At 73.8% G+C, this 55534-nt stretch carries 54 protein-coding genes (2 of these 54 running past the window's edge); 39 read left to right on the forward strand and 15 right to left on the reverse strand.

The genetic code is table 11. The annotated features are described in order from the left end of the window. Positions 1-191: the start of a PH domain-containing protein gene (locus tag BDZ31_RS17590; RefSeq protein WP_343075617.1), read on the reverse strand. It extends 250 nt beyond the left edge of the window; 191 of the gene's 441 nt are visible here — the first part of the coding sequence; its start codon is at positions 189-191; its stop codon lies beyond the left edge, outside the window. Between the two features lie 365 nt (positions 192-556). On the opposite strand from BDZ31_RS17590, the gene holA reads away from it, so the two are divergent. Beyond that, complete coding sequence (holA, locus tag BDZ31_RS17595; protein ID WP_183343663.1) at positions 557-1534, forward strand: DNA polymerase III subunit delta; 978 nt, start codon at positions 557-559, stop codon at positions 1532-1534. Positions 1535-1685: 151 nt separating this feature from the next. Here holA and rpsT read toward each other — a convergent pair whose 3' ends face one another. Further along, positions 1686-1964 (reverse strand): 30S ribosomal protein S20, encoded by a 279-nt coding sequence (gene rpsT, locus BDZ31_RS17600; protein WP_183343664.1) that lies wholly within the window; start codon positions 1962-1964, stop codon positions 1686-1688. A 51-nt stretch (positions 1965-2015) separates the two neighbouring features. Between rpsT and murJ the strand changes: the two genes are divergently transcribed. After that, entirely contained in the window at positions 2016-3776 is a 1761-nt protein-coding gene (gene murJ, locus BDZ31_RS17605; protein ID WP_183343665.1) for a murein biosynthesis integral membrane protein MurJ, read from the forward strand. Positions 3777-3964: 188 nt separating this feature from the next. On the opposite strand, the gene BDZ31_RS17610 is transcribed toward murJ, so the two are convergent. After that, entirely contained in the window at positions 3965-4177 is a 213-nt protein-coding gene (locus BDZ31_RS17610; protein WP_183343666.1) for a hypothetical protein, read from the reverse strand. 176 nt (positions 4178-4353) lie between these two features. Here BDZ31_RS17610 and lepA point away from each other — a divergent pair, with 176 nt between their 5' ends. The 6 genes from lepA (at position 4354) to hrcA (ending at position 9992) form a co-directional block, all read left to right on the forward strand. Beyond that, complete coding sequence (gene lepA / locus BDZ31_RS17615) at positions 4354-6162, forward strand: translation elongation factor 4 (RefSeq protein ID WP_183343667.1); 1809 nt, start codon at positions 4354-4356, stop codon at positions 6160-6162. Between the two features lie 4 nt (positions 6163-6166). Further along, positions 6167-7093 carry a polysaccharide deacetylase family protein gene (locus tag BDZ31_RS17620; protein ID WP_183343668.1) on the forward strand — a complete coding sequence of 309 codons (927 nt, stop codon included), beginning with the start codon at positions 6167-6169 and terminating at the stop codon, positions 7091-7093. Between the two features lie 70 nt (positions 7094-7163). Then, on the forward strand, positions 7164-7970 hold the full coding sequence (locus BDZ31_RS17625) for an SDR family NAD(P)-dependent oxidoreductase (RefSeq protein ID WP_183343669.1): 807 nt from the start codon (positions 7164-7166) through the stop codon (positions 7968-7970). 52 nt (positions 7971-8022) lie between these two features. Continuing rightward, positions 8023-8466: an FAS1-like dehydratase domain-containing protein gene (locus tag BDZ31_RS17630; RefSeq protein WP_183343670.1), complete on the forward strand. Its 444-nt coding sequence runs from the start codon at positions 8023-8025 to the stop codon at positions 8464-8466. A gap of 2 nt (positions 8467-8468) precedes the next feature. Then, the gene (locus BDZ31_RS17635; protein WP_183343671.1) at positions 8469-8870 is read left to right on the forward strand and encodes a MaoC/PaaZ C-terminal domain-containing protein; all 402 of its coding nucleotides are present in this window, start codon (positions 8469-8471) and stop codon (positions 8868-8870) included. Between the two features lie 96 nt (positions 8871-8966). Further along, positions 8967-9992: a heat-inducible transcriptional repressor HrcA gene (gene hrcA / locus BDZ31_RS17640; RefSeq protein WP_183343672.1), complete on the forward strand. Its 1026-nt coding sequence runs from the start codon at positions 8967-8969 to the stop codon at positions 9990-9992. Between the two features lie 29 nt (positions 9993-10021). Here hrcA and glmS read toward each other — a convergent pair whose 3' ends face one another. Next, positions 10022-11893 (reverse strand): glutamine--fructose-6-phosphate transaminase (isomerizing), encoded by a 1872-nt coding sequence (glmS, locus tag BDZ31_RS17645; protein WP_183343673.1) that lies wholly within the window; start codon positions 11891-11893, stop codon positions 10022-10024. Positions 11894-12326: 433 nt separating this feature from the next. Between glmS and BDZ31_RS17650 the strand changes: the two genes are divergently transcribed. Continuing rightward, entirely contained in the window at positions 12327-13091 is a 765-nt protein-coding gene (locus BDZ31_RS17650) for a hypothetical protein (protein ID WP_183343674.1), read from the forward strand. Positions 13092-13103: 12 nt separating this feature from the next. Here BDZ31_RS17650 and BDZ31_RS17655 read toward each other — a convergent pair whose 3' ends face one another. From BDZ31_RS17655 to BDZ31_RS17665, 3 genes are read right to left on the reverse strand one after another with little or no spacing between them, the layout of a single operon-like run. Continuing rightward, positions 13104-13748 carry a response regulator gene (locus BDZ31_RS17655; protein WP_183343675.1) on the reverse strand — a complete coding sequence of 215 codons (645 nt, stop codon included), beginning with the start codon at positions 13746-13748 and terminating at the stop codon, positions 13104-13106. Beyond that, positions 13745-14398 carry a response regulator gene (locus BDZ31_RS17660; protein ID WP_183343676.1) on the reverse strand — a complete coding sequence of 218 codons (654 nt, stop codon included), beginning with the start codon at positions 14396-14398 and terminating at the stop codon, positions 13745-13747. Before BDZ31_RS17660 ends, BDZ31_RS17655 begins: the two co-directional genes overlap by 4 nt. Beyond that, positions 14395-15111, reverse strand: a complete 717-nt coding sequence (locus BDZ31_RS17665) for a sensor histidine kinase (protein ID WP_183343677.1) — start codon at positions 15109-15111, stop codon at positions 14395-14397. The genes BDZ31_RS17660 and BDZ31_RS17665 overlap by 4 nt, the downstream gene beginning before the upstream one ends. 328 nt (positions 15112-15439) lie before the next feature. Here BDZ31_RS17665 and BDZ31_RS17670 point away from each other — a divergent pair, with 328 nt between their 5' ends. The 3 genes from BDZ31_RS17670 to BDZ31_RS17680 are packed head-to-tail and all read left to right on the forward strand — an operon-like array spanning position 15440 to position 18710. Beyond that, positions 15440-15868, forward strand: a complete 429-nt coding sequence (locus tag BDZ31_RS17670; protein WP_183343678.1) for a hypothetical protein — start codon at positions 15440-15442, stop codon at positions 15866-15868. Then, a complete protein-coding gene (pelF, locus tag BDZ31_RS17675; protein ID WP_183343679.1) occupies positions 15865-17400 on the forward strand; it encodes a GT4 family glycosyltransferase PelF in 1536 nt (511 codons plus the stop codon). The genes BDZ31_RS17670 and pelF overlap by 4 nt, the downstream gene beginning before the upstream one ends. After that, positions 17397-18710 (forward strand): hypothetical protein, encoded by a 1314-nt coding sequence (locus tag BDZ31_RS17680; RefSeq protein ID WP_183343680.1) that lies wholly within the window; start codon positions 17397-17399, stop codon positions 18708-18710. The genes pelF and BDZ31_RS17680 overlap by 4 nt, the downstream gene beginning before the upstream one ends. A 12-nt stretch (positions 18711-18722) precedes the next feature. On the opposite strand, the gene BDZ31_RS17685 is transcribed toward BDZ31_RS17680, so the two are convergent. Both BDZ31_RS17685 and BDZ31_RS17690 read right to left on the reverse strand, forming a co-directional pair. Then, positions 18723-19445, reverse strand: coding sequence for an endo alpha-1,4 polygalactosaminidase (locus tag BDZ31_RS17685; RefSeq protein WP_221243159.1), 723 nt, complete (start codon positions 19443-19445; stop codon positions 18723-18725). Continuing rightward, positions 19442-20269 carry a glycoside hydrolase family 191 protein gene (locus BDZ31_RS17690; RefSeq protein ID WP_183343682.1) on the reverse strand — a complete coding sequence of 276 codons (828 nt, stop codon included), beginning with the start codon at positions 20267-20269 and terminating at the stop codon, positions 19442-19444. Before BDZ31_RS17690 ends, BDZ31_RS17685 begins: the two co-directional genes overlap by 4 nt. A gap of 155 nt (positions 20270-20424) precedes the next feature. On the opposite strand from BDZ31_RS17690, the gene BDZ31_RS17695 reads away from it, so the two are divergent. From BDZ31_RS17695 to BDZ31_RS17705, 3 genes are read left to right on the forward strand one after another with little or no spacing between them, the layout of a single operon-like run. Then, positions 20425-23091 carry an Agd3-related carbohydrate-binding protein gene (locus tag BDZ31_RS17695; protein ID WP_183343683.1) on the forward strand — a complete coding sequence of 889 codons (2667 nt, stop codon included), beginning with the start codon at positions 20425-20427 and terminating at the stop codon, positions 23089-23091. A gap of 34 nt (positions 23092-23125) precedes the next feature. Then, positions 23126-24250, forward strand: coding sequence for a molecular chaperone DnaJ (gene dnaJ, locus BDZ31_RS17700; protein WP_183343684.1), 1125 nt, complete (start codon positions 23126-23128; stop codon positions 24248-24250). Beyond that, complete coding sequence (locus BDZ31_RS17705) at positions 24247-25065, forward strand: 50S ribosomal protein L11 methyltransferase (protein WP_183343685.1); 819 nt, start codon at positions 24247-24249, stop codon at positions 25063-25065. Before dnaJ ends, BDZ31_RS17705 begins: the two co-directional genes overlap by 4 nt. A gap of 61 nt (positions 25066-25126) precedes the next feature. Here the strand turns inward: BDZ31_RS17705 and BDZ31_RS17710 are convergent, their stop codons facing one another. Further along, the gene (locus BDZ31_RS17710; protein WP_183343686.1) at positions 25127-25735 is read right to left on the reverse strand and encodes a GDSL-type esterase/lipase family protein; all 609 of its coding nucleotides are present in this window, start codon (positions 25733-25735) and stop codon (positions 25127-25129) included. Between the two features lie 81 nt (positions 25736-25816). Here BDZ31_RS17710 and BDZ31_RS17715 point away from each other — a divergent pair, with 81 nt between their 5' ends. After that, on the forward strand, positions 25817-27163 hold the full coding sequence (locus tag BDZ31_RS17715) for an NAD(P)/FAD-dependent oxidoreductase (RefSeq protein WP_183343687.1): 1347 nt from the start codon (positions 25817-25819) through the stop codon (positions 27161-27163). 49 nt (positions 27164-27212) lie between these two features. Here the strand turns inward: BDZ31_RS17715 and BDZ31_RS17720 are convergent, their stop codons facing one another. Then, complete coding sequence (locus BDZ31_RS17720; protein ID WP_183343688.1) at positions 27213-27698, reverse strand: carboxymuconolactone decarboxylase family protein; 486 nt, start codon at positions 27696-27698, stop codon at positions 27213-27215. A gap of 237 nt (positions 27699-27935) precedes the next feature. Here BDZ31_RS17720 and BDZ31_RS17725 point away from each other — a divergent pair, with 237 nt between their 5' ends. The 14 genes from BDZ31_RS17725 to BDZ31_RS17790 all read left to right on the forward strand — a co-directional run bounded on the left by BDZ31_RS17725 (position 27936) and on the right by BDZ31_RS17790 (position 39424). Beyond that, complete coding sequence (locus tag BDZ31_RS17725) at positions 27936-28367, forward strand: GatB/YqeY domain-containing protein (RefSeq protein WP_183343689.1); 432 nt, start codon at positions 27936-27938, stop codon at positions 28365-28367. A gap of 38 nt (positions 28368-28405) precedes the next feature. Next, entirely contained in the window at positions 28406-29383 is a 978-nt protein-coding gene (locus tag BDZ31_RS17730; protein WP_343075621.1) for a PhoH family protein, read from the forward strand. 13 nt (positions 29384-29396) lie between these two features. Beyond that, complete coding sequence (gene ybeY, locus BDZ31_RS17735) at positions 29397-29810, forward strand: rRNA maturation RNase YbeY (protein WP_183343690.1); 414 nt, start codon at positions 29397-29399, stop codon at positions 29808-29810. Continuing rightward, positions 29811-30710 (forward strand): GTPase Era, encoded by a 900-nt coding sequence (gene era / locus BDZ31_RS17740; protein ID WP_183343691.1) that lies wholly within the window; start codon positions 29811-29813, stop codon positions 30708-30710. Between the two features lie 53 nt (positions 30711-30763). Then, complete coding sequence (gene hisIE, locus BDZ31_RS17745; RefSeq protein ID WP_183343692.1) at positions 30764-31369, forward strand: bifunctional phosphoribosyl-AMP cyclohydrolase/phosphoribosyl-ATP diphosphatase HisIE; 606 nt, start codon at positions 30764-30766, stop codon at positions 31367-31369. Further along, entirely contained in the window at positions 31366-32841 is a 1476-nt protein-coding gene (gene trpE, locus BDZ31_RS17750) for an anthranilate synthase component I (RefSeq protein WP_183343693.1), read from the forward strand. The genes hisIE and trpE overlap by 4 nt, the downstream gene beginning before the upstream one ends. Continuing rightward, positions 32841-33437, forward strand: a complete 597-nt coding sequence (locus tag BDZ31_RS17755) for an anthranilate synthase component II (RefSeq protein WP_183343694.1) — start codon at positions 32841-32843, stop codon at positions 33435-33437. Before trpE ends, BDZ31_RS17755 begins: the two co-directional genes overlap by 1 nt. Further along, complete coding sequence (gene trpD / locus BDZ31_RS17760; protein WP_183343695.1) at positions 33437-34471, forward strand: anthranilate phosphoribosyltransferase; 1035 nt, start codon at positions 33437-33439, stop codon at positions 34469-34471. The genes BDZ31_RS17755 and trpD overlap by 1 nt, the downstream gene beginning before the upstream one ends. Beyond that, positions 34468-35262 (forward strand): indole-3-glycerol phosphate synthase TrpC, encoded by a 795-nt coding sequence (gene trpC / locus BDZ31_RS17765; protein WP_183343696.1) that lies wholly within the window; start codon positions 34468-34470, stop codon positions 35260-35262. Before trpD ends, trpC begins: the two co-directional genes overlap by 4 nt. Before the next feature lie 45 nt (positions 35263-35307). After that, the gene (locus BDZ31_RS17770; protein ID WP_183343697.1) at positions 35308-36477 is read left to right on the forward strand and encodes a S1C family serine protease; all 1170 of its coding nucleotides are present in this window, start codon (positions 35308-35310) and stop codon (positions 36475-36477) included. A gap of 81 nt (positions 36478-36558) precedes the next feature. Then, complete coding sequence (locus BDZ31_RS17775; RefSeq protein WP_183343698.1) at positions 36559-37215, forward strand: phosphoribosylanthranilate isomerase; 657 nt, start codon at positions 36559-36561, stop codon at positions 37213-37215. Continuing rightward, on the forward strand, positions 37212-38408 hold the full coding sequence (trpB, locus tag BDZ31_RS17780; RefSeq protein WP_183343699.1) for a tryptophan synthase subunit beta: 1197 nt from the start codon (positions 37212-37214) through the stop codon (positions 38406-38408). The genes BDZ31_RS17775 and trpB overlap by 4 nt, the downstream gene beginning before the upstream one ends. Further along, positions 38405-39205, forward strand: coding sequence for a tryptophan synthase subunit alpha (trpA, locus tag BDZ31_RS17785; protein WP_183343700.1), 801 nt, complete (start codon positions 38405-38407; stop codon positions 39203-39205). Before trpB ends, trpA begins: the two co-directional genes overlap by 4 nt. 15 nt (positions 39206-39220) lie before the next feature. After that, positions 39221-39424, forward strand: coding sequence for a hypothetical protein (locus BDZ31_RS17790; protein ID WP_183343701.1), 204 nt, complete (start codon positions 39221-39223; stop codon positions 39422-39424). Between the two features lie 172 nt (positions 39425-39596). On the opposite strand, the gene BDZ31_RS17795 is transcribed toward BDZ31_RS17790, so the two are convergent. Further along, on the reverse strand, positions 39597-40634 hold the full coding sequence (locus BDZ31_RS17795) for a 6-phosphofructokinase (protein WP_183343702.1): 1038 nt from the start codon (positions 40632-40634) through the stop codon (positions 39597-39599). A 119-nt stretch (positions 40635-40753) separates the two neighbouring features. On the opposite strand from BDZ31_RS17795, the gene BDZ31_RS17800 reads away from it, so the two are divergent. Continuing rightward, a complete protein-coding gene (locus tag BDZ31_RS17800; protein ID WP_183343703.1) occupies positions 40754-42037 on the forward strand; it encodes a branched-chain amino acid ABC transporter substrate-binding protein in 1284 nt (427 codons plus the stop codon). Between the two features lie 5 nt (positions 42038-42042). Here the strand turns inward: BDZ31_RS17800 and BDZ31_RS17805 are convergent, their stop codons facing one another. Continuing rightward, positions 42043-42954, reverse strand: coding sequence for a TIGR01777 family oxidoreductase (locus BDZ31_RS17805; RefSeq protein ID WP_183343704.1), 912 nt, complete (start codon positions 42952-42954; stop codon positions 42043-42045). An 88-nt stretch (positions 42955-43042) separates the two neighbouring features. Continuing rightward, positions 43043-44515: an NAD-dependent malic enzyme gene (locus tag BDZ31_RS17810; RefSeq protein WP_183343705.1), complete on the reverse strand. Its 1473-nt coding sequence runs from the start codon at positions 44513-44515 to the stop codon at positions 43043-43045. Between the two features lie 129 nt (positions 44516-44644). On the opposite strand from BDZ31_RS17810, the gene polA reads away from it, so the two are divergent. The 4 genes from polA (at position 44645) to BDZ31_RS17830 (ending at position 50988) form a co-directional block, all read left to right on the forward strand. Beyond that, positions 44645-47254 (forward strand): DNA polymerase I, encoded by a 2610-nt coding sequence (gene polA / locus BDZ31_RS17815; protein WP_183343706.1) that lies wholly within the window; start codon positions 44645-44647, stop codon positions 47252-47254. Next, the gene (locus BDZ31_RS17820; RefSeq protein ID WP_183343707.1) at positions 47251-48453 is read left to right on the forward strand and encodes an AI-2E family transporter; all 1203 of its coding nucleotides are present in this window, start codon (positions 47251-47253) and stop codon (positions 48451-48453) included. The genes polA and BDZ31_RS17820 overlap by 4 nt, the downstream gene beginning before the upstream one ends. Before the next feature lie 212 nt (positions 48454-48665). After that, positions 48666-50369, forward strand: a complete 1704-nt coding sequence (locus BDZ31_RS17825) for a carboxyl transferase domain-containing protein (RefSeq protein WP_183343708.1) — start codon at positions 48666-48668, stop codon at positions 50367-50369. A 310-nt stretch (positions 50370-50679) separates the two neighbouring features. Beyond that, entirely contained in the window at positions 50680-50988 is a 309-nt protein-coding gene (locus tag BDZ31_RS17830) for a hypothetical protein (RefSeq protein WP_183343709.1), read from the forward strand. 119 nt (positions 50989-51107) lie between these two features. On the opposite strand, the gene BDZ31_RS17835 is transcribed toward BDZ31_RS17830, so the two are convergent. After that, on the reverse strand, positions 51108-52256 hold the full coding sequence (locus BDZ31_RS17835; RefSeq protein ID WP_183343710.1) for an NAD(P)/FAD-dependent oxidoreductase: 1149 nt from the start codon (positions 52254-52256) through the stop codon (positions 51108-51110). Between the two features lie 120 nt (positions 52257-52376). Here BDZ31_RS17835 and rpsA point away from each other — a divergent pair, with 120 nt between their 5' ends. From rpsA to uvrB, 4 genes are all read left to right on the forward strand, one after another. Then, positions 52377-53762: a 30S ribosomal protein S1 gene (gene rpsA, locus BDZ31_RS17840; RefSeq protein WP_246345400.1), complete on the forward strand. Its 1386-nt coding sequence runs from the start codon at positions 52377-52379 to the stop codon at positions 53760-53762. Between the two features lie 37 nt (positions 53763-53799). Continuing rightward, positions 53800-54369 (forward strand): dephospho-CoA kinase, encoded by a 570-nt coding sequence (gene coaE, locus BDZ31_RS17845; protein ID WP_221243162.1) that lies wholly within the window; start codon positions 53800-53802, stop codon positions 54367-54369. After that, positions 54366-55010, forward strand: coding sequence for a lytic transglycosylase domain-containing protein (locus BDZ31_RS17850; protein ID WP_183343711.1), 645 nt, complete (start codon positions 54366-54368; stop codon positions 55008-55010). Before coaE ends, BDZ31_RS17850 begins: the two co-directional genes overlap by 4 nt. 75 nt (positions 55011-55085) lie before the next feature. Then, a protein-coding gene (uvrB, locus tag BDZ31_RS17855; protein WP_183343712.1) for an excinuclease ABC subunit UvrB crosses the window boundary here: on the forward strand, positions 55086-55534 show its beginning. 1588 nt of this gene lie beyond the right edge of the window; only the first 449 of its 2037 coding nucleotides appear in the window; the start codon lies at positions 55086-55088; the stop codon falls past the right edge of the window.

Raw genomic sequence — 55534 nt, forward strand, 5'->3', positions numbered from 1 at the left:
GTCGTCTCCCAGCGATGGACGCGGTAGCGCCAGCGCGGCATCACCACGACGTACGCCCCGCCGCCGACGATGGCGACCGCGAGCGCCGCGAGCAGCCACGGCCGCGCGTCGTCCAGCAGCGCGGCCGCGATCGCGAGGCCGCCGACGACCGGCAGGACGTTGAGCAGCGCCTGCGCCGTCCACCACCGCACCGCGCGCGGGTCGACGCGATTGCGCGGCGGCCGCAGCGCGAGCGCCGCGGCCGGGCTTGCGTCAGGCGCTCCGCTCGCGCCAGAGGCGTCGTCAGCCGCCGTGCCCGCGCCGCCGGCCGCGCCCGCGCCCGCGCCGCCGGCCGCGTCCGCGCCCGCGCTTCCGGCCGCGCCCGCGCCGCGAGCCGCTCCGCCCGTCCCGGCCTCGCTTCCGGCTGGGCCCGCGCTGCCGCCCGCACCACCCGCGCCCGGGCTACCGCCGCCCTCGTCGTCCCGCACGCCGTCCATCGCGGCACCGTAGCGCGCCGGGGGCGGGCGGTGGGTGCGGGCGGGCGCCGCGGCCGGTCCGCCGACTAGACTCGCCAGCCGTGCCGCCGAAGTTCAAAGCCGCGTACCTGATCCACGGCGACGACCACGGGCGCATCGGCGAGCGGCGCGCGAGACTGCGGACGCTGGCCGAGTCGGTCGGTGGCTCGCAGGGCATCGAGGTCTTCGAGGGCGACGCCGCGACCGCCGAGGCGGTCGCCTCCGCGCTGTCGGCGATGACCTTCGCGATCGGCCGCCGCTTCATCATCGTCGACGGCGTCGAGCGCTGGAAGGCAGCCGACATGAGAGCGATCGAGCCGGCGCTGGCGGCGCTCCCGCCAGAGACGACGGTCGCCTTCTTCGGCCGCGAGGAGGGGCGCGCCAAGGTCCCCGACAGATTGATCGCGGCGGTCAAGGCGGCCGGCGGCGACGTCTCGGCCGAGCAGACGGTGAAGCCGTGGGAGCTGCCGAGGTGGGCGGTCGCGCAGGCGCGCGCGCTCGGGCTCGAGCTCCACCCGGCCGCCGCGAGAGCGCTCGTCCAGCACGTCGGCGAGCGCCAGCAGCGGCTGCTGCGCGAGCTGGAGAAGCTCGCCCTGGAGCTGGGGGAGGGCGCCCGCATAGACCAGGAGCAGATCGACGAGCTGACCGCCAGCTCCGCCGAGCGCAAGAGCTGGACGCTCGCCGACGCGCTCGTCGCCCGCGACGGCGCCGCCGCGACGCGCGCCTACCTGGAGCTGCGCGAGCAGGGGGAGCGGCTCGCGGGGCTGCTGTTCACGATCGCCCGCCGCCTGCGCGACGCGCTCGACGTCGCGCAGCGGCTGGAGGCCGGCGAGTCGGCGGCGCAGGTCCGTCGCAGCCTGCGGATGCCGCCGAAGGCGGCCGAGCGGTTCGTCGCCGACGTCCAGCGGACCGACGTCACCGGCCTGCGGGAGGCCCTCACGATCGTCGCCGACCTCGAGCTGGCTTCGCGCGGCGGGGCCGGGTCGAGACTGGGCGAGGACACGCTCGCGCTCGACGCGATCGCCCGCATCGCCGCCTGAGCGCGCCGCGCGCGGATGACGTGCGAGTTCTGGTCGCTGAGCGACCAGAAGTCGCGCCTCATACGGGACGGGGCCGCCGAAGCGCCCGCACAACGACAAACGACCCGCTCTCGCGGGCCGGCGCCGTACCTCGTATGTCTGTGGCGAAGCGCTAGGCCTCGCCGCCGCGACCCGTCAGCAGACGGGCGGCACGCGACTTCTTGCGCGCGCCGTTGTTGCGGTGGAGCGCGCCGCGCTTGACGGCCTTGTCGATCGTCTTGACCAGCTCACGGTGCGTCGCGGCGTTCTCCTCCGCGTTCGCATCGTCAGCCGCCGTGCCCTCCTCGAGGCGACGGAAGTAGGTCTTGATCTTCGACGTGTAGCGGCGGTTCTCGACCCGCTCGCGCTCAGCGCGGAGGATGCGCTTCTTCTGAGAGTGAATGTTGGCCATAAGAATTCGGCCGCGGTCAGGGCCGCGGCGGCGTCGTACTATAGCGCGCTCGTGACCGTCGAGACAGCTGACGAATCCCCCGCCGCGGCAGAGGCCCCCGCCGGCCAGCGCCGGCGCATCGCACGCAACACCCTCATCTTCTCGATCGCCACCGGCCTCTCGCGGATCGCGGGGCTGGTGCGCGAGATCGTCGCGTCGAGCTTCTTCGGCACGAGCGGGGCGTTCTCGGCCTTCACGATCGCCTTCCAGGTCCCCAACCTGGTCCGCAGCCTCTTCGCCGACGCCGCCCTCTCGGCGGCGTTCGTGCCGGTCTTCACCGAGCTGCTGGAGAGAGGGGACAGAAGAGGGGCGTTCCGGCTCGCCTCGACGCTCTGCCTCGTGATCATCGCCGCGCTCGGCGCGATCTGCGCCGTCTTCATCCTTGGCGCGGGCGTGATCATGCCGCTGTTCACGGCCGACACGTTCGACGCCCAGCTGAACGCGCTGACCGCCGGCCTGAGCCAGGTGCTGTTCCCGATCGTCGTGCTGCTCGGCGTCAACGGCCTCGTCGTCGGGATCCTCAACACCTACGAGCACTTCACGATCCCGGCGATCGCGCCGCTGGTCTGGAACGTCGTGATCGTCGTCGTGCTCGTCATAGCGAAGCCGTTCTTCAGCGGCGACGACGAGATGTACGCCTACGCGATCGGCGTCCTCGCCGGCACGACCGTCCAGCTGCTGATGGCGCTGCCGATGCTGCCGCGCGTCGGCTTCCGCTTCGAGCTGGCGTTCGACTGGCGCGACCCGCGCATCAAGCAGGTCTTCAAGCTGATGCTGCCGGTCACGATCAGCCTCGGGATCATCAACTTCGACCTGCTGGTCAACTCGGCGCTCGGCACGCTCGTCTCCGAGGAGGCGCCGCGCGCGATCGACGCCGCCTTCCGCATCTACATGCTGCCGCAGGGGATGTTCAGCGTCGCGGTCGCGACCGTCCTCTTCCCGACGCTGAGCCGCTTCGCCGCGCAGCGCGACCTCGACGGCCTGCGCCACACGATGGCGACGGGCATCCGCCAGATCTGCCTGCTGCTGATCCCGGCCGCGGCGGTCACGCTCGTGCTCGCCGAGCCGATCACGCGGCTGGTCTACCAGCGCGGCGCCTTCGACGACAGCTCGACCGAGATGGTCTCCACCGCGCTGCTGTGGTTCTCGCTCAGCCTCCCGTTCTCGGGCGTCAACCTGCTGCTGTCGCGGACCTTCTTCTCGCTCCAGAGACCGTGGCTGCCGACGGCGCTCGCGCTCGGCTCGCTGGTCGTCAACGTGCTCGTCAGCCTCGCGCTCTACAAGCCCTACGGCATCGCCGGTCTCGTGATCGGCACCGTCGTCTCCAACGTCGCGATGGCGGCCGGCCAGGCGTGGGGCGTGCGGCGGCTGCTGAACGGCAGCCTCGAAGGCGGCGCGACGCTCGCGGCGGTCGCCCGCATCACGGCCGCCGCGGTGATCCTTGGCGCGGCGACGTGGTTCGTGTGGTGGGGCCTCGACGACGCGCTCGGCCGCTCGCTGCCGGCCCAGATCGTCTCCGTCGGCGTCGCGATCGCGACCGGGACCTGCTTCTACGTCGCGGCCGTGCTCAGCTGGCGGGTTCCCGAGGGCCAGCAGATCTACCGCATGGTCCAGGGCCGCCTCGCCGCCCGTCGCGCCAGCAAGCCGCGCAAGCCCAAGCGGGTCGTGCCGCCGCCGACGCCGCGCGGCGCCCGCCGCGCCGCCCCGCGCCGGGGCCGCAGACGGCCGCCGCCGCCCCGGCGCGGCCGGCGCCCGCCGCCGGGCCGCCGCTGAGCCGCGGGTCCGGCCGCGCAGCCGAGCGGGCCCGCATGGCCGGGCCCGCCGCGGCCGTGAGGGATCTGCTCAGAACGACACGCGCCCGTCCGCCATGACGAGGAAGAGGTGGCGGACGGGCGTCTCGTGTCGACGGGCGTGCTGGCGCCCGAAGGGGGCGGGCCGAGCGGCCCGGGGAAGGGCGGCGTCTAGACGTGCGTGCCGTGCTCGCGGCCGAAGAAGCCGTGGCCGAGGAAGAGCGAGCCGAAGATCGCTCCGCGCGCGGCGGCCCGGGCCTCCGCGATCTCCTCGGTCGGGCGTCTGGCGCGGCGCCGGCTTCCGAGGCGGCGGTCGCGCTCGGCGCGCGCTCGCAGCTCGGCCGCCCGGACGTCGTTCTGGATGGTGGTGAGGGCGGGGTTCATCGCCGTGGCTCCTGAGTCGGGATTCGACTCCTGAGACGCTACGTCTGAGACGAACCGGACACATCGGGCGGATGCCGCCAGTTCGCGGGTCCGACGCCTTACCCGTGTCCGAGCGGGCCTTACGGGGAACGGTCGCGCGTCGCGCGATGGCCGGGGCGCCTAACCTGTACCGGCCCATGGCCGACCAGTCCAAGATCCGCAACTTCTCGATCATCGCCCACATCGACCACGGGAAGTCGACCCTGGCCGACCGCATCCTCGAGGTCACCAAGACCGTCGAGCAGCGCGAGATGAAGGCGCAGCTGCTCGACTCGATGGATCTCGAGCGGGAGCGCGGCATCACGATCAAGGCCCAGGCCGTGCGCGTGATGTTCGAGGCCGAGGACGGCGAGACCTACCAGCTGCACCTGATCGACACGCCCGGCCACGTCGACTTCTCCTACGAGGTGTCGCGCTCGCTCGCCGCCTGCGAGGGGGCGCTGCTGGTCGTCGACGCCTCCCAGGGCGTCGAGGCGCAGACGCTGGCGAACACCTACCTCGCGATCGACGGCGGCCTGGAGCTGGTCCCCGTCCTCAACAAGATCGACCTGCCGGGCGCCGAGCCCGAGCGCGTCGCCGCCGAGGTCTCCGACCTGCTCGGCGAGGATCCCGACGACGTGCTGCGGATCAGCGCCAAGACCGGCATGGGCGTGAACGAGGTGCTCAACCGCGTCGTCGAGAACGTCCCGCCGCCCGACGGCGACCCCGACGCGCCGCCGCGGGCGCTGATCTTCGACTCCGAGTTCGACCAGTACCGCGGCGTGATCGCCTACATCCGCGTCGTCGACGGCACCTTCAGGAAGGGCGAGGCGATCCGCGCGATGGCGGCCGGCACCGAGGCCGACATCGACGACATCGGCTTCTTCAATCCGCGCATGACGCCCGCGACCGAGCTCGGTCCCGGCGAGGTCGGCTACCTGATCACAGGCATCAAGGACGTCACGCTGCTGCGCGTCGGCGACACGCTGACGACGAAGAGAGACGCCGCGACCGAGGCGCTCCCGGGCTACCAGGACGTCAAGCCGATGGTCTTCAGCGGCCTCTTCCCGATCGACTCCGACGACTACCCGGACCTGCGCGACGCGCTCGAGAAGCTGACGTTGAACGACGCGGCGCTGTCGTGGGAGCCGGAGACCTCGGAGGCGCTCGGCTTCGGCTTCCGCTGCGGCTTCCTCGGCCTGCTGCACATGGACATCGTGCGCGAGCGGCTGGAGCGCGAGTACGACCTCGAGCTGATGACGACGATGCCGTCGGTCGAGGTCGAGGTCGAGCTGCAGAACGGCGAGCTCGTCCCGGTCCACAACCCCTCCGACATGCCGGACCCGACGAAGATCAGAGAGATCCGCGAGCCGTACATCAAGGCGAGCATCCTGACGCCGAAGGAGTACGTCGGCACGATCATGGAGCTGTGCCAGGACAAGCGCGGCTCGCACTCCGGCATGCAGTACCTCTCCTCCGACCGCGTGCAGCTGGAGTACGAGCTGCCGCTGGCCGAGATCGTGCTCGACTTCTTCGACCAGCTGAAGTCGCGCACGCGCGGCTACGCATCGCTCGACTACGAGCTGATCGGCCTCAGAGCGAGCGACCTCGTCAAGCTCGACATCCTGCTCTCCGGCGACCCGGTCGACGCGCTCTCGATGGTCGTCCATCGCGCCAAGGCCCATGACGTCGGCCGGGTGCTCGCCGAGAAGCTGAAGGAGAAGATCCCGCGCCAGCAGTTCGACGTGCCGATCCAGGCGGCGATCGGCTCGCGCGTCGTCGCGCGCGAGACGGTCAAGGCCTACCGCAAGGACGTCGTCGCGAAGTGCTACGGCGGCGACATCTCGCGCAAGCGCAAGCTGCTGGAGAAGCAGAAGAGAGGCAAGGCGCGGATGAAGCAGGTCGGCCGCGTCGAGGTGCCGCAGGAGGCGTTCCTCGCGGTGCTCGACCTGGGCGACAGCAGATAGCGCGGTGGCGCGGCTGAGCGACGAGCAGCGCCGCGCCCGGCGGGCGCGGGCCAAGCGCGCGCGGCGGCGCCGTCGCCACCTCGCCGGCGGCGCGCTGCTCGGCGTCGTCGCGCTGATCGCGGGCCTCGCGCTGTTCGCGTCGGGCTCGGACCCGACCGGCGACGCGGTCGCCGAGGCCGAGGCGACGGTCGCGCGCGACGCGCCGGCGGCCGACGGCGGACGGGCGGCCGGAAGGGCGCGCGAGCGGGCAGTCCCGAAGGTCGCGATCGACGCGATCCCGCCGCTGAGGGCCGGGACGGCCGAGGTCGTCCAGCGCGGCCCGGCGGCCGGCCGGAAGGTCGCGCTCACCTTCGACGACGGCTTCTGCGCCGACTGCGTCACGACGCTGATCCGCCAGCTGGAGCGGACCGGCGCGCACGCGACGCTGTTCCCGAACGGCACCTACGGCTCCTCGTGGGCGCCGCACGCGAGAGCGATCCGCAGGCTGGTCGCCGCCGGGCAGGTGATCGTCGGCAGCCACACCTTCAGCCACGTCGACTCGCCGGCGGTCGGCGCGGCCGCCTTCGGCGCCGACCTCGACCGCAACGAGCGGTGGATCCAGCAGACCTTCGGGCTGACCGGCCGACCGTACCTGCGTCCGCCGTACGGCGCCTACGACGCCGGCACGCTGGCCGCCGCCGGGGAGCGCGGCTACACGAAGGTCGTGATGTGGAGCGGCACGGTCGCCGACTCGAACCTGCGCTCGAGGGCGTACATCCTGAACGCGATCGAGCACTGGGCGAGACCGGGGGCGATCATCCTGCTGCACGCCAACTACCCGCCGACGGCCGAGGCGCTGCCGGAGATCGTGCGGATCCTCAGACGCAAGCGGCTCAGAACCGCGACGCTGCAGGAGCTGATCGGCGGATCGCCGTACCGGCCGGCCGGCTGAACGGTCGACCGGGCCCGGCGAGCGGGCGGGCGGCGGGGCGCGCCGCGCCCGGCCGCGCGACAATCGGGCGATGGAGCTCGGGTTGAAGGGACGGCGCTGCGTCGTGACCGGCGCCAGCCGCGGGATCGGCCGCGCGGTCGCCGAGACGCTGGCCGGGGAGGGCGCCGACGTGCTGCTGGTCGGGCGCGGCACCGAGGCGCTGAGGGAGGCGGCCGCCGCGGTCGCGGAGGCCGCCGCGCCGGGCGCGCGGGCCGAGACGTTCGCCGCCGACGTGACGGCCGCGGAGGCCGGCGAGGCGATCGTCGCCGCCTGCGTCGAGCGGCTCGGCGGGATCGACGTGCTCGTCAACAACGCCGGCACCTCCAGCGTCGTGCCGCTGGAGCGGCTGGAGGAGGCCGACTGGGAGCAGCAGTGGCAGCTGAACGTGCGCGGCCCGGAGCGGCTGATGCGGGCCGCCGCGCCGCGGATGGCCGACGGCGGCTGGGGCCGGATCGTCAACGTCACCTCCTCCTCGGGCAAGCGTCCGTCGGCGACGAACGTCGCCTATGCCGTCACGAAGACCGCCCAGCTGGCGCTGTCGCGCGCCTACGCGGAGGCGTGGGCGCCCCGCGGCGTGCTCGTCAACGCGGTCGCGCCGGGACCGACGGCGAGCGAGCTGTGGATGGGGGAGGGCGGCCTCGCCGACCAGGCGGCGGCCGTGCGCGGCGTCGACCGCGAGCAGGTGCTGGAGGCCGCCTCCGCGAGAGTGCCGCTCGGCCGCTACTCGACGCCGGGCGAGATCGCCGACGCGATCGCCTACCTCTGCTCCGAGCGGGCCGCCAACGTCGTCGGCGCCGCCTGGTCGGTCGACGGCGGAGCCGTCCCGTACTTCATCTGACACAGTGCGGAGCGCAACCGAGCGATCGAGCAGTCGAGCAGGAAGGAGCCCGGTGCCTCACAACACCGACGCGGTCGGGAAGCGGTACGACCCGGTCGTCTACGCGGTCGGGCGCGAGAAGGTGAAGGAGTACGCGCTCGCGGTCGGCGAGACCAACCCGCTGCACCTCGACGTCGCGGCGGCGCGCGCCGCCGGCCACGCCGACGTCGTCGCGCCGCCGATGTTCGCGGTCGTCTACCAGTCGCCGTCGGTGATGCCGGCGCTGTTCGACCCCGAGGTCGGGATCGACTTCGCGATGCTCGTCCACAGCGCCCAGGAGTTCCGCTGGGAGCGGCTCGTCGTCGCCGGCGAGGAGCTGACGACCGCGACGACCGTCGCGGCGATCAGCGAGAAGGGCGGGATGGGCTTCTTCGACTTCGAGGTCGAGACGGTCGACGCCGCGGGGAAGCCGGTCGCGACCGGCATCTGGAAGATGATCGTGCGAGGAGAGGCGTGACGATGGCCTTCGCGTTCGAGCCGGGCGCCGAGCTGCCCGAGCTGAAGACGACCCCCGACCGGTACCTGACGGTCCGCTACGCCGGCGCGTCCGGCGACTTCAACCCAATCCACATCGACGAGGAGTTCGCCAGATCGGTCGGGCTGCCGGGCCGCATCCTCCACGGCCTCTGGTCGATGGCGCAGGTCGCCCGCGCCGCCACCGACGCGGCCGGCGACCCGGCCGCGCTCAGATCGCTGTCGGTGCAGTTCCGCGGCATGGGCGTGCTGGAGCAGGAGGTCGTCGTGACCGCGAAGGTCAAGGCGGTCGAGGACGGCGTCGCGCGGATCGCCGGCGAGGCGCGCCAGGGCGACACGCGGATCGTCCGCAACGCCGTCGCCGAGGTCTCCGTCCCGGAGCGGTAGGGCCTGAGCCGCCGCGGCGCGGGCGTCGTCCGCACGCGCCCGCGCGCGCCGGCGGGCCGGCGCGGCGCCGCCGGTCGGCCGGCCTAGAATGAGAGGATGCTCACCCCGCGGCAGGAGCTGATCCTTGGAAAGGTCGTCGAGGGCTATCTCGAGGCCGGCCAGCCCGTGGGCTCCAAGGCGCTCGCCGCCGACGTCGAGTGGGGGCCGTCGACGATCCGCAACGAGCTGGCGATGCTCGAGGAGCACGGGCTGCTCGCCCACCCGCACACCTCCGCCGGCCGCGTCCCGACCGAGTCCGGCTACCGCTACTACGTCGACCGCCTGCTGAGCGGGCGCGAGCGCACCGGCGCGGAGCTGGAGAAGCCGCAGCTGTCGCTGTCGCTCGTGCGCCACGAGATCGACGAGGCGGTCCGCGTCACGACCGAGACGCTGTCGCAGGTGACCAACCTGCTCGCGATCGTCTCCGCGCCGCCGCTGGAGACGGCGACGGTCCGCCACGTCGAGGTGCTGCTGCTCCAGCCGCAGGTGCTGATGGTCGTCGTCATCACGTCGACCGGCGGGGTCACCAAGCGCGTCTTCACCTTCGAGGAGCCGGTCGACCCGGGCCTCGCCGACTGGGGCGCCAGCTTCCTCAACGAGCAGCTGGCCGGGATGGGGCTCGGCGCCAGCACGCTCCAGCGGCGGCTCGCCGATCCGAGCCTGTCGCCGCGCGAGCGCGGCTTCGTCGACGCGATCTCGCCGGTCTTCACCGAGCTGGCCGGCGACGTCGAGCACACGCTCTACGTCGACGGCGCCGCGCGGCTGGTCAGCGACTACCAGTTCGGCGACGTCGCCCAGCTGAACGAGGTGATGCAGATGCTGGAGCGGCGCGTGACGCTGCTCGGCGTCCTGAGCGCCGCGCTGGTCGAGCGCGACGTCTACGTCCGCATCGGCCGCGAGAACGAGGCGCCGGCGCTGCGCTCGCTGGCGCTCGTCGCCGCCAGCTACGGGCTGCCGCGCCGCAGCCTCGGCACCGTCTCGGTGCTCGGGCCGCTGCGGATGGACTACGGCCACGCGATCCGCTCGGTGCGGGCCGCCGCCCACCAGCTGTCGCGCTTCGTCGAGGACGTCTACGAGGACTGACCGGTCCGCGGCGCTGGCCCGCGCCCCGCTCATTCGACCGTCACGGTCTTCGCGAGGTTGCGCGGCTGGTCGACGTCGAGCCCGCGCAGCCGTGCGACGTGGTAGGCGAGCAGCTGCAGCGGGACGATCGCGAGCAGCGGCGCGAGCATCCAGTCGGTCGCCGGGACGCGGATCACGTCGTCGGCGTGCGCGCCGATCTCGCCGTTCCCCTCGGTCGCGACGGCGATCACGTGCGCGCCGCGGGCGCGGACCTCCTGGACGTTGGAGATCAGCTTGTAGAGCACCGGCGCGTCGGTCGCGACGCAGACGACGGGCGTCGCCTCGTCGAGCAGCGCGATCGGGCCGTGCTTCATCTCGCCGGCGGCGTAGGCGTCGGTCGCCGAGTAGGAGATCTCCTTCAGCTTCAGCGCGCCCTCCAGGGCGACCGGCAGGCCGACGTGGCGTCCGAGGTAGAGGAAGAAGCGGGCGTCGCGATGGCGCGCCGCGATCGCGCGGATCTCGGCGTCGCCCCGTTCCAGCAGCGCGGCGATCCGGTGGGGGATCAGCTTCAGCTCGCCGATCAGCTCGCTCAGGCGCGCGGGCTCGAGCGTGCCGCGCAGCTCTGCGAGCCGCAGCGCGAGCAGGTACATCGCGGCGACCTGCGCGACGAAGGTCTTCGTCGCCGCGACGCCGATCTCCAGGCCGGCGCGGGTGAACAGCACGCCGTCGGCGTCGCGCGTCGCCTGCGAGCCCATCACGTTGACGATCGCGAGGACCTTCGCGCCGCGCGCTCTCGCCAGGCGCATCGCGGCGAGCGTGTCGGCGGTCTCGCCCGACTGCGAGATCCCGATCACGAGATCGCCGGGCCCGACCACCGGGTCGCGGTAGCGGTACTCCGAGGCGATGTCCATCTCCACCGGGACCCGCGCCCAGCGCTCGATCGCGTAGCGGCCGATCAGGCCGGCGTGGTACGAGGTGCCGCAGGCGACGACGACCACCCGGCGCGCCGCGCGCAGGAAGGCGTCGTCGATCGCGCCGAGGTCACCGAGGTCGATCCGGTCGCGATCCGCCACCCGGTCGGCGATCGTCTCGGCGACGGCGTCGGCCTGCTCGTGGATCTCCTTCAGCATGAAGCTCTCGCAGCCGGCCTTCTCGGCCGTCTCGGCGTCCCAGTCGATCTCGACGACCTCGCGCTCGATCGGCTCGCCGGCCGGCGACATGAACTCGACCCCGCCGGGCCGCAGCACGACCAGCTCCCCGTCCTCGACGAACTGCACGCGGCGGGTGCGCTCCAGGAAGGCCGGCATCGCCGAGGCGACGAACTGCTCGCCGTCGCCGCGGCCGACGACCAGCGGGCACTCCCGCCGCGCCCCGACGAGCACGCCCGGCTCGTCGGCCGCCATCGCGACGAAGGCGAAGTGGCCGACCAGCTCGCCGTAGGCGGCGCGCACCGCCGCCGGCAGATCGCCGTCGTAGCGGCGCGCGATCGCATGCGCGATCACCTCGGCGTCGGTCTCGGAGGAGAAGCGGGCGCCGTCGTCGCAGAGCGCGCGCGTCAGCGAGACGTAGTTCTCGACGATCCCGTTCACGACGACGTGGATCCGCCCGGAGGTGTCGACGTGGGGATGGGCGTTGCGCTCGCTCACGCGCCCGTGCGTCGCCCAGCGGGTGTGGCCGATGCCGCACGCCGCGTCGGCGACCGCCACCGGCGCGCCGCCGTCGGCGACCGCCGCCGGCGCGCGCTGCGCGACCGCGTCGCGCAGCGCGCTGAGGTTCCCGACCGCGCGCACCGACTCGACGCCGGCCTCCGACAGGATCGAGATGCCCGCGCTGTCGTAGCCGCGGTACTCCAGTCGCGCGAGCGCCGCCAGCAGCAGCTGCTGGACCGGACGGGGGCCGACGTAGCCGACGATGCCGCACATGGGGAACCTCCGTGCCGAACGACGCGGAGCCGCGTCGCGACGGCTCCGGCGGGGCCTCGGAGCGGCCCCGCAGCCGCACGGTAGCGCCCACCGCACCGGTGATCGGTATGAGTCGCAGATGAGCCGGCCGCCGCTCGCCCCGCGCTCCCCGGGCGGCGTTCAGCGGATGAACGGAAAGCGGGCCGACCGGCCCATTGGCGACGCGGCGGCGATCTCGCAAGATGGCCTCCTCGTGATTCGGCGTAGGGGAACGTGCGCGGTCGATCGGGGGCGTCGCCGTCGCGCTCGCCTCCGCGCGGCCGCCGCGGTGGCGCTTGCCTGCGGAAGCGCGGCAGGGGCCCTCGCGCCCGCGGCCGTCGCCGAGGAGCCGCCGCTTCCCGGGCCGCCGCCCGGCGCCGGCGCCGGCTTCCCGCTGCCGCCGGCGTCGGGACCGATGGCGCCGACGCCGCCGGCCGGTCCGCCCGGCTCGATCGCGCCGGCGTCCGGGCGGCCGGCGCTCGCCGACGGCTCCGGCCGGGTGAGCGCCGGCGGGCGGCTGACGCTGCGGATCGCCTGCCGGGCGAGCGGTCAGGCGCGGCTCGACGTGACCGCGCTCGGATCGGCGCCGCTCGCGCGGGCGAGATACCGCTGCCGCGGCGGACGCGCCGCCGCGCAGCTGCGGCTGGCGCGCGCCGTCGTGCCGCGGCTCGCGCGGCTGAGCCCCGCGGTCGGCCGCGTGACGCTGCAGGAGCGGGGCGCCGCCGCGCGCGTCTCGGTCGCGCTCGGCGCCGCCGGGCGCTCGACCTCGCCGGGCTTCTGGAGCGACGGCGGCCTCCAGTGCGCCTCGCCGGGACCGCGCCAGACCTACCTCGTCGGGCCGAACTTCACCGTCTCGCCGGCGACGTCGATCTCCGTCCGGCCGTGGATCGCGACCTACACCTCCGCTGGCGGCTGGCGCTGGCTGGGGCTGAACGGCGGCGCGAGCCGCTGGCTGCAGCTGACCGCCACCCCGGCCGGCGTCGCCCAGTGGCTCCAGCCGACCGGCGCGCTGAACCCGTGGACGTGGGGCCCGATCACCGCCCCGCCGAGCGGGAGCGTGTCGGCGATCGGCCTGTTCGAGGTGATCTACTGGTACGGCGGGCGGCCGACCTACGTCTGGAAGTACACCCACTCGTTCGTCGGCTCCCAGCCGGCCGGGGCGTTCTGCGCGTTCCCGTGAGCGGGCTCGGATTCACAGCAGCTCGTCGCGGACCGCGCGCACGGCCGCCTGGATGCGGTTGGCGACGTGGAGCTTGGCGAGGATGCTCGAGATGTGGTTCTTGACCGTGTGCGGGCTGATGTAGAGGCGCTGGCCGATCGCGGCGTTGTCGGCGCCGTCGGCGACCAGCCGCAGCACCTCCCGCTCGCGCGGCGACAGGCGGGCGTCGCAGTGGGCGTCGGCCGGGCGGCTGCTGGCGCGCATCCGCGCCAGCAGCGTGGCGGCGACGCGCGGCGAGAGGATCGCCTCGCCGGCGCAGACCGCGCGGACGCCCCCGACGATCGTCTCGACAGAGGCGTCCTTCAGGAGATAGCCGCGGCTGCCGGCGAGCACCGCGTCGGTGAGGTCCTCCTCGGCCTCGGAGACGGTCAGGACGAGGACGGCGGTCGCCGGCGCGTCGTCGGCCAGCCGCCGGATCGCGTCGATGCCCGACCCGTCCGGCAGGCTGAGGTCGACGATCGCGACGTCCGGGGCGTGGCGCTCGACCTGCTCGACGCCGCTCGCGACGGTCGGCGCCTCGCCGACGACCGCGATCCCGTGCTCCTCCAGCAGCTCCCGCAGCCCGGCGCGGAAGAGCGTGTGGTCCTCGATCAGCACCGTCGTGATCGGCCGGCTCACGGCGGCGAGGCCTCCCGCGTCAGCCGCAGCGCCGCGTCGCGGTCGCCGACGCCGAGCCGGTGGGCGGTCGCGGAGACGTGCCGGCGGACGGTCACGGGGGAGAGGCCGAGCCGGTCGGCGACCTGCTTGGTCGTGAGCCCGCGGCGCAGCAGCTCCAGCACCGAGGCCTCGCGCGGCGACAGCGTCACGACGGCGCCGTCGGCCGCCCGCACCCGGCGCGCGCCGCTGCGCGTCTGCAGCTCCTCGACGATCCGCGCCGTCAGCTCGCTCGACAGCGGCGCCTCGCCGTGGACCGCGCCGTGGACGGCGCGGACCAGCTCATCGGGCCCGATGTCCTTCAGCAGGTAGCCGATCGCGCCGGCGCGCAGCGCCGCGATCAGCTCGTCGTCGGCCCGTCTGGCGGCGAGCATGATCACGCGCGTGCGCGGAGCCGCGGCGGCGATCGCGGCGACCGCCGCGAGCGCGCCGCCCGGCAGGCCGACGTCGAGCAGGCAGACGTCGACCTGGCACTGGCGCGCGCAGGCGAGCGCGCCGGCGGCGTCGCTCGCCTCGACGACGCTGGTGATGCCGTCGCGCTCCAGCGCCATCCGGATGCCGAGCCGCGTGATCGGCTGGCGCTCCGCCAGCAGAACCCGCAGCGGGTCGCTCACGGCAGGCTCACCGCCACTTCGGTCCCCCTTCCGGGGGCGGAGACGACGCTGAAGCTGCCGCCGAGCAGCTCGGCGCGCTCGCGCATCGACAGGATGCCCCAGCCGTGCGACCCCGCGGCCGCCGCGGAGGCGAAGCCGGCGCCGTCGTCGGCGACGCTCAGCGCGACGCGGTCGTCGCGCGCGTGGACGTGGACGCGCACGCGCCGGGCGGCGCCGTGGTCGGCGGCGTTGGCGAGCGCCTGGCCAAGGATGCGCAGGACCGCGATCCGCCGGTCGCGGTCGACGTCGCAGGAGAGCTCGAGGCGCAGGTCGACGGCGACGCCCGAGCGCGACTCGAACGAGCTGACCTCCTCCTCCAGCAGCTGCGAGAGCGGCAGCTCGCGCGCGGCCCGCAGCTCGTCGATCGTCAGGCGCGCCTCCCGCAGCGCGCGGCGCGCGGCGGCGCGCAGCTCGAGCAGCGCGCGCTCGTCGTCGGCCCGCGACGGGAGCCGGTCGAGCTGGAAGACGATGAACGCCAGCTCCTGCGCGACGCCGTCGTGGACGTCGCGCGCGATCTCGCGCCGCTGCTCGGCGAGCGCGGCCGCGACCGGGTCGCGGCGGCGCCGGCGCGCGGCGCGTGTCGGCGGCGGGCGCCGCCTTCGTGTCGGTCGCCGATCGTCGGGGCGACTCCCCTGCGCATGTCGGGCCCGACCGCCTAGCAGTCGTCTTGCCATGACTCGAGATCCCTCGACCTCCGCCGTGAGGTCTGGTCGCGGACAGCAGATTCGGTGGCCGGCAACCTGCCGAGCCACCGTAGCGCGCGCCCCGCGCCCGCTGGAAGCGCGCTCCGGCATCGTCACGCGATCCATACGAAGGTGGGCTGCGATGGCCCAAACTGCCCCGTCGATTTGGCCGTCGCGGCCAGTCCCCGGCGGGCCGTTCAGCGGCTGAACGCGAGATGGGACACGCGGCCCATTGGACCTTCCGGTGCGACCGTCGACACTGGGCGCTCGACCGATGAGCGGACTTCATCGAGTCCTCCACCGGAGGTGACGCCGAACCATGGAAGCCAGGAGGGTCGACGCGAGCGGGGCCGGCGCCCCCGCTCAGGCTCCGACGCGGTCGCGACGCGGCCGGTGGCTGCGCGGCGGAGGCGGCGGCGCCGATCTCGTCGAGCAGCTGGAGGCCGAGGTCGCGCTCCTGCGCGAGGAGAACGCGCGTCTGGAGATCCGCGCCGCGCGCGCCGGCGAGGCGCGGTCGTGGGAGGAGCGGATCCGCGACCTCGTCCCCCGCGGCGAGCAGGTCGCGGCGACCGACGACCAGTCGTGGGAGCTGCTGACCGAATGCCAGCTGCTGCGCGCCGCGCTCGTCGACGCCTGCCGCGAGGTCGAGGCGGCGATGGCGCAGATCCGCGGCCGGCTGGAAGCGCTCGCCGCGCCGACGCCGTTGGAGACCGCGGCGGACGAGCGCACCGACGAGGGCGCGCCGTGACGGCGACCGCGTCGCTGCAGGAGCGGGCGCAGACCGCGGTCCTCGACGCGACCGCCGGCGCGGCGCGCGCGCCGGTCGTCCGCCGGACGCGCGCGCCCCGCGTCCTGATGACGACCGAGGGCACCTACCCGTTCGCGGTCGGCGGGGTCAGCTCCTGGTGCCATGTCGTGGTCGGCGGCCTGCCCGAGTTCACGTGGCGGATCCTCCCCATCCACGCGGGCGGCCGCCGACCCGTTCAGCTGTTCGAGCTGGCGCCCCATGTCGCGCTGGCGGGCCGGATCGAGGTCTGGTCCGAGCAGATGCCGCCGCGGCGCTGGAACTCCGGCCGGCGCCGCGGCGCGCGCCCGGGGCTGCCGGCCGAGCTCGCCCGCACGCTGATCGGCTGGCGCCGCGACGACGCGCTGCTGCTCGACGCGCTCGCGTGGTGCCGCGCCCACCCCGACATGCTGCGGCCGACCTTCCGCTCGATCGACGCGTGGGACCGGTTCGTCGCCGAGCTGGAGCGGGTCGTCGCCGAGCGCCACCCGGACATCGCGCCGCCGCCCGAGCTGGACGCCGTCGACGCCGCGACGCTCTACCAGCAGCTCTACTGGGTGGCGCGCACCGCAGCGGTGCGGACGCCGCCCGCCGACGTGCTGCACGTGACCGCGGCCGGATGGGCCGCGATCCCCGCGCTCGTCGACCGCCACGTCGCGGGCACGCCGCTGCTGCTGACCGAGCACGGCGTCTACGTGCGGGAGGCGTACCTCGCCGCCGCGCGCGGCGGCGCCAGCGCCGGCGAGCGCTTCCTCTCGACCCGCCTCGCCCGCGGCCTCAGCCTCGCCACCTACGCGGCCGCCGACGTGATCGCGCCGGTGACGGAGGCGAACGCGGCGTGGGAGGTCGGGCTCGGGGTCGACCCGCGCAAGGTCTGCGTGATCCACAACGGCATCCCCGCGCCGCGCGCCTTCATCTCGTCGCCGGGGCGCAGGAAGGTCGTCTCGATCGGCCGCATCGACCCGCTCAAGGACGTCCAGACGATGCTCCGCGTCGCGGCCGAGGTCGGCCGGCGGATGACGGACGTCCAGTTCGAGTACTGGGGGGCTCCGACCGCCGGCCAGGAGGCGTACGCGGCAGCGTGCGAGCGGCTGCGCGTACGGCTCGGGCTGGACGGCCGCTTCCGCTTCATGGGTCAGACCAGCACGCCCGACGAGGTGCTGCGCGAGGCCGACGTCGTGCTGCTGACGAGCATCTCCGAGGGGATGCCGATGGCGGTGCTCGAGGCGATGGCGCAGGGGCGCGCCGTCGTCGCCACCGGCGTCGGCGGCGTGCCGGACGTGCTGCACGGCTGCGGGATCATCGCCTCCTCCGGCGACGTCGAGGCGCTCGCGAGCGGCGTCGTCATGCTGCTCGGCGACCGCGAGTTCGCGGGCCGGATGGGCCGCCGCGCCTTCGATCGCGTCTGCGGCGAGTACACCCAGGCGCTCTGCCTCGACCGCTACCGCGCGCTGATCGGCCAGCTGCTCGACGAGGCCTCCGAGGCGCGCCGATGAGCGTCGAGCCCGGCACCGACGGCGCCGGCGCGGTCGTCCGGGCGCGGCTGGGCCGCACGCCGCAGGACATGCTGGAGGCGGCCGTCGTGCTGGAGGCGTGGGGCGGGATGTCGGCCGAGACGGCGCTGCGGCTCGGCCCGCGCGTCGTGCTGCCGGCGCTGCGCTCCTCCGACCCGCGGCGGTGGCGCCCGACCTCGGCCGAGGGCCGCAAGTCGGTCGTCGCCGAGGGCGTCGGCCTGCTGACCGCGATCCTCGCGATCGCCGCGTGGGCGGGACCGCTCAGCGCGGCGATCGGCGACCCCGCCTTCGAGCTGGCGCTGCGGATCGCGCTGCCGGTGACGCTCGCGCTCCAGTGGGCGATCCGCAGCCGCTACCTGAGCCGGCGCGCCGGCCTCGTCTGCCTGAAGGAGGACTGGTTCGCCTTCGTGCTCGCCGTGACCGTGGTGGAGGCGTGCGTGATCGCCGTGCCGACCGCCGGCCCGGTCGCGGCGATGCTCGTCGGGGTGTGGGCAGGGGGGACGCTGCTCACGCGGCGCGGCTGGGGGCCGGCCTACGCCGCGCTGCTGATCGCCGCGACGATCGGGCTGATCTGCGGGCTGCCCGCGATCGGCTCGCTGGCCGTCCTCACCGCGGCGACGGTCGCGACCGGCGCCGCCGCCGTCGCGACCGCGCCCGGGTTCGCGCTCGCGCCGCCCGGGCGGGTCGGCCGCGCGCTGGCGGCCGGCCTGATCGGCGCGCTGCTGGGGATGCTGCTGATCAGCGATCCGACGCTCGGCTGGGGGATCCACGGCGCCTTCCCGGCGCTGGCGCTCGTCCCGTCGGTCGTCGGCAGCTTCTGGGGCGGCTACCACCTGTGGCGCTTCCACGACGAGGTCCCGCGCGGGCTGCGCGGCGTCGAGCTGTCGCGCGCGAGCGCCTCGATGCTGCGCGGGCCGGCGACCGAGCTGGTGCTGGCGGCGCTGTTCCGCCTGATCGGGATCACGGTCGTGCTGTCGCTGCTGGTGCTGGCGATATCGAGCTGGACCTCGGGGACCGACGACGTCAGCCTCTTCGTCGCCTTCGGCTGCGCGGCGCTCGTCTGCATGTTCGTCAGCCTGCTGGAGTCGCTCGGCTACGTCCGGTGGGCGCTCTTCTCGGCCGCCACGAGCCTCGTCGTCGAGCTGCTCGTCAGCGCGTCGCTGGGCGCGCCGCTCGCCGGCGCCGGGCTGATCGCCGGCGGGACGGTCGGCACGCTGCTGGCGCTGGCGCCGCTGGTCGGCGTGCTGCGCTTCCCCGGCCGCATGCTCGCGACGGCGCTGTGGATCCAGTGACGCGGCTCGATCTCAGCAGGTCCGACGCCAGGCGCCGAGGTCGAGCCGCTTGCGGATCGCGTTGATCCCCAGCCGGCGCGCCTCGGCGCAGAAGCGCGCGGGCGGGAGCGCGTACTCGGCGTCGAAGACGGCCTTGCCGGCGCGCAGGAACGGCCGCGTCCGCTCGCACTCGCGGTACTGGAAGCACTGCTCGACGATCGCGAAGTCGAAGCTCGGCTGCAGCGCCCGCGCCTGCTCGAGGTCGTTCTTGAGCGCGACCGCGAGGCCGAAGCGGTGGGCCGTGCGCGCCAGCCAGCGGTTGAAGGCGAGCTGGTCGCGCGCCGTGAGCGGGAAGCCGGTGTCGTTGGTCCAGCCGTCGACGTTGTCGGGCTCGACGGCGTCGAAGCCCTTGCGCGCGCACATCGCGATCCGCGCCCGCAGGACCGGCGCCAGCTGGCGCAGGCGGCGCACGTCGAGCCAGCGCTCGCCCGGCCAGCCGTTGCCCTTGCCGAGCGTCGCGGCCGGGAAGCGGTCGCGGTCGGGCCGCCAGCGCTCCCACGCTCCGGCGCTGATGTAGCAGACGACGTAGCGCCCGTCGCGGTGCAGCCGCGCGACCTCGGCGGCGCTCGTCTCGAAGCCGTCGACGTCGTAGACCCGGGCGGAGACCGAGCGGTCGATCGGCCCCTGCAGCTGCCATTGCCAGGTCGCGTCCGCGGGCGGCCGCACGACGAGCGCCGCGAGCACGAGCGCGATCAGCGCCACGTCTCGCTCCGGACCGGTTCGGCGAGGTGGGGCGGACGGTCGAGCTCGAGCACGCTGACGGCGGGGTGGAAGCCCTCCGCCAGCGAGCGCTGAGCGGCCTCGGCGGCGCCGGGCGAGCCGGGCGCGGCGTAGTCGAGCGTGAAGACCGGGAGGCCGCGGTCGCGCAGCCGCCGCAGGCCGGCGAGCAGCGCCGCGGTCTCCGCGGGCGGGGAGGCGACGTAGCCATCCTCCCACCGCCAGAAGACGTCCTCGTGGGCGATGCCGTCGATCGGCAGCCGGTCGGCGACGGCGAGGCCGTTCTGCGCGACCAGCAGCAGCGACGGCGCGGCCGCGCGCAGCGCCGCGACCAGCTCGACGAGCGCGTCGGCGAGCGGCGGGTGGTCCTCGGCGACGTCGAGGTTGTCGAGGTAGAGGCCGTCGAACCCGGCCGCCGCGAGCGCGGCGGCCTGCTCCGCCATCAGCGTGCGCCAACCCGGCGCGCGCACGTCGGCGTAGCGCTCGTCCGGCCAGTCGGGGACCGGCTCCAGCTGCCAGGCGGCCGGCACGCGCGGTGCGTACGGGCGCCACGCCTCGACCGTCCCGACCGAGAGGTAGGAGAGCACGAGCGTGTCCGGCACGAGCCGCGCGAGCGCCGCGGCGACGCGCCGGCGGTCGCCGCCGCGCTCGCCGACGCCGTCGATCACGACCAGGTCGTAGCCGGAGAGGTCGCAGGCGTCCGGCTCCGCGCCGAGGACCGGAGCCCAGCGCCGGGCGGCGCGCAGCGCCTGCGCGCGCCGCGCGCGGGCGTCGTCGCCCGCGGCCGGATGGTTCGCGCTCATCTGCACCTCCAGGTCGGCAGTGCCGAGCGAACCGACGGTAACACAGCGATCGCGGCGTTCAATCGGATGAACGCACAATCCGCCACGCGGCCCATTGGGACACGCGGCCGTTTGGTCGAGACTGCGGACGTCCCCGATCGAAGGAGCGGAGGGACATGTGGACGAAGACGCTCGCGCTCGCCGTCAGCGCGTTGACGATCGCCGGCACGCTGGCGCTGACCGCCTCCCCGGCGACCGCGGCGGCGCAGCGGATCGACATGCGGGTGCTCCTGCTCGGCGCGACCGGCGGCGAGCCTTCGTTCACGGCCTGGCAGGCGCAGCTGCGGCGCGAGGGCGTCCCCTTCGACGCGCTCGTCGCGAGACCGGGCCACGCGCCGATCACGGCGTCGACCCTGTCGAGCACGCTCGCCGACGGCACCCAGGAGGCGAAGTACCAGGCGGTGATCGTCGCGGTCGGCGGCCTGCCGATCTGCGACGCCAACGGCGCCAACTGCACCTCCGCACTGTCGACCGAGGAGTGGGGCGCGCTGCAGGCCTACGAGCAGGCCTTCCACGTCCGCCAGCTGACGGCGTACGCCTTCCCGAGCGCCGCGTACGGCCTCAACGCCCCGACCTTCTCCGGCGAGATGGGCGGGCAGGTCGGGAACCTCACCGCCCGCGGCGCGCAGCTGTTCCCGTACCTGAGAGGGCCGGTCACGATCGCCGCGGGCGCCTTCGGCCACCAGGCGACCCCGCTCGCCGGGGCGAGATTCGAGACGGCGCTCGCCGGGCCGAACGGCTCGGCGCTCGTCGGCGTGCTGAACCATCCCGACGGCCGCGAGGAGATGGTCCAGACCTTCGATGGGAACCAGTTCCAGCTCCACTCGTGGCTGCTGCGCCACGGTCAGCTGGAGTGGGTCACGCGCGGCACCTACCTCGGCCTGCAGCGGAACTTCCTCGAGCTCCAGATCGACGACGTCTTCCTGCCCGACGACAGCTGGGAGATCGCGACCAACCAGACCAACTACGACCCCGCCGCCGCGATCCGCATGACGGCGGCCGACGTGACCCGCCTGTCGAACTGGACCAGCGCGACCGGCATCCGCATGGACATGGTCTTCAACGGCGGCGGCAGCATCGCGGAGGCGGCCGCGCGCGGCTCGGATCCGCTCCTGCCGGCCTTCCAGGCGGTCAAGAACCGGTTCGGCTGGATCAACCACACGCTCGACCACCCGAACCTCGACTGCTCGACCCGGCCGTTCATCGCCAACCAGATCGCCGCCAACACAAGCTGGGCGCAGCAGAACGGCCTGCCCGTCAACCCGGCCGAGCTGGTCACCGGCGAGCACTCCGGCCTCGCCAACCTCGTGCCGGGCAACCCGGGCACGATCGACCCGCCGTTCCTCGACGAGGCGACGCCGGCGGCGACCGGCGGCACGCTCGCCGCCGGCAGCTACGACTACAGCGTCACGGCGCTGTCGAGAAACGGCGAGAGCACCGGCTCGACGACGACGGTGACGACGACCGGCGCGACCGGCTCGGTCGCGCTCTCGTGGGAGGCGATCTGCCACGCGGTCTCCTACCGCGTCTACCGTCGCCCCTCGCCGGCGGGTCCGTGGACGCTGGTGGGGTCGCTGCCGCAGCCGGCGGGCGCCTTCACCGACGCCGGCCCGATCGCGATCTCCTTCACCGACACCGGCGGCGCCGGCAGCGGCGGCGCGCCGCCGGCTGCCAACGGCGCCCGGATCGACCCGTACGGCGGGAACCCGGCCTTCGTCGCGGCGCTCGGCGACACCGGCGTCACCTCGATCGCGAGCGACGCCTCCAAGCCGTACCCGCAGGACCCCAGCGCCACCTCCGGTCCGCAGTGGCCGGCCGGCGCCTCGTTCCTCGCCGGGCCGGCGCGCGCGGTCCCGCGCTATCCGACCAACGTCTACTACAACGTCGCGACCGAGGCGCAGCTGCTCGACGAGTTCAACTACCTCTACCTGCCGCCGTCGCTCGGCGGCGCCTGCGTGAACACGGCGGTCACGACCTGCCTGACGCAGCCGGCGACCTGGGATGACGTCCGCAACGGCGAGGCATCCCGGATCTTCGGCCACATGATGGGCAACGACCCGCGGCCGCACTACTTCCACCAGAGCAACATCGCGCGGACGGCCGAGCCCGGCGGCGGGGTGCTCTACCCGATCGTCGACGCCGTGCTCGCCGACTACGCCAGATACTTCGCGGCCAACGCCCCGATCGTGCAGCTGTCGCACGCCGGCATCGCCGACCTGATCGCGCGCCAGGACGCGTGGGGGGCCGCCGGCGCCGGCCAGGTCCGCGGCTACATCGAGGGCGACAGGGTCACGATCGTCAACAGCGGCGGAAGCGCCGTCTCGCTGCCGCTGAGCGGCACCGAGGTCGGCGAGGCCTACGGCGGGACCCGCTCGGGGTGGGCGAGCGCTCCGCCCGGCACGAGCGCCCACGTCGCCGTGGCGCCGTGGCCGGGCACGCCGGTCAGCCCGCCCGTGACCCCGCCGGTCACGCCGCCCGTGACGCCGCCGACGACGACGCCGCCCGGGAGCGGAGGCCCTTCGGCGCCGCCGCCGGTCGTCGTCCCGCCGGCGGCCAGAGCACCGGTCTCGCTCGGCAGAGCCGCGCCGAGAAGAGCCGTCAAGAAGAAGAAGGCGAGCGCCAAGAAGAAGTGCGTCAAGCGCCGCCGCGTCGTGCGCGGGCCGAGAGGGAGACGGCGGGTCGTGACGGTGCGCGTCTGCCGGCCGCGCCACCCCGGGCACACGGGCAAGGGGAGACGCCCGGGCGCCAAGGGCAGACGTCCGGCCGCCGGCCCGCGGCGTTGAGACCCCTCGCTCACCGGTCACATACCATGGAGGGGTGCCCACGGCGAGCGACTACTACGAGCGTCTCGGCGTCGCGCGCGACGCCGACGCGAACGAGATAAAGAAGGCATTCCGGCGGCTGGCGCGCGAGCTGCACCCGGACGTCAACAGCCACGACCCGGAGGCCGAGGAGAAGTTCAAGGCGGCGGCCGAGGCCTACGAGGTCCTCTCCGACCCCGAGCGCCGCGCCACCTACGACCGCTACGGCGCCGACGGCCTCCGCAACGGCGGCTTCCAGCCGAGCGGCTTCGGCTCCTTCTCCGACATCTTCGACGCCTTCTTCGGCGGTGACGTCTTCGGCGGCGGCGGCGCCGGCCGCGGCGGCCCGGTCCAAGGCGGCGATGTCGCCGTGACGGCGACGATCGACCTCGCCGAGGCGGCGACCGGCACGTCCGCCGAGGTCTCCTACGACGCCGTCGTGCGCTGCGAGACCTGCCACGGCAACGGCGCGGAGCCCGGCACGCCGATCGAGGCCTGCGAGCGCTGCGGCGGCACCGGCCAGCTGCGCGCCGTCACACGGACCCCGTTCGGCCAGGTCGTGCGCGCGACCGTCTGCGACACCTGCGGCGGCGACGGCAGGGTCCCGACCTCGCCGTGCAAGACCTGCGGCGGCCGCGGCCGCCGCGTCGAGCGCGTCACCGTCAGCGTCGACGTGCCGGCCGGCATCGCCGACGGCCAGCGGATCCGCCTCTCCGGCCGCGGCCACGCCGGCGAGCATGGCGGCCCGCCCGGCGACCTCTACGTGCTCGTGCGCGTCCGCGCGGACGAGCGCTTCGTGCGCGACGGCGACGACCTCGTCACCGTCGTCGACGTCTCGGCTCCGCTCGCCGCGCTCGGCACCGCGATCGAGGTGCCGACGCTGGAGGGCCCGCAGACGCTCGAGGTGCCGGCGGGGATCCAGCCGAACGAGACGCTGACGCTGCGCGGCAGAGGGATGCCGGCGCTGCGGCGCGGCCGCAGGGGCGACCTGCGCGTCGTCGTCAACGTCGTCATCCCGCGCCGGCTGTCGGGCGAGCAGCGCGAGCTGCTGGAGCGGCTCGCCGCGACGCTCGGCGACGACAACCTTGGCTCCGAGGAGGAAGGCGTCTTCTCGAAGCTCAAGCGCGCCTTCGGCGGATGATCCGGCTCGCGCTGAGAGTCGAGCGCGCCCACGCCGAGGTCGCGCTCGCCGAGCTGCTCGAGCTGGCGCCGAGCGGCGTCGAGGAGGTCGACCACGGCGACACGGTCGAGTACGCCGTCTACGGCCCGCCCGGCGAGCTGCCGGCGCTACCCGAGCTGCAGGTCGCGATCGGCGGCGCGCTCGTCGAGGTGACTTCCAGCGAGCTGCCCGACGACTGGAACGAGCGCTGGAAGGCGTTCCACACGCCGCTCGTGCTCGGCTCGCGGCTGGCGGTGCGACCGCCGTGGGAGCGGCCGCTCGGCGCCGACGTCGAGCTGGTGATCGACCCGGCGCAGGCGTTCGGGACCGGTTCGCACGCGACGACCCGGCTCTGCCTCGAGCTGCTCGTCGCGCTCGCCGACGAGGGCGGGGAGCGCGGTCCGCTCGTCGATGTCGGCTGCGGCTCCGGCGTGCTCGCGATCGCCGCCGCGAGACTGGGTTGGGAGCCGGTCGTCGCGGTCGACTACGACCCGCTCAGCGTCACGGCGACGCGCGACAACGCGGCCGTCAACGGCGTCGCGCTCGACGTCCGCCAGGGCGACCTGCGCAGGGAGCTGATGCCGGTCGCGCCGACGGCGCTCGCCAATCTGCTGCGCCCGCTGCTGCTCGACTGGTGCGCGACGCTGGTCGATCCGCCGCGGACGCTGATCGCCTCGGGGCTGCTGGTCCACGAGGCCGACGAGATCGCCGACGCCTTCCGCGACCGCCACGGCCTGGTCGAGCGCGACCGCCGCGAGCTGGGCGAGTGGGCGGCGCTGCTGCTGCGGGCTCCCTGACCGCGCCGCCGCCGGCCGATGAGGTGCGATTTCCGGTCGCTGAGCGACCAGTGATCGCACCTCATCCCGTCACGTGCGCCTCGAGCCAGTCGCGGAAGCCGCCGGCGAGGACCAGCTCGGCGAGGCGCGCGTAGCCGGCGGCCGCCGGGTGCGAGCCGTCGCCGGCGTGCGCCTCCTCGCGCCACAGCGGATCGGCCGAGAGCGCCGGCGCGACGGCCGCGTACGGGAGCCCCCGCGCGCCGCACAGCCTCGCGAAGGCGTCGTCGAGCGCCAGCACGCGGCCGTCGGCGTGCGGCTCGCCGACCGGGACCGGTCCGACGACGAAGGCCGGCAGGCGCATCAGCGCGGCTCCCTCGAGCAGCTCGGCGAGGGTCGCGGCCGAGTGGCCGGGATCGACCCGCGGCGGGTCGTCGTCGGCGGGATCGCCGCAGGCGTCGTTGGCGCCGACCGCGAAGACGACGCCGTGGGCGGCGTCGCCGCGCAGGCGCGGCCACGCCTCGCCCTGCCAGCGGGCGGCGACCTGCACCGAGGTCTCGCCGCGGACCCCGAGGTTGTAGGCGGTCAGCGGCTGGCAGGCGGCGGCGACGCGGCCGACCCAGCCGAGCGCGGTCGGGTCGCCGGCGCCGGCGGTGAACGAGTCGCCGAAGAAGAGCACGCAGCGGTCGGACATGCGAGCAGCCAACCAGATCGGCGCCGCCGGCGCCGCACAGCTCGACGTTGCGCCACCGCGCGCAGCGGGCATAGGCCCGACATGGCCTGGGACATCGTCATCGCCGGCGGCGGCTTCGGCGGCTACTACGCGGCGCGCACGCTGGAGAAGACGCTGCCGCAGCACGCGGCGCGCGTCACGCTCGTCAACGACGTCAACTTCATGCTGTTCACGCCGCTGCTGCCGGGCGCGGCCGCCGGGACGTTGGAGCCGCGCCACGTCGTCGTCCCGCTGCGCGAGCAGCTGAAGCGGACCGACCTGTGGCTCGGCCACGTGACCGGCGCCGAGCCCGACCGCGACCGGCTGATCGTCGACTCGCTCGACGGCCGCCGCCACGAGCTGCGCTACGACCAGCTGATCGTCGCGCTGGGCTCGATCTCCCGGACGCTGCCGATCCCCGGCCTCGCCGAGCACGCCGTCGGCTTCAAGACGCTGTCGGAGGCGATCGCGCTGCGCAACCGCGTGATCACGATGCTGGAGATCGCCGAGACGGTCCACGACGCCGAGCAGCGGGCGGAGTTCCTCACGTTCGTCTTCGTCGGCGCCGGCTACGCGGGCCTGGAGGGGATCGCCGAGCTGCAGGACTTCGTCACCGACGTGATCGACCTCTATCCCCGCTGCCGCGTCCAGGGCGTCCGCTTCATGCTGGTGGAGGCGAAGGAGCGGGTGATGCCCGAGGTCGCGCCGCGGCTGGCGGCCTTCGCCGAGCGCGAGCTGCGCGGGCGGGGGATGGAGATCCGCACGAACACGACGGTCGAATCGCTCGACGAGCGCTCGGTGACGCTGAAGGGCGGCGAGGTGATCCCCGCGCGCACCTGCGCCTGGACGGCCGGCGTCAAGCCCAGCCCGGTCGTCACGAGACTGGGCCTGCCGATCGGCAGAGGCGGGCGGATCGCGGTCGACCAGACGATGCGCGTGCCGGGACACAGCAACGTCTGGGCGATCGGCGACGCGGCCGACGTCGAGGACCCGGCGCGCCGCGGCCAGCCGGCGCCGCCGACCGCCCAGCACGCGATCCGGCAGGCGAGACGGGTCGCGCGCAACGTCGCGGCCGAGCTCGGCGCCGGCGGCAAGGTGCGGCCGTTCACGTACAAGACGAAGGGCGTCTTCGTCGACATGGGCCGCCACCAGGCGGTCGCGAGCACGATAGGCGTCAGATGGCGCGGCTTCCCGGCGTGGTTCCTCGCCCGCACCTACCACCTCGCGAACATGCCGGGCTGGCATCGCAAGTCGCGCCTGCTGGTCGACTGGACCGTCTCGCTGCTGTTCCCGCGCGACATCTCCGAGCTCGGCCAGATCGGCAACCCGCCCGAGCTGGAGCGCGACGTCGCCGGCGCGGCCGCGTCCGCCGCGCCGCCGACCTCGGCGAGGACGGCGGCCGGCGCGTGAGAGCGCTGCGGCGGCGGCGCGGGCGCGCCGCGCCGCCGCTCGGGCGCCGTCAGCCCCTGAACGAGAGCGGCGGAGTCTGCGCGGCCACCATCAGCCGGTTCCAGCCGTTGATGACGGTGATCGCGAACAGCACCTGCGGCAGCTCCTCGCCGAACTGCGCGGCGGCCTCGTCGTAGACGGCGTCGGCGACGTGGCCGTCGTCGGCGAGCCGCGTCATCGCCTCGGCGAGGTCGAGCGCGGCCCGCTCGCGCGCGGTGAAGAACGGCGACTCGCGCCACGCGGCGACGGTGTCGAGCTTCCGGTCGGCGACGCCGATCCGGCGCGCGTCGGCGTGGTGCATGTCGAGGCAGAAGGCGCAGCCGTTGATCTGGGAGACGCGGATGTCGATCAGCTGGCGCAGCTCCTCGTCGAGCCTCACGCTGCGCGCCAGGGCGAACATCGCCTTGTAGTTGTCAGGCGCGGCGTCGGGCAGCGAGGCGATCCGGACGCGCGGGACGACCGTCGCGGTCGAGGGGAGGGGAGCGGTGGAGGTCATGGTCCTCACACTAGGCCCGGAACGGGACGTTCGACAGGTCCAATCCCGCACGGTCGACACGAACCAAGCGCGCCGGTCGCGACGGCCGGCGAGCGGCGCGCGCGAGCGCCGCGCCGCGGGGCCCGCGACCGCCGCGCCGCGCGGCCCGCGACCGCCGCGCCGGACTGGCCGCGACCGCCGCGCGAAGGCCGCCGCCGGCCCGCTGGGTCGCCGCCCCTCCGGCTATCCTTGAACACCGTGACCGTCGCCGAACGACTGAGATCCGACATCACCGCCGCGATGAAGGCCGGAGAGCGCGACCGCGTGGGCGCGCTCCGGCTGCTGCTGTCCGAGCTGCAGAAGGCGGCGAAGGAGGGCGACGGCGACGAGCTGGCCGTGCTGCGCCGTGAGCGCAAGCGCCGGCTCGACGCCGCCGAGCAGTTCACGGGCGGCGGTCGCGAAGAGCTTGCGGCGAGAGAGGCCGGCGAGGCGGAGCTGATCGCCTCGTACCTCCCCGCCGAGTTGTCCGACGAGGAGCTGCAGGCGATCGTCCGCGACGCCGTCGCCGAGACCGGCGCCTCCTCGCCGAAGGAGATGGGCCAGGTGATGAAGGCGGCGATGGCGCGCACCGGCGGCCGCGCCGACGGCAAGCGCGTGTCGGCCCACGTGCGGGAGGCGCTGGCGTCGTAGTGGCGGGCCCGCGCGCAGAGTCGCCGCAGGACGCGCCCGTGAAGCGCAGGCTGGAGCTGGACAACGCGGTCGCCGCGGAGCTCTCCGGTACGCGCGACGAGGTCCTGCGGACGCTGGAGAGCAACCTCGACTGCAACGTCTACCTGCGCGGCAACGTGCTGACGCTGGAGGGCACGCCGGAGGCGGTCGAGGCGGCGACGCAGGTCGTGCGCGAGGTCTCCGACCTCGTCGCGCGCGGCCACGAGATCGCGCCGGGCACGATCCAGGCGATCCAGGGCGCGCTGCAGCAGCACGAGTCGCCCAGCCGCGTGCTGGAGGACGTCGTCTGGCGCCACCGCAGAACGAAGGTCGCGCCGAAGACCGTCAACCAGAAGCGCTACGTCGACTCGATCCGGAGAAACACGATCACGTTCGGCGTCGGCCCCGCCGGCACCGGCAAGACGTGGCTGGCGGTCGCGATGGCGGCGGCCGCGCTCAGCCGGCGCGAGGTCAACCGCATCATCCTCACCCGCCCGGCCGTCGAGGCCGGCGAGCGGCTCGGCTTCCTGCCCGGCGACCTGATGGCGAAGGTCGACCCCTACCTGCGGCCGCTGTTCGACGCGCTGCACGACATGATCGACCCCGAGAGAGTGTCGGCCCACCTCGAGCGCGGCGTGATCGAGGTCGCACCGCTCGCCTTCATGCGCGGCCGCACCCTCAACGACTCCTTCATCATCCTCGACGAGGCGCAGAACACGACGCCCGAGCAGATGAAGATGTTCCTCACCCGCCTCGGCTTCAACTCGAAGATGGTCGTGACCGGCGACGTGACGCAGATCGACCTGCCGAGCGACCAACGCTCGGGGCTGATCTCGGTCGCGGAGGTCCTCGACACCGTCGACGGGATCAGATTCGTCAGGTTCGGCGGCGAGGACGTCGTGCGGCACAAGCTCGTGCAGCGGATCGTCGAGGCCTACGCCGACCACCAGCAGCGGCTCGCGCCCGAGCTGCGCCCCGCCGACCGCAAGCGGGCGTAGGGCCGCCGCGGCGATGCTGGAGGTCGAGGTCATCGGGCTCGATGACGCGGAGCTGGAGGGCCTGACCGCGCTCGACGTCGAGGAGCTGTGCGGCCTCGCCTTCTCCTCAGCCGGGATCGAGGACGGCCACGTCGCCGTCGCGTTCGTCGACGCCGAGACGATCCGCGTGCTGAACCGCGACCACCGCGGCAGAGACGCTCCGACCGACGTGCTCTCCTTCCCGATCGACGGGGAGGACGGCGAGTGGGAGCAGATCCCGCCCGACCAGCGCGAGCTCGGCGACGTCGTGATCTGCCCGCCGCACACCGAGGACCTCAGCGAGGCGGTCGTCCACGGGGCGCTGCACCTGACCGGCATGGACCACGAGGTCGACGACGGCGAGATGCTCGCGCTCCAGGCCGAGCTGCTGCGGTGGATCCGCCCCTAGATGAGCAGCGAGCAGCCCACCACCCGCAGCGGCTTCGTCGTCCTCGCCGGACGGCCGAACGTCGGCAAGTCGACGCTGACGAACGCGATCGTCGGCGCCAAGGTCGCGATCGTCTCCGACAAGCCGCAGACGACCCGCCGCGCGATCCGCGGGGTCCGCACGACCCCCGCCCACCAGCTGATCCTCGTCGACCTGCCGGGCGTCCAGCGCCCGCGCGACGTGCTGACCGAGCGGATGCAGGGCCGGGTCGAGAGCGAGCTGCGCGACGCCGACGCGGCGCTGATGCTCGTCAACGCCGAGCAGGGGATCGGCCCCGGCGACCGCTTCATCGCCGCGCTGCTGAAGAGATCGCCGAAGCCGGTCGTGATCGCGGTCAACAAGATCGACCGCTGCGGCAAGGCCGAGACGGCGGCGGTCCTGCACGCCGCCGACGAGCTCGACGTCGCCGAGGCGATCTTCCCGATCTCCGCGCGGGCGGGGCGGGGGGTGGAGGCGCTCGTCGACCACCTCGCCGGCCTGCTGCCGGAGGGCCCGTTCTACTTCCCGCCCGACGAGCGCTCCGACCAGGCCGAGCACGTGCTGCTCGCCGAGCTGGTGCGCGAGCAGGTGCTGCGCCGCACCCGCCAGGAGGTCCCGCACGCGGTCGAGGTCGAGGTCGCCGAGATCGACGACGCCGACGAGGGCCTGATCTTCGTCCGCGCCGTCGCCTGGGTCGAGACCGATTCGCAGAAGGGGATCCTGATCGGCAGAGGCGGCCGGATGATCAGAGCGATCGGCACCGCCGCCCGCAGAGAGCTGGAGCGCGAGCTCGGCACGCGCGTCCATCTCGACCTCACCGTGCGCGTCCGCAAGAGCTGGCGCACCGACGAGCGCCTGCTCGACCGCCTGGGGATCGAGTAGCCGCGCGGTCAGCGCGCGCAGGACCCGTCAGGCGACGTACAATCCCTCGACCGATGCCCGATCTAGACATCGCGTTCGACGACAGGGGCCTCGTTCCGTGCGTGATGCAGGATTGGCGCACCGGCGAGGTCCTCACGCTCGCGTACATGAACGCAGAGGCCCTTCGCAAGACGCAGGAAACCGGAGAGATCCATTTCTGGAGCCGCTCGCGCGGCGAGCTGTGGCACAAGGGCGCGACCTCGGGCAACACGCAGAAGGTGCGCGCGCTGCGCGCCGACTGTGACCGCGACGCGATCGTCGCGCTCGTCGAGCCGGCCGGCCCCGCCTGCCACACCGGCGAGCGGACCTGCTTCTTCAACGGCGAGGTCGACACCGGCGCGCCCTACGAGGTGCTGCCGAGACTGGAGCGGACGATCGCCGCGCGCGCGAGCGAGCGGCCCGACGGCTCGTGGACGGCGAAGCTGCTCGCCGACCCGGCGCTGGCCGGCGCCAAGGTCGAGGAGGAGGCCGAGGAGGTCGTCCGCGCCGTCCGCGAGGAGAGCGACGAGCGGGTCGCCAACGAGGCCGCCGACGTGATCTACCACCTCACCGTGCTGCTGCGCACGCGCGGGCTGACGCTCGCCGACGCCGAGCGCGTGCTGGACGAGCGCAGTCGATGAGCTCCTCGACCCACACGACCGGCCTGCGCGTGACGCCGTCGCTCGACGAGGTGCGAGAGCTGGCGCGCGACCACACGCTGGTGCCGCTGCGCCACACCTTCGTCGACGACATCGAGACGCCCGTCTCCGCCTACCTGAAGCTGCGTGGCGAGGGCCCGTCGTTCCTGCTCGAGTCGGCCGAGCACGGCCGCATGGGCCGCTGGTCGTTCATCGGCTTCCGCCCGCGGCAGGTGCTGCGCTGGTCGCTCGGCGACGACGGCGACCCGTACGCGCTCGCGGCCGACGCGGTCGCGCGCGCCAGACAGGCGCAGACCCCCGGCCTGCCGCCGTTCTCGGGCGGCGCCGTCGGGATGTTCGGCTACGACCTCGTGCGGACCGTCGAGCCGCTCGGCGAGCCGAACCCCGACCCGGTCGGCCTGCCCGACCTGGCGCTGATGCTGACCGACGTGATCGTCGCCTTCGACCACCTCAGGCACGAGCTGCACGTGCTCGCCAACGTCGACGCCGAGGCCGACGACCTCGACGCCGCCTACGCCGCCGCCGTCGAGGCGATCGAGGAGGTGCGCTGGAAGCTGTCGGGGCCGGTCCCGCGGCCCGACCGGCCGCCGGCGCGCGAGGCCGACCGCGCCGTCGACTTCCAGAGCAACATGCCGCGCGAGCGGTTCGAGGGGATGGTCGAGCGGATCGTCGAGTACATCCACGCCGGCGACGCCTACCAGGTCGTCCCCTCGCAGCGCTGGTCGGCGCGGGTCGGGATGGAGGCGTTCTCGATCTTCCGCGGCCTGCGGGCGGTCAACCCCAGCCCGTACATGTACTTCCTCGACTTCGGCGACTTCGAGATCGCCGGCGCCAGCCCCGAGCCGCTGCTGACCGTCGGCGACGGGATCGTCCGCACCCGTCCGATCGCCGGCACCCGCCCGCGCGGCGCCGACGCCGAGGAGGACGCGCGGCTGGCGAGGGAGCTGCTCGCCGACGAGAAGGAGCGGGCAGAGCACGTGATGCTCGTCGACCTCGCCCGCAACGACGTCGGCCGCGTCAGCGAGTACGGCACCGTCAGCGTCGACGGCTACATGGAGATCGAGCACTACTCGCACGTGATGCACATCGTCTCGCGCGTCTCGGGCAAGCTGCGCGCGGGGATCGGCCCGCTCGACGCGCTGCGCTCGCTGCTGCCGGCCGGCACGCTCTCGGGCGCGCCGAAGGTCCGTGCGATGCAGATCATCGACGAGCTGGAGCCGGTCAAGCGCGGCGGCTACGGCGGCGCGATCGGCTACCTCTCCTACACGGGCGACCTCGACACCTGCATCCACATCCGCACCGTCGTCGTCAAGGACGGCGTCGCGCACGTGCAGGCCGGCGGCGGCACCGTCGCCGACGCGAAGCCCGACTACGAGTTCCGCGAGTCGGAGGCGAAGGCGCGCGCGGTGCGCCAGGCGATCGCGCTCGCGGCAGCCCAACCGGAGTGGCCGTGATGCGCGTCCTCGTCGTCGACAACTACGACTCGTTCACCTACAACCTCGTCCAGTACCTCGGCGAGCTGGGGGCGGAGGTCGAGGTCGTGCGCAACGACCACGCCAGCGTGGACGACCTCCTGCTGCGCGGCTACGATCGCGTGATCGTCTCGCCCGGCCCGTGCACACCCGACGAGTCCGGCATCTCGATCGAGGTGCTGCGCCGCTTCCCCGCCGCCGGGATCCCGGTCCTCGGCGTCTGCCTCGGCCATCAGGCGCTCGGGCAGGCCTACGGCGGCACGGTGATCCGCCACGAGCCGGTCCACGGCAAGACCGAGCCGGTCGAGCACGACGGCCGCACCGTCTTCGCGGGGCTGCCCTCGCCGCTGACCGTCGGGCGCTACCACTCGCTCGTCGTCGACGAGCGGCTGCCGGACGCGCTGGAGGTCTCGGCCCGCGGCGGCGGCGTGATCATGGCGCTGCGCCACAAGACGCTGCCGGCCGAGGGGATCCAGTTCCACCCCGAGTCGGTCCTCACCGACCACGGTCACGAGCTGCTGCGCAACTTCCTCTTCGGGGCGCGGCCGCTGCCGCGCACGGAGCCCGCCGCCGCCTGATGCCGTCCGGGGACCTGCTCACACGCGCGATCGACGCGCTCGCCTCGGGCGAGGACCTGAGCGCGGAGACGGCCGAGGCCGTCCTCAACGAGATCTGGAGCGGCAACGCCGACGACGTCCAGATCGCCGCCGTCCTGATCGCGCTGCGCACGAAGGGCGAGACGGTCGACGAGCTGACCGGGCTGGCGCGCACGATGCGCGCCTTCGCGACCCACGTCGAGATCGGCCGCGACGACCTGCTCGACGTCGTCGGCACCGGCGGCGGCAGACAGACCTTCAACGTCTCGACGACCGCCGCGCTGATCGCGGCCGGCGCCGGCTGCGCCGTCGCCAAGCACGGCAACCGCTCGGCGACGGGCAAGTCGGGCGCGGCCGACGTGCTCGAGGCGCTCGGCGCGCGGATCGACCTGCCGCCCGAGCGGGTCGCGCGCTGCGTCGAGGAGATCGGCTTCGGCTTCATGTTCGCGCCCCACCACCACGCGGCGATGCGCCACGTGATCCCCGTCCGCAGACAGCTGGCCGTCCGCACGGTGATGAACTTCCTCGGCCCGCTGACGAGCCCGGCCGGCGTCACCCGCCAGCTGACCGGGGTCGGCGACCGGCGCTACCACGAGACGATCGCGGGCGCCTTCGCGCAGCTCGGCGCCAAGCACGCGCTCGTCGTCTCCTCCGACGACGGGCTCGACGAGCTGTCGACGGTCGCGCCGACGCAGGTGATCGAGGTCCGCGACGGCGCGCTGTCGCACTGGACCGTCACGGCCGCCGACGTCGGGCTCGACGCCGCCTCCTACGAGGAGCTGACCGGCGGCGGGCCGGAGGAGAACGCGGCGATCGCCCGCGCGATCCTCGACGGCGAGCGCGGCGCGCCGCGCGACATCGCCGTCCTCAACGCCGGCGCCGGCGTCTACGCCAGCGGACGCGCCGAGAGCCTCGAGGCTGGCGTGCGCGCCGCAGAGGCGGCGATCGACTGCGGCGCCGCGCGCGAAACACTGGACCGATACGTGACCGCGACCCAGGAGCTGTCCCCGGCATGACCAACGTGCTCGACCGCATCGTCGACTCGACCCGACGCGACGTGGAGCACCGTCGGAATGAGGTCCCGCTCGCCGAGCTCGAGCGCTCGCTGCTCGGGCGCGGCGAGGACCGCCCGTTCGCCGAGGCGCTCGTCCACCCGGGGATCTCCGTGATCGCCGAGCACAAGCGGCGCTCGCCGTCGGCCGGCGCGATCCGCGAGGGCGCGACCGTCGAGGAGGTCGTCTGCGCCTACGAGCGCGCCGGCGCCGCGGCGCTGTCGGTGCTGACCGAGCACCACCACTTCGGCGGCTCGCTCGAGGACCTGCAGGCCGCGAAGGCCGCCGCCCGCCTGCCGGTGCTGCGCAAGGACTTCGTCGTCGACACCTACCAGGTCTACGAGTCGGCCGCCGTCGGTGCCGACGCGATCCTGCTGATCGTCGCCGCGCTCGACCCGAAGGAGCTGCAGCAGCTCCACGGCGAGGCGCTCGCGCTCGACCTCGACGTGCTCGTAGAGGTCCACGACGAGCGCGAGCTGGCGATCGCGCTGGAGCGGATCGACGCCGACGTGATCGGGATCAACAACCGCGACCTGACCGACTTCACCGTCGACGTGCAGCGGACCTTCGAGCTGCTCGCCGACATCCCGGCCGGCAAGACGGTCGTCTCGGAGTCGGGCATCTCGACCCGCGAGCAGCTCGACGAGCTCGAGCGCGTCGGCGTCGACGCCGTGCTGGTCGGCGAGGCGCTGATGCGCGCCGAGGACATCGAGTCCGCCTGCCGTGCGCTCACCCGCCACGGCGACGAGCCGTGATCGTTTAGCTCCGGTTCAGCGCCCGCGGCGAGACTGAGTGCTCGGATGAGAGCGTTCGTACGTTCCCCCTTCGTCTCTGCGCTCGCCGGTGGAACCGTGGTCGCGGTCGCGCTGCTCGCCTTCGGCGCCGTCGGGCGCGATCGCCCGACGACGATCATCGAGCAGACCGGCATGGGCGGCGGCACCACGACCGCCGAGAGCGCGATGACCGCGCACGCGATCTACGAGCGCGACGCGCCCGGCGTCGTCTTCGTCCGCGCCGACGACGCCTCGCCGGGCGCGACGATCTCGTCGCTGCACGACTCGGAGGCCTCCGGCACCGGCTTCGTGATCGACCGCGACGGGCACGTGCTGACCAACCAGCACCTCGTCGGCGACGCCAGGACCGTCCGCGTCAGCTTCGACGACGACGAGACGGTGACCGCGCGCGTGCTCGGCGCCGACGCCGCCAACGACCTCGCGCTGCTGAAGGTCGACCCGGCCGAGGTCGAGCTGCACCCGCTCGTGCTCGGCGACTCGACGACCGCGCGCGTCGGCGATCCGGTGATCGCGATCGGCAACCCGTTCGGACTGGCGCGCACGCTCACGACCGGCGTCGTCTCCGCGCTGCAGCGCCAGCTGACGGCGCCCAACGGCTTCACGATCCAGCACGTGATCCAGACCGACGCGCCGATCAACCCCGGCAGCTCCGGCGGGCCGCTGCTCGACGCCGAGGGGCGCGTGATCGGGATCACCTCGCAGGTCGCGACCGACCGCGAGGGCGGCAGCACCGGGATCGGCTTCGCGGTCCCGATCGACACCGCCAAGAGCAAGCTCGACGAGCTGAAGCGGACCGGCAGCGTCGTCCACGCCTACCTCGGCATCCGCGGCACGACGATCGGCGCCGAGCTGTCGGCCGCGATGCCGTCGAAGATCAGACGCGGCGTGCTCGTCCAGGTCGTGCTCGACGGCAGCCCGGCCGAGCGCGCCGGCCTGCGCGGCGGCTCGATCGAGAGCCAGGTCGACGGCGTCTCGGTGCTGATGGGCGGCGACGTGCTGACCTCGATCGACGGCCGCACGCTCACGTCGATGGAGCAGCTGACCGGCGAGATCGCCGATCGCAGAGCGGGTGACGAGATCCGCCTCGGCGTGCTGCGCGACGGCGAGGCGATGCAGCTGTCGATGCGCCTCGGCACCCAGCCGCGAAGCGCCCCGGACGCCGCCGAGACGCCGTAGCGGCGGCGGCGCTCGCCGGCCGCGCGCCGGGACCGTCGCCGACGCCCCGTCCGCCTCTCGACACCACTTAGGATGTGAGGCATGGCCACCAGGATCAAATACTGCGGAATCACCCGACTGGAAGACGCCGAGCACGCCGTGTCGCTCGACGCCTGGGCCGTGGGGCTGATCCTCTGGCCCGGCTCCGGCCGCTACTGCAGACCGGCCGACGCCGCCGCGATCGGCGCCGCGCTCCACCGCCGCGCCGAGGTCGCGGGCGTCTTCGTCAACGCCCACCTCGACCACGTCGTGGCGCGCGCGGAGGAGATCGGTCTCACGCTCGTGCAGCTGCACGGCGACGAGGGGCCGTCGTTCTGCACCGAGGTCGCCCGCCGCACCGGCGCGAAGGTGATCAAGGTGGCGCGCGTGCGCAACCGCGCCGACGTCGTCGCGCTGCGCGCCTTCCGCACCGACTACCACCTGCTCGACGCGTACGTCGCCGGCAGGCCGGGCGGGACGGGGGAGACGTTCGCGTGGGACCTGGTGAACGTCCACAGACGCGACCGGCCGGTGATCTTGAGCGGCGGCCTGACGCCGGACAACGTCGGCGACGCGATCGCCGCCGCCCACCCGTACGCGGTCGACGTCGCCAGCGGCGTCGAGCGCGCGCCGGGGATCAAGGACCACGCGCGGATGGACGCCTTCAGCGCCGCCGTCAGAGCCGCCGACGCCCGCGAGCAGCAGGGAGCCGCCGCATGATCGCCTCCGTCGAGCACCGCTTCGGCCCCTACGGCGGCCAGTACGTTCCCGAGACGCTGATGCCGGCGCTGGCCGAGCTGGAGGCGGCGTGGATCGACGCCAACAAGGACGTCGAGTACACCGGCCGCCTGCGCCAGCTGCTGACCGACTACGTCGGGCGCTCCTCGCCGCTCTACCTCGCCGAGCGTCTCAGCGAGGTCGTCGGCCGCCCGGTCTACCTCAAGCGCGAGGACCTCAACCACACCGGCGCGCACAAGATCAACAACGCGCTCGGGCAGGCGCTGCTCTGCAAGCGGATGGGCAAGCCGCGCGTGATCGCCGAGACCGGCGCCGGCCAGCACGGCGTCGCGACCGCGACCGCCTGCGCGCTGCTCGACCTCGAGTGCGTCGTCTACATGGGCACCGAGGACATGCGCCGCCAGAAGCCCAACGTCGAGCGGATGAAGCTGCTCGGCGCGACCGTCTCCCCGGTCGACGCCGGCACGCGCACGCTGAAGGAGGCGACCTCGGCCGCGATCCGCGACTGGGTCACCAACGTCGCCACGACCCACTACATCCTCGGCAGCGCCGCCGGCCCCTCGCCCTTCCCGTCGATCGTGCGCGAGCTCCAGCGCGTGATCGGCGACGAGGCGCGCGAGCAGATCCTCCAGAAGGAGGGCCGCCTGCCGGCGCGTGTGATCGCCTGCGTCGGCGGCGGCTCCAACGCGATCGGGATGTTCACCGCCTTCACCGGCGACAGAACGGTCGAGCTGGTCGGCGTCGAGGCGGCCGGCGAGGGGCTCGACACGCCCCGCCACGGCGCGCCGCTGACCAAGAACGCGAAGCCGGGGATCCTCCACGGCGCCTACTCGGCGCTGATGCAGGACGACGACGGGCAGATCCTCGAGGCCCACTCGATCTCGGCCGGCCTCGACTACCCGGGCGTCGGGCCCGAGCATGCGTGGCTGCGCGACACCGGCCGCGCCACCTACGTCGCCGTCACCGACGCGGAGGCGCTGGCCGCCTTCCAGCGGCTGGCGCGGCTGGAGGGCATCATCCCGGCGCTCGAGTCCTCCCACGCGCTCGCGTGGGTGCTGAAGAGCGAGGGGGAGAGCGACCTCGACCTCGTCTGCCTCTCGGGCCGCGGGGACAAGGACCTCGCGCAGGCGCTGGAGATGATCGGAGGCGGCGGCGCCGCGGAGGGCCAGGCATGAGCACGCAGACCCAGACGGGCGCCGAGCGGATCGCCGCGGCGTTCGCGAACAGCGGCAAGCGGGCGGCGCTGATGCCGTACCTGATGGGCGGCTTCCCGACGCTGGAGGGCTCGCGCGCGATCGGCGAGGCGTACGCCGACGGCGGCGCCGACCTGGTCGAGCTGGGCGTGCCGTTCTCCGACCCGCTCGCCGACGGGCCGGTGATCCACGCCGCCGGCACCAAGGCGCTCGCCGCCGGCGCGACGCTGGAGGGCGTGCTGGAGGTGGGCCGGGCGCTGTCGGAGCGGCTGCCGGTCGTGCTGATGGCCTACGCCAACCTCGTCTACGTGCGCGGCTTCGAGGCGTTCGCCGAGCTGCTGGTCGAGCACGGGATCAGCGGTCTGATCGTGCCCGACCTGCCGCTGGAGGAGGGGCCGGAGCTGCTCGGCGTCTGCGACGCGCGCGGGATCGCGCTCGTGCCGCTGGTCGCCCCGACGACCCCGGACGAGCGGTTCGCGCGGATCGGCGAGCGGGCGCGCGGCTTCCTCTACACCGTCTCGGTCACCGGCACGACCGGCGAGCGGGTCGCGCTCGACGACAGGCTCGGCGGCGTGCTGGCGCGCGCGAAGGCGTCGACGACCGTCCCGGTCGCCGTCGGCTTCGGCATCGGGACGCCCGCGCAGGCGGCCGCCGCCGCCGACGCCGGCGCGGCCGGCGTGATCGTCGGCAGCCGACTCGTGCGGGCGGCCGCGGAGGCCGACGACCCCGCCGCCGAGGTCCGCGCGCTGGTGAGCGCGATGGCCGACGCGCTGCGATAGCATCCGACGCCGACCATGCCTCTCGTTATCGCAACCACCACCGCCTTCTGCCTCTGGATCACCCTCTGGGCGATCGGCATCTCGGGCTTCGACGGTCTGCTGCTCTGCACCGCGATCGTCCTCATCGTCGCCGGCATCAGAGCGCTCGGCCAGTTCCTCCCGGGCGCCGACAGAAGACGCCTCCCGGGCCGCGCGAACGCGCCCCAGGGCGGCTGGTAAAGCAACGCTCGTCCCGGGCGACTTCGGGCCCCGGCACACATCGACCGGCCGCCTGAGCGCGGCCGGATCGTGGATGCTGGGCGCCGCCCGGCGAGCCGATCAGGCTGGGCGCCTTTGAGGCTTGCCGGGTGGCGCCCAGCGCTGCGAGGCGGTTCGCTCAGGCGGTCGCCAGCTACCCGAAGAAGGTTCGCGCCAGCTCGAGGTAGCGGAGGTCGATCGTCTTGATCCCCTCGACGTCGCTCAGCGGGACGCTCGTCATCTCGGTGCCCTTGAGCGCGACCATCCGGCCGGTCTCCCCGGCCATCACGAGGTCGGCGGCGGCGGCGCCGTAGCGGGTCGCCAGCATGCGGTCGGTCGCCGTCGGCGTCCCGCCGCGCTGGACGTGCCCGAGCGAGGTGACGCGCGTCTCGTAACCGGTCCGCTGCTCCAGCTCGTGCGCGAGCGCGGCGCCGATCCCGCCGAGGCGCGGGTAGCCGTACTGGTCGACGTCCTCGGAGGCGCGGATCAGTCTCCGCTCGCCGCTCTCGAACGCGAGCTGCGCGCCCTCGGCGACGACGATGATCGAGAAGTCCTTGCCGCGCTCGTGGCGGCGTGCGATCGCCGCCGAGATCTCCTCGACGGTCAGCTCCAGCTCGGGGATCAGGATCGCGTCGGCGCCGCCGGCGATGCCCGCGTAGACCGCGATCCAGCCGGTGTTGCGGCCCATCACCTCGAGGATCATCACGCGGTCGTGCGACTGCGCGGTCGTGTGGAGGCGGTCGATCGCGTCGGTCGCGACCTGCACGGCGGTGTCGAAGCCGAAGGTGTAGTCGGTGTGCGTGACGTCGTTGTCGATCGTCTTCGGCACGCCGACGACGGGGATCCCCAGCTCCTCCTGCACCCGCCGGGTGATCATCATCGTGTGCTCGCCGCCGATCGCGATCACCGCGTCGAGCGGGTCCTGCGTCTGCTGGCTCAAGACCTTCTCGACGCCGTGCTCCTCGCGGAACGGGTTGTAGTTCGAGGTCGAGAGGATCGTCCCGCCGAGGTGGAGGATGCCGGAGACGCTGCGCTGGTCCAGCTCGATCCAGTCGTGCTCGGCGAGCCCGCGATAGCCCCGGCGGAGGCCGATCGCCTCGTGTCCGTGGGTCATGAGGCGCCGCGCGGCGGCGCGGATGACGGCGTTGAGGCCGGGGCAGTCGCCGCCGGCGGTCAGGATTCCGACTCGCATTGCGCCAACCGTAGCCGGTGGTCTGGAGGCTGTCGACACGGCCCATGAGGTCCCGACGAACGGGGGGTGCGGCTGCCACTACCGCGCCGAAGCGGGCGCGTTCGTACAATCCGGCGCGCTTGGTCTCGCAGCCTCTCCACCGATCCGATCCCGCTCCACGACGCGGCGCGCGCGCGCTCGCCGCGCTGGTCCTCGCGGTCGTCGCGGTCGTGCTGGCCGGCTGCGGCGGGGAGGACCCGGCGCGCAGCGCCGTCAGCGGAACCGAGCTGAGGGTCTACAGCTCGATGCCGCTCGAAGGGCCCGACCGACAGGCCGCGCTCGACGTGCTGCGCGGCGAGCGGATCGCGCTCGCGGAGGCCGGCGGGCGCGTCGGCGACTACCGCGTCAGACTGGTCTCGCTCGACGCGGCGACCAAGGAGGCCGACCGCTGGGACCCGGCGCAGATCTCCGAGAACGCGCGCACGGCCGCGAAGGACCCGGCCGCCGTCGCCTACGTCGGCGAGTTCCACACCGGCTCCTCGGCGATCTCGGTGCCGCTGCTGAACGAGGCCGGCATCCTCCAGGTCAGCCCGATCGACTCGGCGATGGCGCTGACGCAGAGAACGCTGTCGGTGCCCGACTCGCCGGGGAAGTACTACCCCAAGGCGGAGGATTACGGCCGCACCTTCAAGCGCCTCGTCCCAGGCGACCAGACGCAGGCCGCGGCGCTGCTCGACTACATGCGCCGGCAGGGCGTCAGACGCCTGATGGTGCTCAGCGACGAGGACCCGACCGGGCTCGGCTACGCGATGACGCTGAGAAACCACGCGCGCAGATGGGGGATCGCGGTCGCCGGACGCGAGGACGTCGACCCCCATCAGAGAGATCCGCGCGACCTGATCGAGAAGATCGAGGAGGCGCGCGCCGACGCCGTCTTCTACGGCGGCGCGGCGCACGAGGGCGCGATCCGGCTGTGGCAGGACCTGTCGGTCGCCGCGCCGACGGTGAAGCTGTTCGCGCCCGGCTCGCTCGTCGACGGCCCGTTCATCGACGCGATCGGGGCGGCCGGCGGGGCGACCTACGTGACGCGCCCGTTCGTCGGCCTGCGCTCCTACCCGGAGCCGGCCGCCCGCTTCGTCCGCGCCTACGTGAAGCGCCACGGCACGCGCCCGACGACGGAGGCGCTCTACGGCTACGAGGCGATGTCGGCGATCCTCGCAGCGATCGAGGACGCTGCCGAGCAGGCCGGCGAGCAGCCGCTCGACCGCGCCGACGTCGTCAGGGCCTTCCGCGCGCTCAGACGCGAGGGGACGGTCCTCGGCGACTACGAGTTCCGCGCCAACGGCGACACGACGCTCCACCGCTACGGCGCCTACCGGGTGATCGGCGGGGAGCTGCGCTACGTCCACCGCCTCGACGCCTGAGGGGCTCAGCCCAGCGCGACCCGCAGCGCCTCGTCGAGGCCGGGGTGGCGGAAGGCGTGGCCGAGCTCCAGCGGACGCCGCGGCACGGCCCGCTGGCCGGTCGTCACGATCTGCTCCATCTCGCCGTAGAGGAGCTTCAGCGCCAGGCGCGGGACCGGCGCGACCGCCGGCCGGCGCAGCGCGCGGCCGAGCGCCCTGGAGAAGTCGGCGTTGGTGACCGGCTCCGGCGCGCTGCCGTTGAGCGGTCCGCTCCACGCCGCTCCGCCGTCGAGCGCGGCGAGGTAGAGGCCGACGAGGTCGTCGAGCGCGATCCACGGCATCCACTGCCGCCCGCCGGCGACCGGCCCGCCGACGCCGAGCTTGAACGGCGGCAGCATCTTCGCCAGCGCGCCGCCGCGGGCGTCGAGCACGACCCCGGTCCGCACCAGCGCGACGCGCACGCCGTGGCGCTCGGCCGCCGTCGCGGCCCGCTCCCAGGCGACGCAGACGCCGGCGAGGAAGTCGCTGCCGGGCGCGGTCGCCTCGTCGACCTGCTCGTCGCCGCGCGGGCCGTAGTAGCCGACCCCGGATGCCGAGACGAGCACCGCCGGCCGCGGCTCGGCCGCTGCCAGCCCCTCGACGAGGTGGGCGGTGCCGCGCTCGCGGCTGTCGCGGATCCGGCGCTTCGCGTCGTCGCTCCAGCGCTGCGCGACCGGCTCGCCGGCGAGGTGGACGACGCCGTCGCGGCCGGCGATAGCGGCGGCGGGCGCCGGCCCGGCGAGCGGGTCCCACGCGACCGCCTCGACCGCCGCGCCGAGGCGCTCGCGCGCCCGCCCCGGGTCGCGCGTGAGGACGGTCACCTCGTCGCCGCGGGCCGTCAGGGCCGCGACCAGCTCGGAGCCGATCAGCCCCGTCGCTCCCGTCACCGTCACGCGCATCGCGTCCTCCGTCCTCGCCGGTTCCCGTTGCGTGGAGGGTACGACGCGCGGGGCGCCGCGAAACCGCGGCGCCCTGTCGCGGGCGCTCTCAGCCCGCCGCGACGTGCAGCTCGTCGGTCGGCGCGTAGCCGACCTCGGTGCCCGCGACGGCCGCCTCGCCGTCGGCGCGCGCCGCCCGCTTGACCGCCTCGGCGACGGCCGGCGCGACGTCGCGGTTGAAGACCGACGGGACGATGTAGTCCTCGCGCAGCTCCTCTTCGGGGACGATGTCGGCGATCGCCTGCGCGGCCGCCTGCTTCATCGCCTCGGTGATCTGCGGCGCGCGCACGTCGAGCGCGCCGCGGAAGATCCCCGGGAAGCAGAGCACGTTGTTGATCTGGTTGGGGTAGTCGGAGCGGCCGGTCGCCATCACCCGCACGAACGGCGCCGCCTCCTCGGGCGTCACCTCGGGGTTGGGGTTGGCCATCGCGAAGACGATCGCGTCGCGGTTCATCCGCGCGAGCGCCTCGGCCGGCATCACCCGCGCGCCGGAGACGCCGACGAACAGGTCCATCCCGTCGATCACGTCCCCGGGCCGGCCGGACAGCCGCTCGGGGTTGGTCTGCTCGGCGTACCAGCGCTTGACCGCGTTCATCGTGCCGTCGAGGTAGTCGGCGCGGTCGACGTGGACGGCGCCCTTGGAGTCGCAGCCGACGATCTCGGTGACGCCGGCCGACTGGAGGATTCTCGTGACCGCGACGCCGGCGGCGCCGAGGCCGGTGACGAGCACGCGCATCTCGCTCAGCTTCCGCCCGGTCAGCTTCGCGGCGTTGATCAGCGCGGCGAGCGTGACGACGGCGGTGCCGTGCTGGTCGTCGTGGAAGACGGGGATGTCGAGCTCGGCGGCGAGCCGGTCCTCGATCTCGAAGCAGCGCGGCGCGGAGATGTCCTCGAGGTTGATGCCGCCGAAGGTGGGGGCGAGCGCCTTCACGATCGAGACGATCTCGTCGGGGTCGGTCGTGTCGAGGCAGATCGGGAAGGCGTCGACCTCCGCGAACTCCTTGAAGAGGACGGCCTTGCCCTCCATCACCGGCATCGCCGCGGCCGGGCCGATGTCGCCGAGGCCGAGCACCGCGGTGCCGTCGGAGACGACCGCCACGGTGTTGCGCTTGATCGTGTACTGGAAGGCCTTGTCGGGATCCTCCGCGATCGCCTCGCAGACGCGCGCGACGCCCGGCGTGTACGCCATCGAGAGGTCGTCGCGGGTCTTCAGCGGCGACTTCGAGTGCAGCTCGATCTTGCCGCCAAGGTGCATCTGGAAGGTGCGGTCGGTCGTGTCGAGCACGCGCGTGCCGTCGACCCCCTCGATCGCCGCGACGATCCCGGCCCACTCCGACTCCTCGGAGCAGATCGCCGTGATGTCGCGCACCGCGTGGTCGTCCTCGACCGCGACGATGTCGATCGCGCCGATCGTCCCGCCGGCGTCGCCGATCGCCGTGGCTACGCGTCCGAGCATCCCGGGACGGTCCGCGATCTGGACGCGGATCGTGAGGGAGAACTGGGCGCTCGGCGAGGTCGGCATGGGTGCAATGGCCTCCATCGTGGAAATGACGGCGAAGATCATACCGTCATTCGGGTTGCGGTTTCCGCAGGGCGGAACGAACGGGTCGCCGGTTTCCACGCCGCCAAGGTCCCTACTCTTCCATGGCCGATGGCCAGCACCTCCGACACGCACGACGAGCTGTTCCTGATCGACGGGAACTCGCTCGCGTACCGCGCCTTCTTCGCGCTCCCCGAGTCGATCGCGACCTCGACCGGCTTCCCGACCAACGCGATCTTCGGCTTCGCCTCGATGCTGGTCAAGATCCTGACCGAGTACGGCCCGAGAGCGACGATCGTCGCCTGGGACCGCGGCCACTCCGGCCGCAGGGAGGTCTACTCCGACTACAAGGCGCAGCGCTCCTCGCGCCCGGACCTGTTCAAGCAGCAGTGGCCGCACCTGGAGCCGCTGGTCGAGAGCTTCGGCTACACGAACGTCTCGCTGGAGGGCTACGAGGCCGACGACGTGATCGCGACGCTCGCCGAGCAGGCGAAGGCGAAGCGGATCCCGGTCAAGATCGTCACCGGCGACCGCGACTCGTTCCAGCTGGTCGACGACGGCGTCGAGATCATGGCGACGGCGCGGGGGATCACGGAGACGAGAACGTACGACCGCCAGGGCGTGATCGACCGCTACGGCATCCCGCCGGAGCTGGTGCCCGACTTCATCGGCCTGAAGGGCGACACCTCCGACAACATCCCGGGCGTCCCCGGGATCGGCGACAAGACCGCCGCCCAGCTGCTGCAGGAGTACGGGAACCTCGAGGGGGTGCTGGAGAACGCCGGGGCGATCAGAGCGAGAAGACGGCGCGAGAACCTGATCGCCCACGCCGAGGACGCGCGCATCTCCAAGCAGCTCGCGACGATGCGGCGCGACCTTCCGGTCGAGATCGACCTCGCAGCGATCGCCGGCGCCGAGCCCGACCGCTCGAGACTGCGCGAGACCTTCCGCGAGTTCGAGCTGCGCGACCCGCTGCGGCGGCTGGAGGAGGTCCTCGGCGAAGGCGACGCCGCCGCGCCGCGGCCGGCCTCCGAGCGGACGCTGACGGCGAAGGTGCGCGACGGCGCGACCCCCGCGGAGGTCGCCGCGCTGGCGCCGGCCGGCGCCGAGGTGGCGCTCGCGGCGCGGGCGCCGGAGAAGCCCGACGACGCCCTCTTCGGCGAGAGCGAGGCGTGGCGGTTCGGCGCCTACGCCGGCGGGGAGGAGGCGCTCGCCGGCGACTGCGGCGCCGACGGCGCCGGTCCGGACTCGCTCGCGGAGGCGCTCGGCGACCGGCCGGCGATCGCCCACGACGCGAAGGCGCTGCAGGCCGTCCCGGAGCGGCTCGCGCACGACACCCTGATCGCCGCCTATCTGCTCGACCCCGCGCGGCGCGCCTACCCGCTCGACGAGCTGACCGAGGAGCGCGGGATCGGCGCCGACGTCGAGGACGCGGCCGCGGCCGACGCGCTGCGCGTCCACGCGCTCGCCGCCGCCCAGCGGCCGCAGCTGGAGGAGCGGGAGCTGGTCGAGCTGTTCGAGCAGGTCGAGCTGCCGCTCGTGCGGGTGCTGCGGCAGATGGAGGTCGCCGGCCTGAAGCTCGACAAGACGCTGCTGGCGACGATCCGCACGCGCGTCCAGGACGAGGTGCGCGAGCTGGAGCAGGAGATCTTCTCGCTGACCGGCGAGGAGTTCATGATCGGCTCGCCGCAGCAGCTCGGCCAGGTGCTGTTCGAGAAGCTCGGCCTGTCGAGAAAGAGACGCGGCAAGACCGGCTACTCGACCGACGCCCGCGTCCTGCAGGCGATCCGCCACGAGCACCCGGTGATCGAGAAGATCGAGCGCTGGCGCGAGCTCACGAAGCTCGAGTCGACCTATCTCGCCGCGCTGCCGGAGCTGACCGACGCGCGCGACCGCATCCACACGACCTTCAGCCAGGTCGTCGCCGCGACCGGCCGGCTCTCGTCGACCAATCCGAACCTGCAGAACATCCCGATCCGCACGTCGCTCGGGCGTGAGATCCGTGCATGCTTCGTCGCCGAGCCGGGCAACGTGCTGATCTCCGCCGACTACTCGCAGGTCGAGCTGCGCGTGCTCGCGCACATCGCCGGCGAGGAGGTGCTGAAGGAGATCTTCCGCCGTGGCGAGGACGTCCACACCGCAACCGCAGCCGCGATCCTTGGCGTCGACCCCGAGCAGCTCGACGCCGGCTCGCGCTCGAAGGCGAAGATGGTCAACTACGGGATCGTCTACGGCCTCTCCGCCTACGGCCTCGCCGACCGCCTGCAGATCCCGCGCGAGGAGGCGCAGGAGTTCATCGACCGCTACCTCGACGGGTTCCCGGCCGTGAAGCAGTTCATCGCCGACACGATCGAGCAGGCGACCGACCAGGGCTACGTGACGACGCTGATGGGCCGCCGCCGCCAGATCCCCGAGCTGCGCGCGCGCAACTTCCAGATGCGCCAGCTCGGCGAGCGGCTCGCGGTCAACACCGTCATCCAGGGCACGGCGGCCGATGTCATCAAGCTGGCGATGGTCAACGCCGACCACGCGCTGAGAGCGTCGGGGCTGCAGACGAGGCTGATCCTGCAGATCCACGACGAGCTGCTGTTCGAGGGGCCGGCCGAGGAGGCCGAGCGGGCGCGCGACCTCGTCGTCCCGCAGATGGTCGACGCGCTCGAGCTCGACCCGCCGCTCGTCGTCGACGCGGGCATCGGGCCCAACTGGCTGGACGCGAAGTGAGCGGCACGCCGCCGATCCTTCCCGACCCCGCACCACCGCCCCCGCCACCTCCGCCTGCCCAGCCGCCGACCGGCTTCGACCTCGGCGTGCGCACGATCGTGCGCACCGTCCTGGTCGTGCTGGTCGTGGTCGGCGTGCTCTACCTGCTGTGGCTGCTGCGCAAGCCGATCAGCTGGATGGTGATCGCGACCTTCATCGCGGTCGCGCTGTCGGGGCCGGTCAACCTGATGAGCCGGAAGCTGCCGCGCGGGATCGCGATCCTGCTCGCCTACCTCGGCCTGGTGCTGATCCCGATCGGGGTGGCGGCGATCGTCGTGCCGCCGCTCGTGCGCGAGGCGACCAACCTCGCCAACGACGTGCCCGGCTACGTCCAGGACCTGCAGAGATGGGTCAACGACAACGAGCGGCTGAAGGACCTCGACCGCGAGTACAACATCGTCGACAAGCTCAGAGAGCGGGCCGAGGAGCTGCCGTCGCACCTCGACGACGCCGCCGGGACGCTGTCGAACGTCGGCGGGACGATCGTCGGCTCGCTGTTTGCGGCGTTCAACATCCTGATCCTCAGCATCTTCATGGTCGCCAGCGGGCGAAGATGGGTCGACCGCGCGATCGGCTTCGCCAGACCGGAGCACGCGCCGCGGATCAGACGGGCGGTCGACCGGATCGGCATCGCGGTCGGCAACTACGTCGGCGGGGCGATGCTGCAGGCGACGATCGCCGGCGTCACGACCTTCCTCGTCCTGACGATCCTCGGCGTGCCGTTCGCGGCGCCGCTGGCGGTGCTGGTCGCGCTGTTCGACCTCGTGCCGCTCGTCGGCGCGACGATCGCCGCCGTGCTCGTCGGGATCGTGACGATCTTCCACGACTTCCCCGTCGCGACGATCGTCTGGGCGATCTGGGCGATCGTCTACCAGCAGGTCGAGAACACGATGATCCAGCCGCAGATCCAGAGACGGGCGGTCGAGATCCACGCATTCGCCGTGCTCGTCTCGGTCCTCTTCGGGGCGACGCTGTTCGGCATCGTGGGCGCGCTGCTCGCGATCCCGGTCGCCGCCTCGATCCAGATCGCGCTGCGAGAGTGGCTCGACTACCGCAGAGCGTCGGGCGTCGAGCTGCCGCCCGGCGTCGACAGGCCCGAGCCGCCCGATCCGCCGGGCGGCGAGCCGCCGGCGAAGCTCGACCTGCCGCCGGCGGCCTGAGCGGCCGGCCTCGCCAAGCGGGTCTGCTCGCCGGGCCGGGCGCGCTCGTCCGGCGCCGGGCCGCGCGCCGGGCCGGCGGGCGCGTCTTCCTCCAAGCGGGTCTGCTCGCCGGATCGGGCGCGCTCGTCCGTCGCCGCGCCGCGCCCGGGTCCGCCGGGAGCGTCTCCTCCAAGCGGGTCTGCTCGCCGGCGCGACCTCCTACGATCGGGGCGATGAGCGGTCGCGCAGCGAGGGGCGTGGCGAGCGCGTGGGAGCGTGCCGCGCTGGTGGTCGACGAGGGGTCGATCGAGGTCTGGGACGACGAGGTCGTCTCGGGCGATCCGCTGTCGTTCGCCGACGTGCGGCCGTATCGCGAGCGGCTCGCCGAGGCGGAGGTGCGGACCGGCCTGCGCGAGTCGGTCCTGACCGGCCGCGCGACGATCGCCGGCCGCCCGGTCGTCCTGGTCGCCGCCGAGTTCGGCTTCCTCGGCGGCTCGATCGGCGTCGCGACCGGCGAGCGGATCGCGCGCGCCTTCGAGCGGGCGGCCGCCGAGCGCCTGCCGCTGGTGGCGCTGCCGGCGTCGGGCGGCTCGCGGATGCAGGAGGGCACGCTCGCGCTCGTGCAGATGGCGAAGCTCGCCGCCGCCGCCCGCGCGCTCCGCGACGCCGGCCTGCCGTACGTCGTCTGCCTGACCGACCCGACGACCGGCGGGGTGCTCGCCTCGTGGGGCTCGCTCGGCACGGTCGCGTTCGCGCTCCCGGGCGCCCTGCTCGGCTTCGCCGGCCCGCGCGTCGTCGAGCTGCTGTCCGGCGCGCCGCTCCCCGACGGCGTCCAGCGCGCCGAGACCCTGCTCGCCCACGGCCTGCTCGACGCCGTCGTCCCGGCCGACGAGCTGCGCGCAGCGGTCGCGCGGGTGCTGGCGGTCGCGGCGCCGCCGGACGCCCCGGCCGCGCCAACCGTCCCGCCTGCGCCAACCGCCCCGCCTGCGCCAACCGCTCCGCCTGCGCCAACCGCCCCGCCTGCGCCAACCGCCCCGCCTGAGCCGACCGCCCCGCCTGAGCCGACCGCCGCCGGGCGGGACCTTTGTCATCCAGTGCATGCTGAGCCGGCATTGGATGACAAAGGTCCGTCGGCGGACGGGATGGAGGTGCGGGGCCGGCGGGATGCGTGGGCGTCGCTGGGGCATGCGCGCGACCTGCGGCGGCCGGGGGCGGGGGAGCTGCTGAGGGCGCACGCCGCGGACGTGACCGAGCTGCGCGGCGACCGCGCTGGCCATCCCGACGATCCCGGATGCCTGCTGGCGCTGGCGCGGTTCGCGGGGCGGCCGGTCGTGGTGGTCGCGCAGCGCCGCCGCGCCGACGGGAGGCCGCCGGCGCTCGGCCCGGCCGGCTACCGCAAGGCGCGGCGCGGGATGGCGCTGGCGGCCGAGCTGCGCCTGCCGCTGGTGACGATCGTCGACACGCCGGGCGCGGAGCTGAGCGAGGCCGCCGAGCACGGCGGCCTCGCGGGGGAGATCGCCGCCTGCCTGGCGGAGCTGGCGGCGCTGCCGGTCCCGACGCTCGCGCTGCTGGTCGGCGAGGGTGGCAGCGGCGGGGCGCTCGCGCTGCTGGTCGCCGACCGCGTCGTCTGCGCCGAGCACGCGTCGCTCGGGGTGATCGCGCCCGAGGGCGCCTCGGCGATCCTCCACCGCGACCTCGACCACGGTCCCGAGCTGGCCGCGGCGCAGGGCGGCGCCTCCTGGCAGCTGGTCCGCGAGGGGATCGCCGACGTCGTCGTGCCCGAGCCCGAGCCGGCCCACGAGCGGCCCGGCCCGTTCCTCGAGCGCCTCGCCGCCGTCGCCGCCGCCGAGCTGGAGACGCTCGCCGCCCGCGATCCGGCCGAGCGCCTCGCCGCCCGCCACGCCCGCTGGCGCGCCCTCGGCGCCCCCGCCCAGTAAGCCGAGCATCGCGCTGCGGCCCGCCGCCGCTCGTCCCTGCCGCCACTTGTGCTTGCCGCCGCTCCTCCGTGCCGCCGGCTCGTCCCTGCCGCCACTTGTGCTTGCCGCCGCTCCTCCGTGCCGCCGGCTCGTCCCTGCCGCCACTTGTGCTTGCCGCCGCTCGTCCCTGCTGCCGCCCGCGCTCGTCCCGCGCCGCCGCTCGCTCGCGCCGCTCGCAGCGGCAGGAGCCTGACCGGCGTCGTGTGGACCGCCGATGCACCGGGTAAGCGACAAACGGCGCGAAGTGGCAGCGGAGAGGAGAGGAGACGCGATGGCGCGTCGGCACGTGGCGGGCGGGCACCCGCGCATGCACGGGGACGGCGTCGCGGGGGAGCGGCATCCGCACCTCGCCGCGACCGGGCGCGGGCTGGCGAGCGCGTTCTGGGCGCTTGCCGCGGGCGTGATCGTCGCCTACGTCTTCTTCCTCGCGCTCGGCGCCTTCGGCTCGGCCGAGGTCGGGGTCGTCACCGGCGTGGTGGTCGGGTTGTCGGCGCTGTGGGTCGTCCACGCCCTCCTCGACGCCCGCCGCCGCGCCCGCGATCCGCTGCTGCGGAGCGAGCGCGAGCGCCGCGGCTTCTGAGCTGCGGCGCAGGGCGCGCCCTACGCCACCGCTCGGACCGCCGCCGCGCCGCACGACGGCCGCCCGCGCCGCCGCCTCGGCCTGCGGCCGCCCGCGCCGCCGCCCCGGCCCGCAGCCGCCTACGCCGCCGCGCGGACCGGCGCGGCGCCCGCGACGGCGAACGACCGCCCGTGTGGGCCGCCGAGCGCGTAGTCGGGGTGGGCGATCTTCAGGTAGTGGCCGAACGACCAGTCGACGAACTTCTTCGTGCCCATAGCCCGCAGCGCCGGCGCGAGCGCCTTCGGCGGCACTCTCGGGATCAGGCGCTGGACCTTGAGCATCGAGTCGAACGCGAATCTGTGACCGGCGCTGAAGGCGTGGTAGCGGCCGAGCGCCTGCTCGCGCGTCTGCTTCCCCTCGACGACGTCGCGCAGCTCGCGGCCGCAGGCGAGGCCGAAGTAGAAGGCGGTGCGGATGCCCTCGGCCGTCAGCGGCAGGCAATGGCCGGCCGAGTCGCCGACCATGAAGACGCCGTCGTCGGTCGCCGGGCGCAGCGCGTGCGGGATCCAGTTGCCCTGGAAGCCGTCGGGCGACTGGCTCAGGTCGGCCGTCAGCTTCAGCGTCGGATCCTTGACGTGGAAGCGCGGGTCGAACGAGCCGATCCCGATCCGCACCTCGTCGCGCGCCGGGAAGCTCCAGCCGTAGCCGGCCGGGACGTAGGAGCGGTCGATCCAGATCTGGAACCTGTCGCCGGCGCCTCTCGGGTGGACCTCCAGCCCGCGCGACAGCAGCGCGTCCGGCGGCTGGATGTTCTCGCCGGCGCCAAGGATCCGCCGCCAGCCGAGCGCGTCGACGATCAGCGGGGCGGTCAGGTCGCCGCGGTCGGTGTGGACGGTGTTGCCGGTGCGCCCGTCGACCTTGGCGATCTCGAAGTCGGCGTCGCCCTGCTCCTGCAGCAGCGCGCACAGCTCGGGGTAGTCGAAGGTCGAGAAGGTCCACGGCAGGCGGTAGTCGACCGTCGCGTGGGGGGTGTTGATGACGAGCGTGCCGAACTCCTGGCGGAAGGAGCCCATCAGGCCGAGGTTGCGCAGCCACTCGGTCGGCGCCGCGCACGCGGAGGTCTGGCGCTCGCCGACCTCGTAGCGGTCGATCATCAGCACGCGCGCGCCGGCACCGGCCAGCTCGCGGGCGACGGCGAGGCCGGCGAAGCTCGCGCCGCAGATCAGGACGTCGGCATCGCGGGAGAGAGGGGTGCGCTCCGCGCCGCGCTTCGTTGCACGAATCGGCATAGGCGCGTGATTCTACGGCCCCGCTGCGCCGCGGCTCCGCACAGTCGGGCTGACCTTCGGCGCTTGATCGACTCCGGTACCCTCTCTCGGCTGACCATTTTGTCCCCTACCGGTTCCCCTATGTCCACTACCGACCTTCAGCCCACCGCCAAGATCGTGGAGGGCTCCGACGGTCTCCTGCTCGAGATCGACGGCCAGATCGTCCCGAACTACGACGCGACGCTCACGCCGTTCGACGAGGGCGACGTCGTCACCGGTCACGTCGTGCGCATCGACAAGGACGAGGTCCTCGTCGACATCGGCTACAAGTCCGAGGGCGTCATCCCGTCCAACGAGCTGTCGATCCGCAAGTCGGTCGACCCGAAGGACGAAGTCGAGATGGGCGAGGAGGTCGACGCGCTCGTCCTGACCAAGGAGGACCAGGACGGACGTCTGATCCTCTCCAAGAAGCGCGCGCGCTTCGAGAAGGCGTGGCGCCGCATCGAGGCGGCCGCCGAGTCGGGCGAGCCGGTCGACGGAACCGTCATCGAGGTCGTCAAGGGCGGTCTCATCATCGACCTCGGCGTGCGCGGCTTCCTGCCGGCGTCGCTGGTCGACATCCGCCGCGTCCCGCACCTCGACGAGTACCTCGGTCAGACGATCGAGTGCAGAGTGATCGAGCTCAACCGCTCGCGCAACAACGTCGTCCTCTCGCGCCGCGCGGTGCTGGAGGAGCAGCGTAGGGAGGACCGGGAGCGGATCCTCGACCGCCTGCAGCCGGGCATGATCGTCGAGGGCACGATCTCCAACATCGTCGACTTCGGCGCCTTCGTCGACCTCGACGGCATCGACGGCCTGATCCACATCTCCGAGCTGTCGTGGTCGCACGTCAACCACCCGAGCGAGATCCTCTCGATCGGCGACACCGTCAGCGTCAAGGTGCTCGACATCGACCGCGACCGCCAGCGCATCTCCCTCGGTCTGAAGCAGACCCAGGAGGATCCGTGGCAGCGCGTCGTCGACACCTACAACGTCGGTGACGAGCTCGAAGGCAGAGTGACGAAGGTCGTCACGTTCGGCGCCTTCGTCGAGATCCTCGACGGCGTCGAGGGCCTCGTCCACATCTCGGAGCTGGCCCAGCACCACGTCGAGAACCCGCGCGAGATCATCCAGCCGGGCGACGAGGTGAAGGTCAAGATCCTCGAGATCGACTCCGAGCGCCGCCGTCTGTCGCTGTCGATCAAGCGCGTCGAGGGCCAGGTCCTGCCGCTGCGCCGTCCGGAGGGCGAGGCCCCGGCCGCGCCGGCCGAGGGCGGAGCCGCCGGCGAGGGCTACGACAACGTGCCCGAGCTCGGCCTCTCGGAGGACGTCTTCGCCGAGGGCGGCGCCGAGTCGCCGACCTCGCCCGAGGCCGTCGCCGAGGTCCAGGCCGCCGAGGCCGCCGCCGAGCAGGCCGCGGTCGAGGAGGAGGCTCCGGCCGCCGCCGAGGAGGCCGCGCCGGCCGACGACGCCGACTCGCAGGCGTAACGGGCCGATCGCCCGCTCGCACGTCCCATTCGTCGGACTGACCGGCGGCATCGCCGCCGGGAAGTCCACGGCGCTCGAGGCGCTTCGGCGCCTCGGCGCCGCCGTGATCTCGTCCGACGCGGTCGTGCACGAGCTGTACGCCTCGCCTGAGGTGCGCGACCTCGTCGTCGCGCGCTGGGGCGAGGAGGTGGCGCCGGGCGGCGTCGTCGACCGCGCCGCCGTCGCCGCCCGCGCCTTCGCCTCGCCCGAGGAGCGGGCGTGGCTGGAGGGGATGCTGTGGCCGCGCGTCGGCGCGCGGATCGCGCAGTGGCGCGAGCAGGTGCTGGCGATGGACCCGCCGCCGCCGGCCGCCGTCAACGAGGTCCCGCTGCTGTTCGAGGCGGGCATGGAGGCGGGCTTCGACGCGACGCTCGCGATCGTCGCGCCCGAGGAGCTGCGCGCCGAGCGCGCCGGCGCCCGCGGCCACGCGGCGGTCGCCGAGCGGACCTCGCGTCAGCTGTCGCAGGAGGAGAAGGCCGCGCGCGCGACCCACGTCGTCGTCAACGACGGCTCGATCGACGACCTCCAGGCGAAGCTGTCGGAGGTCCTTGCCAAGCTGAGGGGATGAGCCCCGCCGCACAGGCACCGGCGGCGCGTCGTCGCGCCGCCGCTCGTCGCCGCGCCGCGCAACGGCGCCGGCGCGCCTTCCTGGCGGTCGCCGGAATGGGCGCGCTGACGCTGCTCGTGGCGCTCGTCGCGCCGCTGTTCAGAGGCGCCGTGCGCGATCTCGCCCTGCCGCTCGACCACGAGGCCGAGATCCGCAGGCAGGCGGCCGCGAAGAACCTCGACGCGGCGCTGATCGCGGGCGTCATCTACGCCGAGTCGAAGTTCGTCGACCAGACCTCGCCGGCCGGCGCGCTCGGCCTGATGCAGCTGATGCCGGAGACGGCGCAGTTCATCGCTGAGAAGTCCGGCGGCACCGCCTTCACGATCGCGGACCTCTCGACGCCGGCGGTCAACATCGCCTACGGCAGCTGGTACCTGCGCTGGCTGCTCGATCACTTCGACGGCGACGAGATGGTCGCGCTGGCCGCCTACAACGGCGGGATCGGCAACGTCGAGCAGTGGATCGACGAGGCCGCCGCGCGCGGCGAGCGCTTCACCGAGGACCACATCCCCTTCCCGGAGACGCGCGCCTACGTCGACCGCGTCCGCGAGGCGAGAGCCGACTACGCGGCGGCCTACCCGGGGGAGCTGGGACTCCGCTAGGCCGGTCTGGCGCGTGCGAGCGACCGTGTCGCGGGCGAACGTGTGTTCGTCCGGCGGGCGCGCTATCGTCGAACCATGCCGCCCTTCCGCCTCGACTCCACCTACGCGCCGACCGCCGACCAGCCGAAGGCGATCGCCTCGCTGGCCGAGGGGATCGAGGCCGGCGAGCCGTACATGACGCTGCTCGGGGCGACCGGCACCGGCAAGACGATGACGATGGCGGCGACGATCGAGGCCGTCCAGCGGCCGGCGCTCGTGATCGCGCACAACAAGACGCTCGCGGCGCAGCTCTGCAACGAGTTCCGCACGTACTTCCCCGACAACGCGGTCGAGTACTTCGTCTCCTACTACGACTACTACCAGCCGGAGGCGTACGTCCCGAGCCGGGACCTGTACATCGAGAAGGACTCGGCGATCAACGCCGAGATCGAGCGCCTGCGCCACTCGGCGACCGCCGGGCTGTTCGCGCGCAGAGACGTGATCGTCGTCGCGTCGGTCTCCTGCATCTACGGCCTCGGCTCGCC

Source organism: Conexibacter arvalis, assembly GCF_014199525.1.
In the GTDB taxonomy this organism is placed as follows: Bacteria; Actinomycetota; Thermoleophilia; order Solirubrobacterales; family Solirubrobacteraceae; genus Conexibacter; species Conexibacter arvalis.

Excerpts from the sequence above, each read along its gene's own strand:
- trpD (WP_183343695.1), top strand. The coding sequence starts at position 33,437 with ATGCCGTCCGGGGACCTGCTCACACGCGCGATCGACGCGCTCGCCTCG.
- BDZ31_RS17830 (WP_183343709.1), top strand. The coding sequence starts at position 50,680 with ATGGCGCGTCGGCACGTGGCGGGCGGGCACCCGCGCATGCACGGGGAC.
- BDZ31_RS17810 (WP_183343705.1), bottom strand. The coding sequence starts at position 44,515 with ATGCCGACCTCGCCGAGCGCCCAGTTCTCCCTCACGATCCGCGTCCAG.
- BDZ31_RS17705 (WP_183343685.1), top strand. The coding sequence starts at position 24,247 with ATGATCCGGCTCGCGCTGAGAGTCGAGCGCGCCCACGCCGAGGTCGCG.
- BDZ31_RS17690 (WP_183343682.1), bottom strand. The coding sequence starts at position 20,269 with ATGAGCGCGAACCATCCGGCCGCGGGCGACGACGCCCGCGCGCGGCGC.
- hrcA (WP_183343672.1), top strand. The coding sequence starts at position 8,967 with ATGCTCACCCCGCGGCAGGAGCTGATCCTTGGAAAGGTCGTCGAGGGC.
- BDZ31_RS17770 (WP_183343697.1), top strand. The coding sequence starts at position 35,308 with ATGAGAGCGTTCGTACGTTCCCCCTTCGTCTCTGCGCTCGCCGGTGGA.
- BDZ31_RS17670 (WP_183343678.1), top strand. The coding sequence starts at position 15,440 with ATGGAAGCCAGGAGGGTCGACGCGAGCGGGGCCGGCGCCCCCGCTCAG.
- BDZ31_RS17610 (WP_183343666.1), bottom strand. The coding sequence starts at position 4,177 with ATGAACCCCGCCCTCACCACCATCCAGAACGACGTCCGGGCGGCCGAG.
- BDZ31_RS17695 (WP_183343683.1), top strand. The coding sequence starts at position 20,425 with ATGTGGACGAAGACGCTCGCGCTCGCCGTCAGCGCGTTGACGATCGCC.
- BDZ31_RS17755 (WP_183343694.1), top strand. The coding sequence starts at position 32,841 with ATGCGCGTCCTCGTCGTCGACAACTACGACTCGTTCACCTACAACCTC.
- BDZ31_RS17710 (WP_183343686.1), bottom strand. The coding sequence starts at position 25,735 with ATGTCCGACCGCTGCGTGCTCTTCTTCGGCGACTCGTTCACCGCCGGC.
- BDZ31_RS17775 (WP_183343698.1), top strand. The coding sequence starts at position 36,559 with ATGGCCACCAGGATCAAATACTGCGGAATCACCCGACTGGAAGACGCC.
- BDZ31_RS17715 (WP_183343687.1), top strand. The coding sequence starts at position 25,817 with ATGGCCTGGGACATCGTCATCGCCGGCGGCGGCTTCGGCGGCTACTAC.
- hisIE (WP_183343692.1), top strand. The coding sequence starts at position 30,764 with ATGCCCGATCTAGACATCGCGTTCGACGACAGGGGCCTCGTTCCGTGC.
- BDZ31_RS17635 (WP_183343671.1), top strand. The coding sequence starts at position 8,469 with ATGGCCTTCGCGTTCGAGCCGGGCGCCGAGCTGCCCGAGCTGAAGACG.
- lepA (WP_183343667.1), top strand. The coding sequence starts at position 4,354 with ATGGCCGACCAGTCCAAGATCCGCAACTTCTCGATCATCGCCCACATC.
- rpsA (WP_246345400.1), top strand. The coding sequence starts at position 52,377 with ATGTCCACTACCGACCTTCAGCCCACCGCCAAGATCGTGGAGGGCTCC.
- BDZ31_RS17665 (WP_183343677.1), bottom strand. The coding sequence starts at position 15,111 with ATGGCAAGACGACTGCTAGGCGGTCGGGCCCGACATGCGCAGGGGAGT.
- trpA (WP_183343700.1), top strand. The coding sequence starts at position 38,405 with ATGAGCACGCAGACCCAGACGGGCGCCGAGCGGATCGCCGCGGCGTTC.
- rpsT (WP_183343664.1), bottom strand. The coding sequence starts at position 1,964 with ATGGCCAACATTCACTCTCAGAAGAAGCGCATCCTCCGCGCTGAGCGC.
- era (WP_183343691.1), top strand. The coding sequence starts at position 29,811 with ATGAGCAGCGAGCAGCCCACCACCCGCAGCGGCTTCGTCGTCCTCGCC.
- BDZ31_RS17795 (WP_183343702.1), bottom strand. The coding sequence starts at position 40,634 with ATGCGAGTCGGAATCCTGACCGCCGGCGGCGACTGCCCCGGCCTCAAC.
- ybeY (WP_183343690.1), top strand. The coding sequence starts at position 29,397 with ATGCTGGAGGTCGAGGTCATCGGGCTCGATGACGCGGAGCTGGAGGGC.
- BDZ31_RS17625 (WP_183343669.1), top strand. The coding sequence starts at position 7,164 with ATGGAGCTCGGGTTGAAGGGACGGCGCTGCGTCGTGACCGGCGCCAGC.
- trpB (WP_183343699.1), top strand. The coding sequence starts at position 37,212 with ATGATCGCCTCCGTCGAGCACCGCTTCGGCCCCTACGGCGGCCAGTAC.
- BDZ31_RS17790 (WP_183343701.1), top strand. The coding sequence starts at position 39,221 with ATGCCTCTCGTTATCGCAACCACCACCGCCTTCTGCCTCTGGATCACC.
- BDZ31_RS17835 (WP_183343710.1), bottom strand. The coding sequence starts at position 52,256 with ATGCCGATTCGTGCAACGAAGCGCGGCGCGGAGCGCACCCCTCTCTCC.
- BDZ31_RS17680 (WP_183343680.1), top strand. The coding sequence starts at position 17,397 with ATGAGCGTCGAGCCCGGCACCGACGGCGCCGGCGCGGTCGTCCGGGCG.
- BDZ31_RS17825 (WP_183343708.1), top strand. The coding sequence starts at position 48,666 with ATGAGCGGTCGCGCAGCGAGGGGCGTGGCGAGCGCGTGGGAGCGTGCC.
- BDZ31_RS17650 (WP_183343674.1), top strand. The coding sequence starts at position 12,327 with ATGGCGCCGACGCCGCCGGCCGGTCCGCCCGGCTCGATCGCGCCGGCG.
- trpE (WP_183343693.1), top strand. The coding sequence starts at position 31,366 with ATGAGCTCCTCGACCCACACGACCGGCCTGCGCGTGACGCCGTCGCTC.
- BDZ31_RS17720 (WP_183343688.1), bottom strand. The coding sequence starts at position 27,698 with ATGACCTCCACCGCTCCCCTCCCCTCGACCGCGACGGTCGTCCCGCGC.
- polA (WP_183343706.1), top strand. The coding sequence starts at position 44,645 with ATGGCCAGCACCTCCGACACGCACGACGAGCTGTTCCTGATCGACGGG.
- BDZ31_RS17805 (WP_183343704.1), bottom strand. The coding sequence starts at position 42,954 with ATGCGCGTGACGGTGACGGGAGCGACGGGGCTGATCGGCTCCGAGCTG.
- glmS (WP_183343673.1), bottom strand. The coding sequence starts at position 11,893 with ATGTGCGGCATCGTCGGCTACGTCGGCCCCCGTCCGGTCCAGCAGCTG.
- trpC (WP_183343696.1), top strand. The coding sequence starts at position 34,468 with ATGACCAACGTGCTCGACCGCATCGTCGACTCGACCCGACGCGACGTG.
- BDZ31_RS17850 (WP_183343711.1), top strand. The coding sequence starts at position 54,366 with ATGAGCCCCGCCGCACAGGCACCGGCGGCGCGTCGTCGCGCCGCCGCT.